This is a genomic window from bacterium (assembly GCA_021372615.1).
GTDB lineage: Bacteria > Armatimonadota > Zipacnadia > Zipacnadales > UBA11051 > JAJFUB01.
The window spans coordinates 1-57,671 of sequence record JAJFUB010000169.1; the positions used below are offsets into that span (position 1 = coordinate 1).

Consider the following 57,671-nt stretch of genomic DNA (forward strand, 5'->3'; position numbering starts at 1 on the left):
TGAGGGGATGAGGGGATGAGGGGATGAGGGGATGAGGGGATGAGGGGATGAGGGGATGAGGGGATGAGGGGATGAGGGGATGGAGAGATGAGGGGATGAGGAGGCTGTGGGAGCGGTCACCGACCGCGACCGACTGGCGGCATGAGGCGATGGGCCCGCCGGTGACAGGGGCGTCCGCCCCGCCCTCCCCAATCCCGACTCCCCCCGCAGGTAAACACCCACGCCTCGCCGAACCGTTTTGTGGTATGATGTGCCCCGGAAGTCGCAGCGCCGACGGGGCGGGGCCAGCGGGGTGGGGGAGTGGGGCGCATTCTCACCTAGAGGAGCGAGTGCAGATGAGATCGGGGCTCTTGTCGCTGCTGACGTTGGCGCTACTGCTGTCGGCCACCGGGGCCATGGCCCTGGAGAAGCCGCAGGTGACCATGCCGCAAGAAGGGGCCGTACTGGGGCCCAACTACGACATCACCGGCAGCATGCCCTACAAGGCCTTCCTGGTGCTGCTCACCGATGTCCTGACCGCTGACGGTACGGTGCTGCGCACGGTGCCCGGCATCCGCCACTGGACCGCCGCCGACGGCACCTTCCACTTCCGCGCCGCCAGCCCCCGTGTCTCGATCGGCGAGAAGAACACCGTGGTCAGCTACCGCATCCGCCTGTTCGAGGCCACCGCCCAGGGCAACGGTCCCGAGACGGTCATCAACTGCGCGATGGAGCAGTAGGGCAGGGGACAGGGAACAGCGGTCAGGGAGCAGGGCTCCGGCCTGACCGTCCTCCGCAGGAATCAGAACGGCGCAGCCGCCTTCACGTGGCTGCGCCGTTGTTGTTTGCCGTTGCTGTCTGCCGTACGCCGTATGCCGTTCCCGTTCTTCCGTCCTTCGGTTCTTCCGTTCCCGCCGTCAGATCAGGCTGGCCACCAGGTCGCCGGTCTGCTGCGTCGCGCCCTCCGGCCCCGTCGTCGTCGGCACCTTGCCGGTGGCCAGCGCCGTGGTGATGGCCGTGTCTATCGCCTGCGCGGCGGCCGCTTCGCCCAGCGTCTCGAGCATCATCTGCACCGCCGCGATGGCCGCGATCGGGCAGGCCTTGCCCAGGCCGGCGTGCTTGGGCGCGCTGCCGTGGATCGGCTCGAACATCGAGACGCCCTCGGGGTTGATGTTGCCCGAGGCCGCCACGCCCATCCCGCCCTGGATCATCGCGCCCAGGTCCGTGATGATGTCGCCGAACATGTTGGTCGTCACGATCACGTCGAACCACTCGGGGTTCTTGACGAACCACATGCAGCAGGCGTCTACGAAGGCGTGCTCCTGGGTGATGTCGGAGTACTCCTGGCCGACCTCGGCATATGTCCGCGTCCACAGGTCGTGGCCGTGGGTCAGCACGTTGGCCTTATCCACCATGGTGATGGTGTTGTTCTTGGCGCGCTGGCGGGCCAGCTCGAAGGCGTAGCGGATGATCCGCTCGGTGCCCTTGCGGGTGTACACCGCGAGCTGGGTGGCCACCTCATCGGGCGTCCCCTTCTTCATGCTCCCGCCAATGCCCACATACATGTCCTCGGTGTTCTCGCGCACGACCACGAAGTCAATGTCCTCGGGCCCCTTGTCCTTCAGGGGCGTGTCCACGCCGGGGTACAGCTTCACGGGCCGCAGATTCACGTACTGATCCAGGTCGAAGCGCAGCTTCAGCAGGATGCCGTGCTCGAGGATGCCCGGCTGCACGTCGGGGTGGCCAACCGCCCCCAGGTAGATCGCGTCCACCTGGCGCAGCTCATCCATGACTGAATCCGGCAGCACCTCGCCGGTCTTCAGGTAGCGTTCGCCGCCGATGTCATAGGGGATCGTCTCATACTTCAGGCTGAACTTGCGGGCCACGACCTCCAGCACCTTGAGGCCCTCGGCGACAACCTCCGGGCCGATACCATCACAGGGCAGCAAAGCGATCTTGTACATGGTAACATCCTTTCATCATGTGGATGCGTCTGGTCTGTTCCAATCGTCTGTGTTGCGCGCCCACGCGGCAACGGCTATCTCCTCTGGCACGCCCCCGGCCGCCCGCCTCCGGGCGTCAGGGCATGGCACAATTCCCGTGTCCGCTGCACATCCCGGGCGATCTGCGCCGCCAGCTCCTCCGGCCCGGCGAACTTCCGCTGCTCGCGCAGATACTGGACGAACTCCAACCGCAGCACATGGCCGGTCAGATCGGGCACGTCCGCGTCCAGCAGGTGTGCCTCGATGAGCGTCTCGCCGGCGTCGAACGTCGGCGCCGTGCCGATGGAGATGGCCGCCGACCAGGACCCCGCTTCGGCTCCGGGCGTCTCGTCAACCGCCAGGCCGGCGTACACGCCCTCGCGCGGGATCAGCTTGTCCGCGGGCGGCTCGATGTTCGCGGTGGGAAAGCCCAGGTCGCGCCCCACGCCGCGCCCGCGCACCACGCGTCCCGCAAAGCTGTAGTGCCGCCCCAGCATATTGGCCGCGGTCTCGACCTGCCCCTCCCACAGCGCCTGCCGGATGGCCGAACTATTGATGCGCAGGTCCGCCAGTTGCATGATGGGCGGCTGCACCACCTCGATGCCGTGGGCGTGGCATAGCTGGGCGATGCGGCCGATGTCGGCCCGCTCGCGGCCCATCGTGTGGGTCGCGCTCGCCACCAGCACCTGCACCCCCAGCCGCGCCGCCAGCACCTCGGCGATGAAGCGTTCGGCCGGCCACGCGGCCAGCGTGGTGTCAAAGTCCAGCACGGCCATCAGGTCGCAGCACAGCGACGCCGCCAGTGCAATGCGCTCCTCCAGCGTGATGAGGCGGCGTGGAGGGTCATCGGCCGGCGCGAAGAACTGCGTCGGTGGCGGCTCAAAGGTCACGATCGCCGACTCCAGGTCCCGCTCGGTCGCCAGCGCACACAGGCGGTTGAGCAGGTACTGGTGTCCCAGGTGGAAGCCGTCGAAGGCGCCGACACATGCCGCGCGCCCGCGCTCTCCCCGTCCCAGGTTGTCTAGTCCGCGCACGACTTGCATAGCCAACACCCGGACGCAGTGGTCGGGGTCGGTGACCCCTCCTACCCTCGTCCCGAGAGAACTGACCGCTCCGTCGTGGGAGCGGTCACCGACCGCGACCGGCCGGAAACACCTTCCTCGGCTGCAGCGACGCTCCCCGCTCGCGCACCACCTCAGCCAGGCACACAACCTCCCCGGCCTCGTCCACCACCAGCGCCCGCCCCTCGGGCGGCTCCCCCGCCACTGCCATGGTCCGCCCCTGCCGCAGCGCCTGTGCCGTCGCCTCGTCCACATCCACCCGCGGCATGTCCGGCAGCGCCTCGGCCATCGGGATGACGTGGCGTGCCGGGTCTTCCGCCAACTCCTCGAACGTCACAGCTTGCTCGAGCGTGTGGCTGCCCACGCGCGTGCGCAGCAGCATCGTCAGGCACGCCCCGCAGCCCAGCCCCTCCCCGACCATCGCCGCCAGGGACCGCACGTACGTCCCCTTGGAGCACACCACATCCACCAGCGCCGTGGCCGTCTCGCCGGGGGCGAACCCCAGTAGGCGCAGCGCGTAGATCGTGACCTGCCGCAGCGGCGCCTCGACCGCTTCGCCCGCCCGGGCCAGCTCATACAGCCGCCGCCCGCCGACACTGATCGCCGAATGGGCCGGCGGCCGCATCTCTACTGCCCCCGTCAACCCCGCCAGGACCTCTCTCAGGTCTGCCTCACTCACCGTCGCCGCCGAGTGCCGCGATGTAACCTGCCCCTCGGCGTCTAGCGTATCAGTCGTCATCCCGAGCGTGATCTCTGCCCGGTAGGCCTTGTCTGCCGCCTCGACGAACTCCACCAGCCGCGTCGCCGGCCCCACGGCCACGACCAGCACCCCCGCCGCCGCCGGGTCGAGCGTCCCCGTGTGCCCCACGGCCCGGGTGTGCAGCAGCCGCCGCACGACCTGCACCACATCGTGTGAGGTCATGCCCGGGGGCTTGAGCAGGTTCAGAAAGCCGCACGCAACCATGATAGGGCAAGTGATGAATGCAGAATGATGAATGATGAGTGGGGGAGCCGGCTCTGTGCGGGGCCCATTCAGCACTCATCATTCATCATTCCGCGTTTGCCTCTCCAGTTCCTCAAGGACGCGGGCGCTGACCTCAGCGAAGGAGCCATTGACGTCGCAGCCCGCGGCGCGGGCATGGCCGCCGCCGCCGAACCGCTGCGCCACCGCCGCTACGTCCACGCGGCGCGAGCGCAGGCTGATCTGCCATCGGTCCTCGCGCTCGGGCGCCTTGAACAGCACCGCCGCCTGCTGGCCCTCGACCTGCTTGAGCGCGTCCACGATGCCCTCGGTGTCGCCCGCGCCGGTGCCGGTGTCGCGGAAGTCCTTGGGCCCCAGCACCGCCCACGCGATGCGGCTCGCGCGGGTCAGTTGCGCGCCCTGCAGCGCCCGGCCCAGCAGTTGCGTCCGCGGCACGGAGCGCGTCTCGCTGACGGCCTCGGCGATGGCCGTGGGCGCCGCGCCCGCCGCCACCAACTCGGCCGCCTCCCGCAACGCCGTCGCGTCGGTGTTCTCGAACCGGAAGAAGCCCGTGTCCGTCGCGACCCCGGTGTACAGGCACGTCGCCGTGTCCACGCTCACCGGCCACCCCAGGGCCTGCAGCACCCGATGCACAAGCTGCGCCGTCGAGGCCGCACTGCTATCCACATAGCGCACCTGCCCGAACGGCTCGCCGGTGGCGTGGTGGTCCATGACGGCCAGCACGGGCGCCCGCTTCAGCGCCTCCCCCAGCGCCCCCACGCGGTCCAGACCGTCGCAGTCCAGCATGAGCGCCACTTCCGGCGTCCCCTGCACGACCTGGGCGAATTGCTCCGCCCCCGGCAGCCACCGGTAGTGTTCCGGCAGCGGCGTCGGCGCCACGACTTGCACGGCCTTGCCCTGGCCGCGCAGCGCCTCGGCCAACCCCAGCGCCGCCCCCGCCGCGTCGCCGTCGGGCCCCTTGTGGACGGCCAGTACAAAACTGGCCCTCGCTTGCAGGAGGGCCACCAGTTCAGGCGGAGGCGCGACGGGCCTCATCCCCGCCCCCCCTGGTCATCAGCCTCTTCGTCCCCATCGTCGTCCTCGTCGTCGTCCCCCTCATCGTCGTCCTCGTCGTCGTCCTCGTCGTCGAAATCCTCTGCCTCGACGTCCTCGTCCTCGAACTCGTCGTCGAAGTCCTCATCGTCAGCGTCATCATCAGGTGCGGCGGGCCCCGCCGAACCACCGGAGTCAGCCTCCGCCCCCGTGGCCGCCAGCTCCCTCTCCTGCGCCTCGTGCCGCTCCAGGTCCGGCCCCAGCGTCTCGTGCTGGTCGTGCAGCAGTTGCGCCATGCGCTGGGCCTTCGCCGCGGTCTCGTCGTAGATGAACCGCAGCTTGGGGATATAGCGCAGGTCAATCCGGTCGGCCAGCAGTGCGTTGATGTGCTTGCGGGCCCGCAGCAGCCCCTTGATGGAGTCCTGCACTTGCTCAGGCGTGCCCAGCACGCTGAAGAACACCTTCGCATGCCGCAGGTCCGAGGACACCTCGACTTCGGTCAGGGTGACGAAGCCGATCAGCGGGTCGTGGATCTCGCGCCGCAGGATGTCGGCGATCTCGTCACGGATCAGTTGTCCGACTCGTTCCAGGCGTGTGTTCATGGTCATCCTCGGGGGACTGTCCCCGGACGGGCCGCAGGCCCGGGAGGGGGCTGTCCCCTACAAGCGCTCGACCCGGCTATCCTGCACCACCGCTCGGGGCTCGGACTCGATGAAGTCCAGCACCTTGTCCAGCACCCGCGTCACGTGCTGCGCGTCGTTGGCCACGGTCGTCACGGCGATCACGGCCAGGCGGTGGTTGTCCAGGGCATCCACTTCGGCCACGGCGACATTGAACTTGTGCGCCACGCGCCCCAGCAGGCTGCTGACGACGCTCCGCTTGTCCTTGAGGCTCATGGCGTCGGACACATACAGCTCGACGGTCAGCAGGCCGACGACGGGGTCCATCAACGCGCTCCCCAGGTCGCCATGCCCTTGAGCATCCGCCGCCGGTTCGCCTGATCCCAGGTGACCCGGCCGCCGACCATGCCGAAGCGGGCGTCCTTGTAGTTCATCACGCTGCGTTCGGGGAAGCGCTCATCCACAATGTCCACCGCGCCGAACCAGTGGCTGATCTCGTGGCACAGCATGGCCACGGTCTTGGCGTTGACGGGCTCGGCGGCCTGGGCCTTCACAAACAGTCGGGGCCATTGGGAGACGCCCGACCAGTAGACGGCCTTGCGGCCGGTGAGGGCGATCAGGCAGTTGGCGCGCGTCCCCGTCGGCCATGCCTGGGGGACGTACTTGGCGAAGATGCGCTGGCCGTCCAGCGCGCCGGCGGGGAGGGTCCAGGAGCCCAGGCCGGCCAGCTTCAGGCTCACCGGGAACTGAGTCTGCATCTGCCGCTCGGTTTCCCAGAGCCAGTTGTTGACAGCGGTGCGGCCCGGTCCGCGCAGGTCGCCGAAGCGGCGCGTGAAGTCCTCGTCCACGACGACGTAGGCCCGCAGGGCTACCGTCGGGCGCACGCTCGCCGGCGGCGGCGCCCCGCCCCCCGCACATCCGGTCAAGCCCCAGCACAGCGCCGCGATGGCCGCCAGCAGTCCTGCCCCTCGTCTCACCGCTGCCGTCCCTGCCTCTCGTGCTACGAGACCGGCTGCAGCTTCCGCTCGACGGTGACCTGCATCGTGGCCTCGACCTTGTCGCCGACCTTCCAGCCCCGGAAGTCAGTCGCGGCCAGACCGCACTCGGCGGGTGCCTGCATCACGGACACATCCTGGTTGAAGTGCCGCAGCGACGTCAGCTTGCCCCGGTAGACTTCCTCGCCGTCGCGCGTCACGACGATGTCGGCGTTCGGCCGCATCTCCCCGTCCGTCACGCGCGAGCCGGCCACGACACCCACCCGCGAGATGCGGAAGATCTGCAGGACCTCGGCCTTGCCCAGGTACTGGGTCTCGATGAGCGGCTCGAGCATCCCGAAGGCGGCGGCGCGGAAGTCGTCGAGCACCTGGTAGATGATGCGGTAGGTGCGGACCTCGACGCCCTCACTGGCGGCAGCCTGCAGGACCGACGCGTCGGCTTCCACGTGGAAGCCCACGACGATGGCCTTGGAGGCCGTGGCCAGCAGCACATCGGACTCGCTCACCGCGCCCACGCCGACGTGGATGACGTTGATCTTGACCTCTTCCAGCTCTTCATTGAGCTGCAGCAGCGAGCTCTCCAGGGCCTGCGCCGAGCCGTAGGCGTCGGCCTTGATGATGACATTGAGGTCCTTGATCTGGCCGCCCTGCAGCGTATGGTACAGCTCGCGCAGCGCCGCGCCCTGCGCGCCGATCGCCTGATGCTCGCGCAGCACCAGCGCGTTCTGCTCGGCCATCACGCGCGCTTCCTTGGGGGTGGCGACGCGGATCATCACGTCGCCGGACTCGGGCACATCGGACAGGCCGATGACCGAAGCCGGGTGGCCGGGCTCCACCGTCTTGATGGTCTTGCCCAGCCAGTTGCGCAGCCGTCGCACGCGGCCGTACGCCGTGCCGCACACCACCACATCGCCCACGCTCAGCCGGCCGTTGCGCACCAGTACCGTCGCCACCGGGCCCTGGCTCTGGTCGAGCTGCGCCTCCACGATGATCCCCGCCAGGTCGGCGTTCGGGTCGGCCCACAGCTCCTGCACTTCCGCGACGATGTGCAGCATCTCCATCAGGTTGTCGAGGCCCTCGCCGGTCCTGGCCGAGATGGGCACGACGATGGTGCTGCCGCCCCACTCCTCGGGGACCAGTTCGTGCTCCAGCAGTTGCTGCTTGACGCGATCCACGTTGGCGTCGGGCAGGTCCACCTTGTTGATGGCCACGACGATGGGCACCTGCGCGGCCTTGGCATGGTTGATGGCTTCCACCGTCTGCGGCATGATGCCGTCGTCGGCCGCCACAATGATGATGGCGATATCGGTGACCTGCGCCCCGCGGGCGCGCATGGCCGTGAAGGCCGCGTGGCCGGGGGTATCCAGGAACACGATGGGCTTGCCGTCATGGGATATCTCGGAGGCGCCGATGTGCTGGGTGATGCCGCCGGCCTCGCCCGCGGCGATCTGCGTGTTGCGCAGCGCGTCCAGCAGGCTGGTCTTGCCGTGGTCAATGTGCCCGAGCACGGTGACGACCGGGGGCACGTCAATGGCCCACTCGGGGCGGTCGCCGGACGGGCGCCGCGCCATGTCGGGAATGGGCTTGACCAGGGGCGCTTCCTCTTCCTCGCCGGCCCGGCCCTGCATGGCCGCCAGGTGCTCCTCCAGCTCCATGAGGCCCTCGTGCAGGCGCGGCGGGCCACCGGGCAGCCGGCCTTCGCGCTCCTTCTTCTCGCGCTCCTCGCGCTCGCGTTCCTTCTTCTCTTCCTCGGTCATCGGGGGCGCGGTCGCGGCCTCCCCTTCGGGCGCGGGGGCCTCGGCCGGCGCAGCCTTGCCGCGGCCACGCTTGGCCGCCGGCGCTGCCGCGGGTGCCGCTGCCTCCTTGGCAGCAGCCGCCTCGGCCACCTTGGCTTCCTCGGCCGCCTTGACCTTGGCGGCCTGCTCGCCGATGATGTCGCGCAAGGCCGTCGCCGTCTCATCATCAATGGCCGACGCCTTGGTGACATTCTCCACGCCCAGCTTGGCCAGGGCGGCCAGCAGCGCTTCCGTCTGCAGCCCCATCTCCTTGGCCAATTGGAAAACCCGTACCTTCGCCAAAATAAGACACCTCCGCGGCTAACCCGCGTAGTGAGGGGACTGTCCCCTTGGAGCGCGGCTCTCCAGAGCCGCAAGGGGCTGTCCCCGCCTCCCTTACTGCATCAGGTCGCGGGGCCCCGCCCGCCTGCGCGCTGTGCGCTACGGCGGGCACCCCACGACTCCCCGTGACTGCGTCGCCGGCCCCCCGTCCCGGCCCTACTCCTCGAAGTTGTCCAGCGTGCCCGAGCCGCCACTGAGCAACTCGCGCAGCATCTTCGCGACATCCTCGGAGACCGTGCTGGCGTGACTGGTGACTTCCACGCCCTCCTCCTGCAGGATCTCGACGAGGTCCTTGCTCTCGACTTCCAGTTCCTTGGCCAGCTCGTAGATGCGGAAGCGCCGCTCCTCCTTGGCCTCGGCGGGGGCGGCAGTCTCGGCGCTCGCCGCGGCGGCCGCCAGTGCCAGGTCCGGCGCCTCGGCCCACTGGCTCTCGCTGCGGATGTCAATCCGCCAGCCGGTCAGTTGCGCCGCCAGCCGCACGTTCTGCCCGCGCCGGCCGATGGCCAGCGAGAGCTGGTTGTCCGGGGCGATGACGGTCGCGGACTGCTCGTCCATGTTCGGCAGCACTTGGCTGACGCGCGCCGGCGACAGCGCGCTCTTGAGGTACTCGCGGATATCGTCATTGAACCGCACGATATCAATCTTCTCGCCGCGCAGTTCGTCCACAATCGCTTGCACGCGCGCGCCGCGATGGCCCACGCACGCGCCCACCGCATCCACCTGCGTGTCGGTCGAGAGCACCGCGACCTTGGAGCGGGCCCCCGGCTCGCGCGCCACCGACTTGATCTGCACGATGCCGTCATAGACCTCCGGCACCTCCAGCTCAAAGAGCCGGGTGACCAGTTGCGGGTGGGTGCGCGACACAATGATCTGGGGGGTCTTGGTGGTCTTGCGGACTTCCAGCAGATACACCTTCAGCCGGTCATTGAAGCGGTACGGCTCGCCGGGGATCTGCTCGTGGGCCGGCAGCAGCGCCTCGGCCCGGCCCAGCGCCACGAACACATTGCGCGCGTCCTTGCGCTGCACCTCGGCGGTGACGACCTCGCCGACGCGGTGGCTGAACTCGTCAAACACGATCTCGCGCTCGGCCTCGCGGATGCGCTGCATGACGACCTGCTTGGCCGTCTGCGCCGCGATGCGGCCGAACTCGTGGGTATCCACTTCCCGCTCTTCGTACTGCAGCAGCCCCTGCTCGGCCAGCGCTTCGAGGTCCAGCGGCTCAGCCCCTTCGGGCTGTTCGGGGAGGATGGGCTTGCGCACGATCATCCGCATCGTCCGCGCCCCCATGTCAATCTGCAGCCGCACCTCCTCGGTCGAGCCGTAGTGCTTGCGGTAGGCCGAAGACATGGCCGCCTCCACGGTCTGCACCAGGGAGGTCAGGGGAATGTCCTTTTCCTTCTGAAGCTGCTCCAGGGCCTCGAGGAACTCTCCGTTCATGTATTTCAACTCCCGTTGCTTGGGGAAAATGATGCACTACGACTGATGAATGCTGGATGGGACCTCACCGGTGGCGCTGCCAGCCCGGAGGCTGCGGCAGCGCCTTCATCATTCATCAGTCATCATTCCGCATTTGTCTTTGCCTCGTCCGGCCACTCATGCACCAGGTGCGCCTGTTCCACATCATCCAGCGGCAGGCGCTCGACCTGCTCGCCCACCTGCAACACCACCTGCCCGTCCTCCAGGCCCTGCAGGCTCCCCCGTACCGTCGCCCGCTTGCCCTCGGCATCGCGCGTCGTCACGGCGGCCCTCCGGCCTGCAAAGCGCGCGAAATCCTCATCGCGCGTCAGCGGCCGGTTGATGCCGGGCGACGACACCAGCAGATGATAGCTGCCCGAGATCGGGTCGAGCACATCCAGCAGCACCGACAGCCGCTCGGTCATGTACTGGCAGTCGTTGGTGGTCACGCCACCGGGCTTGTCCATGTACACCGACAGCGTCTGGTTGCCGGGCGGCCCGCCGAACTTGATCTGCACCAGTTCGTAGCCGAAGTCCCGCAGCGTCTGCTCGACTTCCCCCTCGATCCTCTCCACGACCGGGTGCTTCGCCGCCTGTTTCACGTTTGGCCGCCCTGAAAAGCAAAAAGAGAGTGGGCGGAACGCCCACTCCCAGGAAGAGTCCCTGAGATTGACTACAGCCCAAGTATAACCATGTGCCCCCGGCAGTGCAAGAGGAAAGTGCGATACCGGCCCCGCAGAGGCCGTGTGAGGTCATCCTGCCAGTCCCTCAACCACCAGGGCGGGGTGTCGGCTGCGCCGACACCCCGCCCTAACCACGAGACACCGCCCCACTGCCCCTCCCTCTGTGTCGTCATCTGCCTCCCGCGGCCACGAAGGTATCCTCGCCCCGTCGGCGAATTGCCCCTCACTATTGTTGCCATCGGAGCCTGACCATGAAGAACGTCGAGCTGCTGGTCCGTCTGAAGATCCCGGATGTCACGGCCTTGACCGCCGCCAACGCCCTGCGCCGCAGCATGGGCTACTCCCAACTGCGCGAGTTGGGCCGGGCCGACTACTACCGCCTGGCGCTGAACGCCGACACCGACGACGAGGCGGTCGCCCTCGCGCGCGAGCTGGCCGAGAAGACCAACCTGTTCGTCAACCCCAACAAGCACGTCTACGAGGTCGTTACGAGCCACGCAACCGCCGCCCCGGCCCAGGGGCAGCGCGCGCAGGTCCTCGTGACCGACCCGCACGACGGCTCCGCTGAGGGGATGCTCTCGGCCCTCCAGGGCCGTCTGGGCTATGCCGACCGCGTCGCGGGCCTGACCCGGGGCGTGCTGTGGACGATGGTGCTGGACGTACCGGACGCCGCCGAGGCGCGCCGCCTGGCCGCCGAGATGGCCGAGACCAAGTCCCTGGAGAAGGGCCTGCTGGTCAACCCCCATTTCCAGGAATTCGAGGTCTGGTAACGCCCCACCACCCCCTCGCCTCAAGTCGCCCTCGCCCCGCCGCCGGACTGTGCCCCAGTCCCACGGCGGGGCGAGCGCTTCCGGTCCCCGGTGTTACCCCCTCGCCGCGGTAGCCCACCTGTCCCGCAGTGGCACGCCCCTTCGCAGCGGCCTCTCTCCCAGTAGCGCGGGCGGCCTCGCCCGCGCGCCGCGGCAGCGGGCAGGCGAGGCCGCCTGCCCTACTGGAAGCGAGTGGCTGCCGCCGCGACGGTGCAACAGAAGGACTCTCTACCCTAAGTAGCGAACACTACCCATAGCTTCTGGAACTTGCCCGGATTCCGCAGGGGAGGGTACGGTCATGTTGCAGGCTATGTCGCGCCTGACCACCAAGAACGACGTCCTGCGCGTAGTCATCTCGCTACTTGTCTGCCTCGGGCTCTGGCTGATCGTCGAGGGGATGGTGCAGTCCACCCGCGGCCGCGTGCTGTGGCCAGTCATCTTTGGCGGCCTGTTCCTGCTCATCGCTTATCTGACGGTCCACAGTCTCGCCGTCCGCGCGCGGAAGCTGCTGGGCGGGCGCTGCCCTCACCCGCTCTGCCATGGCACCGTGCACCACAGCGAGGCCGTGCCGAAGGGCTTCCTGCTCTGCCCGACCTGCAAGAACCGTTGGCCGGAAGTCCAGGGCATCAAGTTCCGCGCCAGCGGCCGCGAGCACTAACCTGAACAGGCGTTGCCTTTGCCGTCCCCCTCCCTTCAGGGAGGGGGTAGGGGGTAGGCCGCCGTTGCCGTCCCTCACGTCGTCCTACCCCCGGCCCTTCGGGCCGACCCCTCCCTGAAGGGAGGGGTTAGGGAGCACTACCGTGGCCGTCGCCGTCCCCCTCCCTTCAGGGAGGGGGTAGGGGGTAGACCGCCGTTGCCTGCGGGCCTGGGAACGATCCCGCTCACGTCCCACATTCGTGCGACGTTTCATGGAACAATGCGCAGACCCACCAAGTCATACCCACACGCTGCCCTCGGCAGCCAAGCGCGAGTACACCCAGAGGCGAGGGAGTGGCTATGCGTTACCTCATGCTGACCGTCGTCGTGTTGGTGCTGCTGGGGCTGGCGGGCTGCGGGGGGGGTGGTGGGGGCAACAACAACGATGACGGCACGGGGCGCGTCACCGGCACCCTGGCCGCCGCCAATCCCGCCTCGTACCGCATCGTCGTCGATGGCGACGAACTCACCCTTGCCCCTGAGGCCGATGGCTCCTTCGCCATCCCGGACCTCCCGCCCGGCTCCCACACCATCGGGTTCATCTCCGGCTCCGGCATGGCCGGCGCCTACATCACGGTGGACATAGACCCGGGGGACACGACCGACATCGGTGACGTCACGCCGGTGGCCGGCGGCCAGATCGTCGGCCTTGTGTACCAACTGGGCGACGACGGCGTCACCCTCACTCCCCTGGCCGGGGTCGAGGTGCTGGCCGATCCCGAGCCCATCTACTACTACGAGGGGGCGGACGCGTCGCTGGCCCAGGCGACGGCCCGTGACGGCGAGGCTGTGACGCTCAAGGCCATCACCGACAGCAACGGGAGCTATGTCATCCCGGCCGTCCCTGAGGGCGACTACGTGGTCACGGTCAACGTCCCCGGCCTCGTGCAGGGCGTGGCGTATGTCTGGGTATCCCCCGGCAGCACCGCCGTCGCCGACTTCCAGTTGGTCTCGGTCATCGAGGAGGGTATCGGGACCATCGCGGGGCACGTGACCGCGGCCCTGGAGGCCGGCGGCAGTGAGGCCCTGGGCGGCGCCCTGGTCACTGTCTACTCCGACGGCCCCTGGCGGCCCATCGTCCCGACCGACCCCATCGCACTTTCAGCGGGGGTCAAGGCCCTCGGTGTCGCCCCTCCGGGCGCGGACGGCATCATCGCGCCCCCCTACTACTTCAGCGACTTCTCCACCCTCACCGCCAAGGATGGCTCCTACTCGCTCAATGTCCCCAGCGGCCATTTGCAGATCGGCGTCTGGGCTGAAGGCTACAACTACGTCTCCGACACGGCGACTCTGCTGCCCGACGCGACCCTGACCCGGGACTACGAACTCACGCCCTGGACCGACTGGCCGATAGACGACCCCACGACGGGCACACGGAGCAAGTAGGCTCGCGCCTCTGCCGCCCCTCGACATCGTGCTGCATTGCGGGAGCCGCCCCCCCACGGAGGGCGGCTCCTGCCGTTCCCCCGCACCTGTCATCCATGCTATAATCGCCCACCACCACCCCCTTACGGAAGGACCAGCCCATGCCTCGTCTGCTGCTCGCCGCACTCGCCTCCCTTCTGGCACTCTCCTGCGCCTGCGCCCAGGTCAACCAGAAGGCCATTGACGACGTCGCCGCCGGCAAGCTCACCGAAGCCAAAGCTTCCTGGTGGGGCTTTGACGCCACCGACGCCACCGCGTGCCTCCAGGCCGCCATCAACTCCAAGGTCCCGAAGCTGACCGTGGACAATGTCGGCAAGCCCTGGATCGTCACCCCGATCAGGCTCGTCGGCAACCAGGAGATCACCTTCGAGAAGGGTGTCGAGGTCCTCGCCAAGGCCGATGAGTTCAAGGGCGGCAACGACTCCCTCTTCAGCGCCCGCCTCGCCCAGAACATCACCCTCAGCGGCTACGGCGCCACGCTCCGCATGCGGCGTGCCGACTACGACGACGCCACCCGCTACAAGCACGCCGAATGGCGTCACGTCCTGCAGTTCCATAGCTGCAGCAGCATCAAGGTCCTCGGGCTCACCCTCGCCGAAAGTGGTGGCGACGGCATCTACCTGGGCACCGGCCAGGCCGGCGTCCCCAACAAGAACGTCGTCATCCGGGACGTCATCTGCGACAAGAACTACCGCCAGGGCATCAGCGTCATCTCCGCCGAGGACCTGCTGATCGAGAACACAATCATGCGCGACACCGCCGGCACCGCCCCGATGGCTGGCATTGACTTCGAGCCGAACGGTCCCGACGAGCGAATCGCCAACTGCGTGATGCGCAACTGCGTGGCCGAGGGCAACAACAGTTGGGGCTACGTCGCCTATCTGCCGCCCCTGCGCGCCACCTCCGCCCCCGTCGGCCTGCGCCTGGAGAACTGCAAGGCCCTGAGCAACAAGGCCGGCGCCTTCGGCTTCGTCACCAACGGCACGGCCGAGGCTGCCGTGCCCGGCAAGGTGGAGCTGATCAACTGCGAGTTCACGGGCAACGGCGGCTCGGCGTTCGGCCTCGTCGGCAACCCGCCCCCGCCGGTAGGCTGCCGCATCACCGTGCAAGGCTGCCGGTTCCTGGACAACGCTGTGACCAAGCCCGCGGAGGCCCCCATCGTGTTCGGGACCCGTCAGGGCGCCGATCTCGATGTGGGCGGCGTCACGTTCACCGATGTCGTCGTGCGCGACCCCGTCGCCCGTAACCCCATGGTCTTCGTGGACATGGCCTCGGGCCTCAACGTCTCCGATGTCACCGGCAATCTCATCCTCGAGAAGGACGGCCGGCAGCAGAAGGTCGAGCTGACCAGAGAGCTGCTGGGCCAGTGGATGCCGGTCATCGTCCTCAAGAAGATCCCCCGGATCCACCCGAAGGGCATGGCCTTCGCGCCGCTGCAGGCCCCAGCCGCCGGCCAGAAGCTCGCGCTGGGGAGCTGGCGCCTGCGCAAGGCCGGCGCGGCCTGCGTCTGGGCCAGGCAGGGCGATGCCGTCACCGTCACGATCAGCTCCGGCCAGATCGGCAGGTACGCCGCGAACCCGGTCGCCGTCGTCGTCACCTCCCCGTCCGGCCAGGAAGTCACGAAGGTCCAGGCCCCGTTCGGCCAGGAGAGCCCGATCAGCTTCACTGCCCCCGAGACTGGTCTGTACCTGCTGCGCAGTGACGCCGGCGGCAACTACGCCGTCTACACCGCCAGCACTCACCCCTTCAACCTGTGCTACGACGGCGAGGCCATCCACTTCATCTCCTCCACCGGCACGCTGTACTTCTACGTCCCGGCCGGGACGAAGGAGTTCGGCCTGCGGGTCAACGGCGAGGGTCTCGGCGAGGGCGTCAAGGCGACCCTGACCAACGGCGCCGGGGAGGTCGTGCAGGAGAAGGACAACGTGGCGCGCACCGACATGTTCACCGTCGAGCTGCCGCAGCCGTCGCCCGGGGGGACGTGGAGCCTCAAGCTCGAGAAGCCCTCAGCGATGGCGATGGAGGACTACTACATCGACCCGCTCGGCATCCCGCCGCTGCTGGCCCCGAGCAAGGAGTGCCTGCTCAAGCCGGCCCAGTAATGCGCACGCAGGCGCAACGCACGAAAGCAGGAAGTCCCTGGTCTGCGCCGAACTAGTAAGTATCCCTGCCCACGCGAGGTACTACTGATGATGCGCAGACCAGGTTTCACCCTTATCGAGCTACTCGTCGTCATCGCGATCATCGCCATTCTGGCGGCGATCCTGTTCCCCGTCTTCGCCAAGGCGCGTGAGAAGGCGCGCCAGTCCAGTTGCTCGTCGAACCTCAAGCAGCTCGCCCTGAGCGTCCTGCAGTACGTGCAGGACTACGACGAGACCTTCCCTGTCTGGTTCCGGACGCAGTACCCCAACTCCCCGGACCACCCAACCGTGGTCGTCTACCCGTACATCAAGAACGCCCAGGTCTACGTCTGCCCCTCCATGACCCCGACCTTCGGGCCCTACCGCGGCTTCCCGATCATGGGTCCCACCACCTACGGCTATGGCTTCAGTTGGTACATCTTCGGCAATGACACCACCCGCACCGCCTACACGCTGGGCCAGATCACCAAGCCCGCCGAGGTCGTCATGATCGGCGACGCCCAGCACTGCTGGGGTGGCGGCGACGCCATCCCGTACGCCAACACCTGCTGTGACACCACGCGACCCACTTCAGGCAACCCCTCGCGGCACAATGGCGGCGAGAACCTGAGCTTCGTGGACGGGCATGTCAAGTGGATGAACTCCGAGGCCATCAAGGGCGACTGGACCAACCTCCGCAACCCGTTCCGGTTGTAGCTCCCTGGGAGCGCCGGCCGCCTGCCGGCCCCTGCACAGACAACAGGGCGGAGCGCACCTGGTGCGCTCCGCCCTGCCATCGCCGTCGCCGTTTCCCCTCTCCGGAGCGTAGCGAGGGAGAGGGGTAGGGGTGAGGAGCCGTGAGCCGTCGCCGTTCCCCTCTCCGGAGCGCAGCGAAAGAGAGGGGGAGAGGTGAGGACGCCGTGAGCCGTCGCCGTTTCCCCTCTCCGGAGCGTAGCGAGGGAGAGGGGCAGGGGTGAGGACGCCGTCCGTCTTGGCCGTCCCTCCCTACTCCACGACCCCGAGCCCCCGCAGGTGCGCCACGCACTCCCGCACATTGGCTTCCATCAGGTCCACGCTGTTGGCCGACCCGGCCACGCCCTCCAGTTCCATCGTCCACGGCCCCACGAACCCCACCTCATCCAGCACCGCCGCCACGCCCGCGAAGTCCACGATGCCCTGCCCCAGGTTGGGGAAGTTCGGGTCGTGGTAGCCGCCGGGGGTGTCCTTGGCGTGCAGGCTGCGCACGAACTGCGCCGCCTTGCGCGCCTCCTCCACCACGTTGACATCCTCGTTGTAGTAGTAGATGTTGGCCGTGTCCAGGTTCCACCCGATGGCCGGGTGGCCGATGGCCGCCAGGTTGGCTGCCGCCTTGTCGCCGTTCTCGCACAGGTCCTCGTGCGTCTCCATGGCCAGGAACAGCCCGTGGTCGGCCACGATGTCGCCCACCTGCCGCAGCAGCGCGAAGGCCTCCGCATGGGGCGTCTCGCCCGCGTGCATGCTGACGAAGAACCCCCTGGCCCCCAGCTTCTGGGCGTACGCCGACGCCTGGCGCATGGTGCCCAGCAGCACCTCGGCATCATTGAGCGGCGTCGGGTGGGCATGGACGGTGGACACCTGCAGCCCGTGGGGCTCGATGGTCCGCAGCACGTCCTCGGCGCTCTCGCCGTCCTTCATGACGATCTCCAGGTACTTCAGGTCCAGACCGGCGACCCGCTCCAGGGGCAACTGGGGGCTGCTGACATAGCCGACGCGATAGGACAGGATGTTGGGCATGGGAACTCCTCAGAGGGTGAAGTATGAAGGATGAAGCATGAAGGAACAGCACCGCCGGCAGGGCTTCAGAACGGACACCTTCATCCTTCATCCTTCTGACTTCATCCTTCCCAAAGGGATTCCCTCCCCCGAAAGCCAACAACATGGGCATGGAACGTGACGCCGAACTCGAGGAAATCCTGCTGGCCTCCGAGCACATCTTCCGGGGCAAGATCCTGCGCGTCGTGGTGGACACGGTGCGCCTGCCGGACGGCCGCGAGGCCACGCGCGAGGTCATCCACCACAACGGTGCGGTCGGCATGGTCCCGCTCACCGACGACGGGCAGGTCCTGCTGGTCCGCCAGTGGCGTCACGCGACAGGTCGCGCCTTGCTGGAGATCCCGGCCGGGGCCCTCGCCCACGGCGAAGAGCCGGACGCGTGCGCCTGCCGCGAGTTGGCCGAGGAGACCGGGTGCGTCGCCCGCCGCCTGGACGTGCTGACCGTGCTCTACACGGCCCCGGGCTATGTCGGCGAGGCCATCACGATCTACCTGGCGCGCGACCTGCACCCCCAGGACGCCATGGGCGACGATGACGAGAACGTGCAGGTCGTGCCACTACCCTTTGAGGAGGCCGTAGCCCGCTGCCTTGGCGGCGAGATCTGCGACGGCAAGACCATAGCCGCCCTGCTCCTGGCCCGCGAGTTCCTGGCTGCCGAGCCGTAGCGGCGCGATCCATCGCGCCACGCGTGCGCCCCGAGCCAACCCGATCTCGCCCCATACATCATTCATCATTCATCATTCGCCGTCCCCCACTCCCATGACCCACTTCAACTCCACCATCCTCCACGACCTCCCCGCCGCCCTCCGCCGCGAGTGGCTCGAGACCGACGGCCTCGGCGGCTTCGCGATGGGGACCATCGTGGGCGCCAACACCCGCCGCTACCACGGCCTCCTGGTCGCCGCCGCCGAGCCCCCCGTCGGCCGCCGCGTGCTGGTGGCCAAGGTGGAGGACCGCCTGCTCGCCGACGGCGCCGTCCTCGAGTTGAGCTGCAACGAGTACGACGGGGCCATCCACCCGCAGGGCCACCTGTGCCAGGAGGAGTTCCGCCTCGACCCCTGGCCGGTCTGCACCTGGGCGCAGGACGGCTTCCGCCTGCGCCGGTCGCTGTTCATGCCGCACGGCCTGGGCCTGACGGTGCTCCGCTACGACCTGCTGGACGCCCCACAGCCGGCCTGGCTGCACTGCCGCCCCCTGGTCGCCGGCCGCGACATGCACCACCTGCAGCGCTCCGGCGGCGGCCTCAAGCCCCACACCGACCTGTCGGCCCACCGGCTCGCCATGCAGCCGTATGACCCGGCCTCGCGCTTTGCCCTCGATTTCCCGCACGGCGAGTTCCGCCCCGATGGCCTGTGGTACTACAACTTCCGCTACGCCCGCGAGCAGGAGCGCGGCCTGGACTACCTGGAGGACCTCTACAGCCCCGGCGAGGTCGTCTGGCTGCTGCGCCCGGGCGAGACGGTCTGGCTGGTGCTCAGCCGCGACGCCGTGGGAGCGGTCACCGACCGCGAAGACTGCGAGGCCCTGATGGCCGCCGAACGGCAGCGTCGCGACACCGTGGGAGCGGTCACCGACCGCGAAGGCTGCGAGGCCCTGATGGCCGCCGAACGACAGCGTCGCGACGCCGTGGGAGCGGTCACCGACCGCGACGACGAGGTCGCCGCCCGCCTGGCCCTCGCCGCCGACCAGTTCATTGTGGACCGCACCGTCCGCGCCGTCCCCTCCCGGACGATCATCGCCGGCTATCCATGGTTTGGCGACTGGGGCCGGGACACGATGATCGCGCTCTTCGGCCTGACACTGACCACCCGGCGCTATGCCGATTGCCGCGCCATGCTCGAGACCTTCGTCGCCGGGATGCGCCACGGCCTCGTCCCCAACCTGTTCGTGGAAAGCGGCGACCCGGGCTACAACACTGTGGACGCCACGTTGTGGCTGTTCGTGGCCCTGCGGCGCTACCTGCAAGCCACCGGCGACATGGCCTTCCTCGCCGCCATCTGGCCCGCCCTGCGCGAGTCGCTGGAGGCGCACCTCGCGGGCACGGACTTCGGCATTCACATGACCGAGGACGGCCTTCTGACCGCCGGCGACGCCTCGACGCAACTGACGTGGATGGACGCCAAGGTGGACGACTGGGTGGTCACGCCCCGCCACGGCAAGGCGGTCGAGATCAACGGCTTGTGGTACAATGCCCTCCGCATCGGCGCCTTCCTGGCCGACAAGCTAGGCGACGCGACTGCCGCGCGCTACGAGGCTCTCGCCCGGCGCACGAAGACAGGCTTCACGCAGTTCTGGTATGCTGAGGGCGGCTACTGTTACGATGTCCTGCGCCCGGACGGCCCCGATGCGGCCCTGCGCCCGAACCAACTCATCGCCTGCGCCCTGCCGTACCATGTGCTGGGCCCGGCGCAGCGCCGCAGCATCCTGGAGCAGGCCACAGCGCACCTGCTGACCCCATACGGCCTGCGTACGCTGGCCCCCGGCAGCGAGGGCTATTGCGCCCACTACGGCGGCGACCGCTGGGCCCGCGACGGGGCCTATCACCAGGGCACGGTCTGGCCCTGGCTGCTGGGCCCGTACCTGACGACATGGTTCGACGTGATGGGCGTGAGCGACGACACCCGCCGCCAGGCAAGGGCCTTGCTCCAGCCGTTGGTCGCGCATCTGGACGACGCCGGCCTGGGCTCGATCTCCGAGATCTTCGATGCCGAGGCCCCATACGCTCCGCACGGCTGCCCCGCGCAAGCCTGGAGCGTAGGCGAACTCCTCCGCTGCTGGGTCCAGTACAAACTGGCCCAGTAGCCGCCGTTGCCGTTCCCCCTCCCTTCAGGGAGGGGGTAGGGGGTAGGCAGCCGTCGCCGTCCGTGCCGTCTACAGTACTCACCGTCGCACGGCGTCCTAGCCCCGCGCCTGCGGCGCGACCCCTCCCTAAAGGGAGGGGTTGGGCACATCGCCGTTGCCTTTCCCCCTCCCTTCAGGGAGGGGGTAGGGGGTAGGCCGCCGTTCGCCGCTCGCCGCCGCCAGCACAACTCAGGAACTCACCAACACATGGTCTTTCTCCCCACCTCCGCCGTCGGCAATGGCCGCACCCTCTGCACCCTCGGCCGCGCCGGCGAGATCATGACTCTCTTCTACCCGCGCCTGGACTTCGCCCAGAACATCGAGGAGTGCCTCCCCGCCCTGTACCTGGGCGAGCCCGGCCACGGCCGCCTCCTCTACACCTTCGAGCACGAGTTCGCCAGCGCGCAACGCTACCTCCCGGACACGAACATCGTCGTGACGGAGCTGCGCCTGTCCGACCCACCGCTGGAGATCACCTTCACGGACTTCTGCCCGCCCGACAGCACGAGCCTCATCCGCCTGGTCCGCCTCGCCAACCCCGGCGAGCACACCGTCTCGGGCGCTTTCGGGCACTACTTCGATCTGCGCCTGGGCGAAGTCTACGGCAAGCAAGCCGCGGGCTATGACCCGGCCGCCGGGCACTTCGTGCAGTACTTCCGCGGCGTCGCGGTCGCCGTGGGCGGCTCCGCCCCGGACACCTCACGCGTGGGCAAGTCGCTGGCCTTCGACGAGCGCAGCGCCAAGTTCGACCTGCAGGACGGCCACCTGAACGGTCAGTCCGACGACATCGGCCGCGTCAACTTCGCCGGGCTGCACCGCTTCTCGCTGGCGCCGGGGGAGCGCGCCGACCTGTGGCTGGTGCTGTCGGCCGGCCCGTCGCGCGAGGCGGCGGTGGCCGAGCTGCGCCGCCTCAAGAACCTCGGCCCCGACGCCCTGCTACGCCTGACGCAGGACTACTGGACCCATTGGCTCAGCCGCCGCGTCCCCGTCGAGCTGCCCGACGAGTTCGAGCAGGCGTATCGCCGGGCGCTACTGTCGCTGGCGCTGCTCCAGGACGAGGCCACCGGGAGCATCATCGCCGCCCCGGAGTTCGACCCGGGCTACGAGCGCTGCGGCGGCTATGGCTACTGCTGGCCCCGCGACGCCTCCGAAGCCGCCGGGGCGCTGGCGCAGGCCGGCTATCCCGACGCTCTCCGCCGCCTGTGCGAGTGGTACCGCGTGGCGCAGCTCCCACATGGCCTGTGGGGCCAGCGTCACTGGTCGGACGGCCAGGTCGCGGCCTCGTGGGCGCTACGCCGGGGCTTTGAGCAGCTCGACCAGACCGCAGCCGCCCTCGATTCGGTCTGTCAGTTCATCCTCGCCGGCGACGCCGCCGAGGGCCCCCGCCGCCTGGACGCGTACTGGGACTGCGTCGAGCGCGCCGCCCGCGCCCTGTCCGAACAGGTGGACGACCGCGGCCTGCACCACTTCGCCTGCGACCTGTGGGAGACATACTGCGGCGTCTTCCTGTACACCAACGCCGCCTTCGCTCGGGCCTTTGACGCCGCGCACGGTTGCGCGCTCCTGGCGGATCGCCCGGCCCTGGCGGACGAGTGGCTGCAGACCTCGAAGCGTCTGGCCGAGGCCTGCAAGAACCTGTACAATGGCGTTGCCTTCCCGCGCGGCCTGAACGCCGCGGGCGACCTGGACGAGGCCGTGGACACTGCCAACCTCGGCCTGGTCGAGCCCTGGCGCGTGCTGTCGCCGCACGACCCGCGCGACCGCGCGATGATCCTGTCGAACCTGCAGGAGACCGAGCGCCGTCTGCGCCAGCCGTTGGGCGACCATGTGGGCCTCCGCCGCTTCGAGGGTGACGGCTACCTGGGCGGCGTGGTCGGCTGTGTGAACACGCTGTGGGCCGCGCAGGTGTACCTCCGCCTGGCGGCGGCCGAGCAGGCCGACAAGCCCGACGAAGCCCGCGAGTTCCGCGACCGGGCGGTGGCGTACGTGCGCTGCTGCCTGGCCCACACGACGCCGACGGGCCTGCTGCCCGAGCTGATCGGCCTGCAGCCCGACACGCCCTACTGGGCCGCCCCGCACGCCTGGGCCTCGGCCCTGATGGTCCGCTGTACCCACCTCCTCCACGAGACCCGGGGACTGGGTGGAGCAGAGGGTGAAGGGTCGAGGGGCGAGGGTCAAGGGTAACGGCCACGGCGCCGGCGCCATCGAGGCCCGGACGCCGTTACCGTCGAGGCCCGGAGGGCCGACTCAATCTAGGCGGGGGCGGAAGCCCCCGTCCGCACGGGCCGCCCTGCTTCCCCTCGGCGGAGTCGTGGGGTGCCCCGCAGGGGCGGTGCCCCACGAACGCCCCCGGCCGGGTCGGAGGTAGGCGCGGGCGTGGCGCCGGATGTGTCGCCCCTCCGGGCCTCTTGGCGGAGGGGAGGATGAGGGATGCCCGGCGGACGGGCGCTGCCGCGCCGTCATTGTCACCATCGGCCAATGCCCGGATGCCTTTGCCGTTACCCTTGACCCTTGACCCTAGACCCTGAACCCTTGACCCTCCGCCCCTGGAGTCCCTATGGAATCGCCGTTTGGCGCCATCTGCCTCATTCTCCATGGCCACATCCCGTACGTCCTGGGCCACAGCACCTGGCCGCATGGCAGCAACATGATGTACGAGGCCGCGGCCGACACGTACATCCCGCTGCTGTGGGCCTGTGAGGAGCTGGCTCACGAGGGCATCCCCATGAACATCACCCTGGGGCTGACGCCCATCGTGATGGAGCAGCTCGCCGACGAGCGCTTCCAGGAGTGGTTCCCCGGCTATCTGGAGCACCGCTGCTGGAAGGCCGCCGAGAACGCCGACGAGTTCCGGGCCCGCGGCGACGGCCACCTGGCCTACCTGGCCGAGCGCTGGCGCGATCATTTCGCGGCCCTGCAGGAAGCCTACGTGGGGCGGTACGAGCGCGACCTGCTGGGCCAGTTCCGCCGGCACCAGGACGAGGGGCGCCTGGAGATCATGGCCTCGGCCGCCACCCATGGCTACCTGCCGCTGCTGCATGAGGAGGGCAGCGTGCAGGGCCAGATCATGCAGGGGCTGGACACCTACGAGCGCCACATGGGCCGCCGCGCCCGGGCCTTCTGGCTGCCCGAGTGCGCCTACCGCCCCCGGACCATGTGGGCCTCCCCGCTCTCGGGCGCCCGCGAGACCCCCTGGCCGCGCAAGGGCCTCGAGGAGTTCCTGGGCGAGAACGGCGTGGACTACTTCATCGTGGACAACCGCGTGGGGCTCGCCGGCGGCGACCCGCTGCCGGTCCGCGTCGAGCGTGAAGACACTCTCGGCAAGGCCTGGAGCCGCATCGTCCGCGCGGGTGACTATGCCGACCCCAAGACGGTCTACCGCCCGTACTTCGTCGGCCGCCACTTCGAGGATCACCCCCCGGTGGCCGCCCTCATCCGCGACCCGGGCACCTCGGAGAAGGTCTGGAGCGGCGACATCGGCTACCCGGGCGACTTCAACTACCTCGACTTCCACAAGAAGCACGTCCCCGGCGACCACCGCTACTGGCGCATCACCGATGCCGCCCACGACCTGGGCTCCAAGCAGCCCTACCAGCCCGAGTGGGCCGAGGAGCACGTGCGCGAGCACGCCGGCAACTTCCTGTGGACCGTCAAGGAGACGCTGCTGCACGCCCCCCACCCGGACGGCCAGCTCCCGGCCGTGATCGCCCCCTTCGATGCCGAGCTGTTCGGCCACTGGTGGTACGAAGGGCCGCGCTGGCTCGTGCACGCCCTCCGCTGGATGCACTTCGATCCCGACCTGCAGGTGATGACGGGCTCGCAGTACGTCCGCCGGCACGAGCCGACGTCGGCGGTCACGCTGCCGGAGGGCTCCTGGGGCGTGAACGCCACCCACGAGGTCTGGCTCAACCCCGACCTCGAATGGGTCTGGCGGCGCATCTACGACGCGGAGGCCGACTTCCAGGCGCTCGTGCGCGACCACGGCCCCGGCCACGATGACTCCATGCGGGCCCTCGTCCAGCAGGCCGCCCGCGAGCTGCTCCTCCTGCAGGCCTCCGACTGGCCCTTCCTCATCACCACCGGCACGGCGGCGGACTACGCCGCCCAGCGCCTCGTGGGGCACCACGAGGACTACAAGCGCGTGGCCGAGATGGCCCGCCGCTACGGCCGCCGCGAGACCCTGTCCGAGGACGACTGGGCCTGGCTGGGGCAGCTCCAGGAGCGCGACCGCCCCTTCCCGGACGCCGACCCAACCCACTTCGGCGCCATCCGGTACCCCGCTCGGACGTAGTGCGGGCTTCCAGCCCGCACTGGAACCTTGCCTTGCCGCAGTGCTACGAACCCCCGGCAAACGTCCGTATCTCGTGCTACTTGGGGCCGCTACACGAGGCCCCAAGTAGTGTAGGCTATACCGTAGGGGAATGCTCTGCCACTGCGGCAGGGCCATGGAGACCTGGAACACCCGGGGCCCAACCCCACTGGAGGGACATGCACATGCTACGACGTGGCTTCACCCTTATCGAGTTGTTGGTCGTCATCGCCATCATTGCCATCCTGGCGGCGATCCTCTTCCCGGTCTTTGCCAAGGCCCGTGAGAAGGCCCGGCAGTCCAGTTGCCTGTCGAACGTGAAGCAGCTCGGCTTGGCCATGTTGCAGTACGCCCAGGATTACGATGAACGGCTGCCGATGGCTTACGACCTCGGCTCGCCCCGCAACGGCCTGATCCTCACCACCATGCCCTACGTCAAGAGCTTCCAGGTGCACGACTGCCCCAGCGCCAGCGAGAACTCCGTCAACAACTACCTGGGCAGTCGCAGTTACGGCTACAACACCGCCCTCTTTGCGGTGAACGGCCCTTCACGGCTGTTGGGGGAGATCGTGCGCCCGGCGGAGATCGCGATGATGGGCGATGTCTGCCAGGACAACAATGCTCAGTACAAGCTCCAGCAGCCGAGTGTCGGACGGTTCATGTGCGACCCGGATGGCAGCAACTGCCGCGTGTGTGGCGGCACCCACAACTCGCGCTATGCCACGCCGCTGGCCGGGCCGACCGGTACGCATACCTGGCAGTATGACCCCCCCTACTTCAACTTCCTGGAGCGACACAACGGCACCGGCAACGTCGGCTTCTGCGACGGGCACGCCAAGGCAATGAAGCACTCCACCCTGTACAACAACGGGAGCAATGCTCCCTACTTCAACGCGACTCAGTAGCTGCCACGTCCCGAGTAACTGCGCGGGCAGGAGAGTAGCCTGATAGAGAGCAAGCGCTGGGCTGCCCGCTGGCCCAGCGCTGTGGCCACGGCGCTAACAGCCCTTCCAGGTCTGGCCCTCACCACCAGTCCGGGCCGCTTGCCGTCCCGCTTCCTTGCGACACACTGGGCAGGGAGATGCCGTGCTGCCGTTGAAGATATATCCCATACTGCCTTGAGGTGATTACCATGAGACGTGGCTTCACCCTTATCGAGTTGTTGGTCGTTATCGCGATCATTGCCATCCTGGCGGCGATCCTCTTCCCCGTCTTCGCCAAGGCCCGCGAGAAGGCCCGGCAGGCCTCGTGTCTGAACAACTGCAAGCAGATTGGCACCGCCTTCCTGTCGTACTGTCAGGACTACGATGAGAAGTTCCCGCTCTACTGGCACTCGGATCTGCAGACCGACGCCAGCTCCCCGGGCGCCAAGTTCCACACCAGCAACGGCAGCGCCAGCTACCCGCCGGCCTACTACCGCACCTGGATGGACTACGTCTACCCGTACATCAAGAACACCCAGGTCTTCCAGTGCCCCTCGGGCCGCAAGCGGGAGTCGGCCTATAACTCGCCCTCGTACGGCTACAACCGCCAGATCCACACCTCCGGCACCTACAACCCGCTGACCATCGGCCAGGTCCTGCGGCCGGCCGAATGTGTGCTGACGATGGACTACGGCACCGCCTACAGCGTCTATGCTAACGTGGGCGAGTTCACTTCCTGGAACCAGTCCACCACCGGCGAGTGGGTCCACCCGCACAACGACGGCGCCAACATCACCTTTGCCGACGGCCATGCCAAGTGGCTCAGCCGGTCCGACGGCACCGTCACCGGCGGCACCGAGGCGACCAACCGCGCCTGGAACCCGACGCTGCCCTGACGCGCGGCGCTCCAGGGGCCGCCTCCGCCCGGAGCCAGACGATCGGTAGTGCCGCCTTCCAGCCCGCCTCCGGCCACGACGGCACGAACACCGTCTTGTGCGGCAGCCGTGTCAGGTGGTATAAGAGTATGATCGTTCCTGCCAACTCCGCCAGCCACGATCGTACTGGCGGGTCACACGGTAGTTGCCTTTCCTGTTGCTGGCTATGCCTCGCCGGGTGCGGCGGCCCGAATCGCCCACCGGCCTCATAGACATCCCAGGAACGACGCCGCTCAGACATCCAGGCCCATCCCCCGGCGCACCAGTCGCCGGGGGTGGGCTGTGCCTACGCCCTCAAGCGACCTGCATGTCCCGAGTTCATGCAGTGACTTGCCCGCACTGACCGGGGAGCGCCAGTATCACGCGTTTGGAAAGGGACGTCCGACATGACAAGACGTGGCTTCACGCTCATCGAGTTGCTGGTCGTGATCGCGATCATCGCCATCCTGGCCGCGATCCTCTTTCCCGTGTTCGCCAAGGCCCGCGAGAAGGCCCGGGCCGCCTCCTGTCTGAGCAACGTCAAGCAGATCGGCCTCGCTATCCTGCAGTACGCCCAGGACTATGACGAGAAGCTGCCGTATGCGTACTGGGGCGCCGGCAGCCAGTACACCTGGCCCAACGGCGTCGTCGGCGGCGGCATGTGGATCCCCTCCATCTTCCCGTACGCCAAGAACATCCAGATGTTCAACTGCCCCTCCAACACCTCGACCTGGACGGGCGGCTACATCGGTAACGGCTTCTCGTACCCCTACAACGGCAACCTCAACGGCCTGTCGCTGGGGAGCATCAGCTACCCCACCCAGTGCGTCCTGAACGTCTGTGGCTGGTACTACCAGACCACCGGCAACAACAACTACGAGAGCACGGGCGGCAACCCCCTCGGTGGCCCCAGCATCAAGAAGTGGCATAACGAGGGGACCAATGCCGTGCACGTGGACGGCCACGCCAAGTGGTACCAGTTCGGCCGCATCTGGCGCGGCAACTCATCCTGGCCCACGGGCGAGTGGGCCGGCAGCGCGGCCAACGTGATCTACTGGACCGCCGGCGGCAGCTAGGGCGCCCGGGTTCGCCTTCGCATCCGCGACTGACTGGGGCACTTGGGGGGGCGAGCCACACGGCTCGTCCCCGTCTCTGCTTCTCACTGGAACCCCCGCCGTACCCACGGCGTCAACTATTCGCGTCCACACAATGTGGCGCGACAGACCCGTACTGACCGGGATACGTCAGTATCACTCACATCCGGAGAAGGACCTCGCAGCATGACAAGACGCGGTTTCACACTCATTGAGTTGTTGGTCGTGATCGCCATCATCGCGATCCTGGCCGCCATCCTCTTCCCGGTCTTCGCCAAGGCCCGCGAAAAGGCGCGGCAGTCGAGTTGTCTCAACAACATGAAGCAGCTCGGTCTGGCCGTCTTGCAGTACTCCCAGGACTACGACGAGCAACTGCCCTATGTCGCCCTGGGCAATGTCACCTACACGCTGCCCAACGGCAGTTCGTACACCGGCGCCGTGTTGTGGCACACCATGCTCCACCCGTACATCAAGAACGTCCAGGTCTACAACTGCCCCAGCTATAGCACGCTGATCTACACCGGCCAGTACACGACTGGCGGCTCGTATGGGATGAACATCCTGGCCGCTGGCGACGCCGTCGGCGCCGTCAACTTCCCGGCCGAGACGATCATCTTCGCCGAGGCCACCGGCGGCGACTCGTACAACCTCGACGGCGACTCCGGCGAGATGGCCGGCCGCCACAACGAGGGCCTCAACAACGCCTTCCTCGACGGCCACGCCAAGTGGATGCAGTTGACGAAGGTGCCGGCTTACAGCTCCTCCAGCCGCTACTGGGAACCGTCCTACACGGGGAGCAACCCGTAGCCGTAACTCCCTTCCGTCCCCCCCATCAGGCCCGGACCACGCACCGGTCCGGGCTTGGTGTCTTCCCGGCAACCGCGGCCAGACAGCCACGGCGTCACTCGCCGAGGGCGGGGTGTCCGCCGTAGCCCGCACAGCGCAGGCGGAGGGCGACCTCGCCGCGCACGCGTCTGCCCTGGGCCGCACAGATACAGGTTGATGCGCACATCCGCATGGTATACTGCAACAAGCAGTCCTACTCCCCAGACGAGGTGACAGACATGACGAGACGCGGTTTCACGCTCATTGAGTTGTTGGTCGTGATCGCCATCATCGCGATTCTGGCCGCCATCCTCTTCCCGGTCTTTGCCAAGGCCCGGGAGAAGGCACGGCAGTCGAGCTGTCTGAACAACATGAAGCAGCTCGGCCTGGCCGTCTTGCAGTACTCCCAGGACTACGACGAGCAACTGCCCTGGGTCGCCCTGGGCAACTGCACCTACACGCTGCCCAACGGCAGTTCGTACACCGGGGCTGTGCTCTGGCAGACCATGCTCTACCCGTACGTCAAGAACGTCCAGGTCTACAACTGCCCCAGCTATAGTGCGCTGATCTACACTGGCCAGTACACGGGCGGCGGCTCGTACGGCATCAACGGCCAGGCTGCCGGTGACGCCATCGGCACCGTCAATTTCCCGGCCGAGACGATCATCTTCGCCGAGGCCACCGGCGGCGACTCGTACAACCTTGACGGGGACGCCGGCGAGATTGCCGGCCGCCACAACGAAGGCCTCAACAACGCCTTCCTCGACGGCCACGCCAAGTGGATGCAGTTGACGAAGGTGCCAGCCTATAGCGCCAACAGCCGGTACTGGAACCCGTCCTACACGGGCAGCAACCCGTAGCCGCAACTTCCTTCCGTCCTCCCCTCAGGCCCGGACCTGCCACCGGTCCGGGCCTGATGATTCCCCGCCACGGCCAGCCCGCGCCCCCTAGGCTGCTCTCAGGCGCCCAGATACGGGTTGATGTACGGCCGCGCATGGTATACTCTGTGTATCGCTCATATCTGCGAACGAGGTGAGAGACATGACCAAGCGTGGCTTCACCCTCATTGAGTTGTTGGTCGTGATCGCGATCATCGCCATTCTGGCCGCGATCCTGTTTCCGGTCTTCGCCAAGGCCCGTGAGAAGGCGCGCACGGCCAGTTGCTTGAGTAACCTCAAACAGTTGGGGCTCGGGCTGCTGATGTACGCGCAGGACTACGATGAGTCCCTCTGCCGCTACAGCAGCGGCTACGTCCCCACCGCCCCGTGGCCGGCCGACCCGACCTGGAACTACCGCGACGCCACCAGCGGGTGGTATCTCACCTGGCCGACGAACGTCCTGCCGTACGTCAAGAACATCCAGGTCTTCAAGTGTCCCAGCAGCACCTACCTCAACAACGGCGTCGCCTACGGGATGCCGGCCGGTTGCATCACGTCGTCCGGGGCGTACGTCGCCCTGTTCAACGGTCGGGTCATCAGCCTGGGCGAGTTGCTCAAGCCGGCGGAGACCCTCCTGATCTCCGAGAAGTACGGCGGCAACCCGCAGTATATCCTCAGCGCCCAGTACTACGTCTGCCGCGCTGACCACAACGATGGCGGCATTTGCGCCTTCTGCGACGGCCATGCCAAGTGGCTCAAGTTCGACAAGGGGCCGATCGGCGCACCGTGGGCCGACCCCGACCCGGCCTACTCAGCCCTGCACCCGCCGCGCTGGACGGTCGAGGGCTGCCTCGCCAACTAAGCGCTCCCGCACTGCCACCCCCAACCGGCCCGGACCTGACACAGGTCCGGGCCGGTTCGTTTGCTCTGGCGCTCCGTCCCCACATCTCACGGATTGCCATGGCCCTGCCGCGCGTCTACAAACCACATGTCGTGCCGACCCGTCTCAGCTTCTGCCCCCGGAAGCGTGGAGGCGGTGTTCAACGTCATCCAGAAAGGGTATAATGCTGTAGAGTTCGTCATCCCCACCACGAGGTGACAGACATGACCAAGCGCGGTTTCACCCTCATCGAGCTGTTGGTTGTGATCGCGATCATCGCGATTCTGGCGGCGATCCTGTTCCCGGTCTTCGCCAAAGCCCGGGAGAAGGCCCGGCAGACAAGCTGTCTGAGTAACATCAAGCAAATTGGGATCAGTTGGCTGATGTATGCCCAGGACTATGACGAGACGACCATGCCGGTGAACACCCCGCCGGCCGGAACCTACACGCTGCCCAATGGCACTACCTACACCGGCTACGTCCTGTGGCCGACGCTGCTGTACACCTACACCAAGAACATCCAGCTCAACAACTGCCCCAGCAACTCGTACCGGTGGGCCGGCGAGTACAATGGCGCCTCGTGCTACGGCTACCTGAGCATCAACTGGGGCCCCAAGTCGCTCGGCAACTACACCCAGCCGGCCAACACCCTCGTGTTCTATGATGTCCGTTCGGCCGGTGGCTTCACCAACCAGTACGCGCCCGGCGTGGGCACCGTCGCGCAGCAGTACCTCGACTCCGGCTTCAGCAACATCCACAACGAGGGCTCCAACGTCCTGTTCGCCGACGGCCACGGCAAGTGGCTGTCCCTGACCAGTGCCCTGGGCAACCGCAGCATGTGGTCGCTGTAGCCTGCCTCCATCCCGCCAACGACAGGCCCGGACCTGTGTCAGGTCCGGGCCTCTTCGTTGGCGCCCCCGCCGCTAACGGCAGCACTGACTCCCTCAGGGCTTCGGGGGCCGGGCCTGGTAGAGCGTGAGGCTCGGCAGGATGACCTCATCGCCGGGCCCGGCGATGACCACGGCGAAGCGCGCCCCCAGGCCGTCACTCCCCGCCGGGAAGCAGGCGGCGGCGAGTCGCGGCAGGCCCGTGCGGTCGAGCGTGAACTGGTCTCCCCCCGCCAGCCGCCCCTGGATTTCGCCCCGGCTGTTGAGCACTGTCATACCCTCCCGGGCGTGCGGGGCATAGCTCACGCTTGACACGATCCGGTTCTTGTCCGCGACGACTTCGTTGACCGGGCCCCCGGCCACCCGCAGGTCCTCGTCGCCGATGGAGAACTGGGTCGGACTGAGTACCTTCTGCAGCGTCACCGTCTCGCTGCTCCCCTTCGTCCGGACGATCACGGTCTGCCCCGGCGTGAGGTCCTTGCCCGCTATCGGGTCGGTCAGTTCCAGCACCCCCCCGGCATAGTCCACCCGCTTGAGGCGGCTGTGCCGCAGGCCCGAGCCCTTCAGGCTCAGCTTCCCGTACGTCAGCGCGGTGCCGTTCAGCAGCATCGCTCGTTGCGGCCTGCCGGAGGCGTCCAGCACCAGGCACGCGGCCTGGCCGTCCACGCGCAGCTTCCCGTCCACCACGTACCTGCGCCCCGGGGCGAGCGAGTGGAAGCAGTAGTGCCGCTCCCCGCTCTTGAGGCGCACCATCACCGCCACCGCCTCGCCGTCACTCGGCATCACCGGCACCGCCGTCACACTCTCGATCCACGGGCTCCCCGCGTAGGGCTCATGCACGCTCACGAAGGCGCTGCGCAGGTCCTGCCCTGTCCGCCGGCGGATCAGGTGCTTGACCCACTCCGGCATCCGCTGGTAGCGCTGGGGCTGGCAGTCGGCGGCAATGAGTTCCTCATCTGTGCCCACCACATGCGTCCGCACGCCCAGGCCTTGCCACGGGCGCGTGGGCTGCCCCGGCCGGGGTGCGGTCAGCTTCCACTCGGCCACCGCCTCCCCCCGGAGCGCTGCCCGCTGGACGTGGACGAAGAACTGGAAGCCGCTGCCGTTGTAGCCGTTGCAGGCCGTGCTCCCCAGCGGCTTGCCCTTCAGGGCCGGGTCGTCATAGAACTGCTCGTACGGCACGTCTACCCCGGCCAGAGTCCCCTGCTCCTGCACGGGGCCGAGGGGTGGCGAGCAACTGAAGTCCGCCTGCGGCCCCATGAGTGCCCAGTCATGCTGTCTGCCGCCGCGGACATGGAAGACGTCGAAGGCATAGCTCTGCTCCGGCGCGGCCTCGACCAGCGTCGTCGCCCGGCGGTAGAGGCTGACGCCCTCGTACGAGTCGCAGGACGCGTCCACCACCTGCGCGAAGCCCCGTGTCGCGAAGGCGTGCAGGCGCCCCTCGCCGCGCCGCTGGCCATGGGCGTCCACCGTCACCGTGTTGTGGGAGATGGTGTTGCCCCAGATGCCGTACCGCCGGTGGTTGAACGCATCGGTCTGCTCCGGGTAGCCGACATCGCACAGCAGGGCGTTGTCGTGGGCGAAGAGCAGCAGGGCCAACTGGTCCCGGTGCATGTGGTGGCCCCAGGAGCCATAGTGCAGCGCCAGCCCCGTCAGCCTCCCCGGTGCGCCCGCCTCCAGGAAGCCGAGGCCGTAGCCCGAGAGCACATGTGAACGCGCCGGCACGGCAGGCGGCGGGGCTTCCGGGGAGCCCTGCAGCATCTGCGCCGGGGGGTCAGTGAACAGATCGCCGGGACGGTCCACGTGGTTTCGCAGGTCCGCTGCAGCGCGGGGGTCGCGAAGCAGCTCCACCGCCAGCCGCAGGACCGTGTCGCTGGGACTGCCCGGCCGCGCGAACATGTCCCCGCTGTCGCCCAGGGGCGGCTGGAACTTGCCGGCCACGATCGTCTCATAGTGCCATTTGAGCAGGGCCCGGAAGCGCGGGTGCGCCAGCAGATGCTTGCCCTTGTCCCCCAGCGCCGAGGCGATCCCCGCCGGGGCATTCGTCCACAGGTAGTTGTAGCCCGGCGACTCCAGCGGCACCCCATCGCGGTAGACCATGTTCTCCAGGGCATCCACCAGTCCGTAGTCACTGTTCGTCCGCGGTCGGGGATTGGCCAGGACCCAGTTGACCATCTCGGCCGACGTGGGGGAGGCAGTCTGCTCATCTAGGGCCAGGGCCAGGCGAATGAGTGCCTGCTGGTGCATCCCGTAGTTGCCCTGGTTGCGACCATTGCTGCTCGTGATGTCCCGCGCCATGGTCATGAGCAGGCGGTCGCGGATGAAGTTGTCCAGACCGGGACCGTCGAGGCCGGCGAGAGCCTGCAACTCCCGGTCTTCACGCAGGAAAGGCCAGATCGCGTCATATGCCGGGGCGCAAACGTCCGCCCAGCCCACCTCCCAGATCATGTTGGTGATCCGCCCCGTGTAGTGGGGATTGTGCTCCTTGGCCTCGCGCCCTTGCTTGTTGTAGTCATAGTCGGGATAGTAGGTCGCCAGTTGCCACAACAGCACCGCGCACTTATGCGCGAACCGCCGGGCCTGAGCGGGGTCTTCGGCTACCAGCGCTCCCATGGACAGGGCCCGCAGAGCGCGCTGCAGCTCCCGTTGCATGGACCAGTGGGCGTAGTAGGCCACGAACCAGTAGTTGTGGTTGTCACCGCGCTTGTTCCAGCCCCAACCGTCGTCGGCATAGTCCCCGGTCAGTAGCGACCGGTCCTTCATCCCCGAGGCGAGATAGGTTGCGAAGTCGTTGGACGGGTACTCCTCACCCCCTGCCGGACACTTGATCTTGAACGGTCGGTCAATACTGTAGCCCCAGGTGTAAAGCCCGTTCTTGTTGGCCTCCAGCCCGTGCACCGGGCAGCCCAGGTTGTGCAGGTCATAGCAGCGCGGCACCTGCGGCGGGATGACCATGCCGCGCAGGAAGGCATCCTCCCGCGCCGCCCACGCCTCCGCCTCCTTCACGTACCCGCGGCGCAGGTCCCGGGCCCACTCGTGCCTCTCCAGGTTGGCGCGCATGACCGCCAGCCTGGCGTCGTCATAGAACGTGCGCGCGGTCTTGGCGTGAGTCACCATGGGGGTCACCAGGGAACACGTGATGAGGGGCAACAGCCATAGCCTGTGCACGGCGATCACTCCCGAGGCTCGTCGGTGACGGGCGTCGTAGACTGCAAGCAGCGCGGCGCAAGCTCCGACACGCCCCGCGTCCATTGCCACCGGCGTCACCGGCCGGCCGAACGCGCCCGGGTCAGCGCCCGAGGTTCCGGCGGCCGGCATCGCCGCCCTTGGGTCACGGGTTCGCCGTGGGGGGCGGCCCCCGCGGGTGGGTCGCCCGCTCCAGCGATGATGAGGGGCAGCCGGCCGCGAACGGGAAGCCGGAACAGGGCGACGAAGACATGGGTTGCAGTTGTCAGGGCGGAGAGCGCCGTCCAGGTGGTCACAACGCGCGCCGGACAGGCTTCTTCCTCCGTCCTGCGGCGCAGTCCTGCCCGGGGCGGACAGCCACGGCAGGCTGAGAAGCAGTTCGAGGGCCCGGCGGAGGGTTTCGGCGAGGGAGAGCTGGGCGACGATAGGGTCAGGCAAGCCGCTGAGGACGCGCTCGCGGTCGCGGCTGCGCTGGCATGCGTCGGAGACATCCGGTTCGGCGTCCCTGGGAGCCTGCCCTGGCAGCGTCTCCGCCCGACGCCAGGCCCCCGGAGCGCTGGCCGGGCCCCGCGCCCAGCTAGAAGGAGTCGTCCGGAAGGGCCGCGCGGAGAGCCTCGAGCAGTTCCTCCTCGGCAAAAGGCTTCCGCAGGAAGGCGATTGCTCCGCGCCGCAGTCCGACCTCCTCAGGATCGGCGCCCTCGTGCCCGGTGATCAGGATGATGGGGAGGCAATGCCCGGTATCCGCCAGGGCCTGCTGTAGCTCAATGCCAGTCATGCCGGGCATCTGCACGTCAACGATCAGGCAAGACGGCTCCCAGGACGTCTGGTCCAGGAAGTCGGAAGCCGAGCCGTAGGTGGCGGTCTCCAGGCCCACCGAGGACAAGAGGCGCGCGACCGCAACACGGACGGCCGGGTCGTCGTCAATCACCGCCACGATGGATGGGGTCACTGCTCACCCTCTCCAGGGCAGGGCGCGAGATGCCACTGCGATGATAGGCGTCTCGGACGGTGGTGTATATGGGACGTTAGGGCTATAGGGCGTCGCGCGGAGTGGGGCGACCTGCAGGAGAGGGTCAGCGTCTACTCCGGCGGGTCCAGGAGGGGCAGGCGCAACTCAAAGCGCGAACCGCTCCCATCCCGCGACGTGGCGCTGAGGCTGCCACCGTGGGCGGCGGCGATGGAGCGGCTGATGGACAGGCCCAGCCCCAGTCCGCCTGGTTTGGTGGTCACAAAGGGGTCAAAGACGCTCTCGGGACGGCTGGAGGGCAGGCCATGGCCCGTGTCCTCCACTGCCGACACGGCCATGTCGCCGTCCCGGTAGCAGTGGACGGACACACGCCGCGAACCGGCTGGCTGGTCGCCTACCGCGTCGAACGCGTTCATCACCAGGTTCACTACGACCTGCTGGATCTGCACGCGGTCCCCCGCGATGACGGCCGGCACTGCCGACGGCACGATATGCAAATCGACGCGACGAGCAACGGCCTCGCTGGCGAGAACCTCAGCCACTTCGCCGACAGCGGCACACAAATCCACCGGCTCGGTCCGCGGCACACTCCGCCGCAGCTGACTGCGCATGTGGGCGATGATGTTCCCCGCCCGTAGCGCCTCATTGGTGACGTCGGTGAGGATAGTCAGGAGGTTCTCGAGGTCGGGGTTCTCGCGCGCCAGGAACCGTGCCGCCGCACGCGTGTTGCTGATGATGGCGGTCAGCGGCTGGTTGAGCTCATGGGCGAAGGCGGCCGCCAGTTCGCCAGTGGCCAGCACGCGCGCCACATGGGCGAGACGGTCGCGCAGTTCACGAGCCGCGGCCTCAGTCCGTTGTCGCTCGATGGCCTTGCCGATGAGGTCCGCCACCACCCTCACGCGGCGGATCAGCGCCTCCGGCCAGGCACGGCCGCGCTCGATCGTCTCGAAGCCCAGCATGTGGCTCACCTGGCCATCCACCCTGATCGGGAGGCACAACCGTGCTCCCCCGCGCTCATGGAGAGCAGGGCCCTCGGCGGCGCTCTCATCAGGCTGGTAGCCCCCCGTCGAGGTGGCGACCGCCTCACCGGCCAGCAGGCGGGCGATGCGCCAGTGTGCCGAGTCAGTGGACGGGAAGCCATCTGGCAACGGCGTGAGGTCGGGGCGCAGGCACAGAACGTGGTCGAGAGTGAGGTCACCGGTCGCTGCATCAAGGCGACCGATCACAGCCCGATCGCAGTCGAGCAGCCTGGCCATCCCGTCCAGGAGACCGTCAAGCGCCCTCTCCAGCTCCACCGGGGAGGTGCTGGCGAAGACGGTCGCCAGTTCGGTGACGACCTCCTCGAAGCGCAGGCGCTCGGCCAGAGCCTGATGGGCCTGACGGCGCGCCAGCATGCCACCAAATGGCACTGCGAGCAGCGAGAGCGTGTCCAGCCCGATGTCCTCCCACGCAGGCTGGCCGTTGGTCAAACCGCAGCTGAGGACGCCGATGAGTTCGCCGTTGCAGTGCAGGGGTACCAGCGCGTGGCTGCCTATCCAGTAAGGCGCCATGTGCTCGCGGTCGGTCTTGGCCTCGGGCGGGAAGTGGTCCAGACTCCCCAGCGCAACGGCCCGCCCCGCGGTCAACTGCTCCGCAAGCCACGGAGCTTGCCATCGGGCTATCCGCGGCGGCGAGGTCCCCTCGACCCCTGGCGCCACGTAGCAATGGACCAGGGTCAGACTGACTTCGGTCTCAAACTCGTACAGGCTCGCGCGGTCGGCACCCAGCACTTCGGCGGTGCGCTGTAGTGCCCCGTGCACCAGAGCATCGGTCTGCTCGAGCGGCGCTCCCGCGAAGCCCCGCGACAGTGCGGTAAGAAGCGTCTCGAAACGCTCGCGCCCTTCGCGGGCCGCCTCGGCCTCAAGCCTGTCCGTGATGTCATGGACGAGGCAGTAGACAACCCCGCCGCCCTCCATGACCATCGCAGGATACAGCTCCACGGTGCGCACGGTGCCGTCGTGCAAGCAGTGACGGGTGGTCAGGTGCGGATCGCCGCCGGCGTGGAGCTGGGCGAGGCTGTCGGCGAGGCAGAAGCCCTTCGTGGCTGACAGGTCCTCGAGCGTCAGCGTCCGCAACTCGTCCTCGGGGTAGCCGTAGAAGCTGGCGGCGGCGGGGTTGGCGTCCGCGATCTGGCCTCCGACGAGTTCCACGACGAGCACCGCCGCGTTGCCCCCGCCGAACGCCGACGCCGGAAGCCGGTCAGGCGCCCCGTCCACGCACCCGTTGCACAGCAGGACCGGGGCTGCCACGTCGGCGTATGCCTGGGCCAGCTCGGCGTCGCGCTCGTCGAAACCTCCGGGCTTGTTGGCAAGCCCCAGGGCGCCCACGATCGCCCCGCCGACCACGAGCGGCGCCCACAGGACGTTCTCCAGCGCGGAGCACTGGTCGGTCAGGGAGGAGGGCGCGTCGCGGCCGGTGGGTCGATTGGAGAGCCGGACCTGGGCTGTAGCCAGCGCCTCGGTCACCAGACCAGACAGGGGGAGCGGTATGCCGGGGCTCAGAATGCGGGGGTGGAGGTCCGAATCGAGGAGGACGATCACACTATCCGACGCCTGCTCGGCGCACGAAACCAGCCACCCGACGGCTGCGCCGGTGGCCCTGCGATAGGAGTTGAAGCCTCTCGCCAGTCCCTCCGCCAGATCTTCGTCGTGGGTGAGATCCGAGGTCATGCTCCCCTCCGCATCGGAACTCATGGCGACTGAGAACGCCGAACCAGCACTACACGCTGTAACCGAATGCCCGGAACGATTGGCAGCGCGCCGAAGCCTGGCAAGCGGCGCGCGCCCCCACCGGGGACCAGGGCTGGACCACGGCGCGGGGCGGAGAGGCCCCAAGGTCCTATACTCATCTGTTATTGGGAAATGTATTATAACGAAGAGGGTCGCGCATAGCAACACACATGGCGCCCCCGTTCGTTGTGCGTACGCCCGTGGTTGCCGGTCGACGCGTACGGACCAGCCCCACACGATGGTCGCAGCCGGGATGGCAGCGATCTGGCAGGGAGGTGCAGGATCAAATGCTTACGCGCAAAGTAGCGAGATGCATAGCGCTGGTCCTGGTGTTGCTGGCGGCTCTGAGCGTGGTCCAGGGCCAGGAGGAAGCGGGTGTCGGCGACCCCGGATGGCCCCGTCGCTTCGTTGGCTCTGCCGGCGAGCAGGTCGTCGTCTTCCAGCCGCAACTGCTCGCCTGGCCCAACTACCGTGCCGTGGACTTCCTGGTCGCAGTATCGGTCCAGCCCAAGGGGTCGTCTGAACCGTACGTGGGATCGGTCCGCATCACCGCCGACACCAGTGCCGACATTGACAGCCGCACGGTGCTGCTCACCAACCCCAAGCTGAGGGAAGCCAACTTCCCGAGTGCGGACCAGGAGACACTGGCCCGAATTGAGCAGAAGACCAAGTCCCTGATGAAGACCGGCGCCAAGACCATCTCCCTCGACCGGTTGCTGGCGGCCGCCGTGAAGCTTGAGGCGCCGGTAAAGGGTGTCGCCGTGAAGTACGACCCGCCGCCGATCTTCTACAGTGAACGGCCTGCTATCCTGGTCGTGACCGACGGCGATCCGGTTCTCTGCCCCATCGAGAAGACCGGCCTGATGGACGCCGTGAACACGAACTGGGACCTGTTCTACGAACAGGCGACCACGTCGTACTACCTGCGCTACGAGAGTAGCTGGCTGCGGGCGACTACCTTGGCGGGGCCCTGGCAGCCGGCCGAGAAGCTGCCGGTGGATCTGGGCAGGCTGCCAGATGATGACAACTGGAAAGACGTCAAGGGGAACGTGCCCGGCAAGCCGATCCCTGCGGCCCGGCTGCCGCAGGTGTTCACCAGCACGAAGCCGGCTGAGCTCCTGCTGATCAACGGGAGGCCGCAGTTCACGCCGATCACCGGTGTGGCCGGCCTCCTGTACGTGGCGAACACGGACTCCGACCTGTTCCTGTGTGGCCGGGATTCCCAGTACTACCTGCTGTGTGCGGGACGCTGGTTCAAGAGCCCGGACCCGGCGCAGGGCAAGTGGGAGGCGGTCAAGTCCTCGCTGCCACCTGAGTTCGCCCAGATCCCGCCGGACTCGCCCAAGGGGCGAGTCCGGGTCTCCGTGCCGGGCACCGAACAGGCCCGGGAAGCGGCCATCACGGCCCAGATTCCCCAGACGGCAACCGTGAAGATAGCGGACGTCGGGATGAAGGTGTCCTACAACGGTGAGCCACAATTCGCGCCCATCCAGGGCACGTCGGTTCAGTATGCCACCAACACCCCGTACAGCGTGCTACGCGTTGCCGACAGGTACTACTGCTGCTTCCAGGGCGTATGGTTCGCCTCCAACACGCCCAGCGGCCCATGGGCGGTCACGGGCAGTGTGCCGGCCGAGGTCTACACCATCCCGCCCAGCGCGCCGGTCTACGAGGTAACGAACGTGACGGTGGTGGAGGACGACTCGGATAGGGGTGAGGTCACCTTCGCCTTCGCGGCCGGGCTGCTCCTGGGGGCCCTCGTCGCCGACGACGGCTGTGTCGTCTACGGCACTGGCTGGTACCACCCGCCTTACGTGTGGCTGCCGCCGCCGGCCTACTTCCGTTACCCGGTCTACTACCCCTGGCGGTTCACCTACGGGTCGGGCGTGTACTACAACCCCACCTACGGCATCTACCAGAGCCGGGGCAGGTACTACGGCCCCTATGGTGGCGCGGGATGGGGCGCCGCCTACAACCCCGCGACAGGGACCTACGCCCGCGGCGTGGCTGCCTATGGCCCGTACGCGTCGGGCGCCGCCGGGGCTGCGTACAACCCATACACCGGCGCCTACGCGCGAGGCGCAGCTCTGTCAGGCCCCAACGCCTCGGCGGCGTACATCAATGCCTACAACCCAAGCACGGGGCGCGGCGTCACCTCCTACAGTCGATCCAGCCCGTACGCCAGTTGGGGACAGACCGCGGTCACCAACGGCAATGAGTGGGCGAAGACCGGCTACTATCGGACGTCGCAGGGAGAGGTGCGTGGCTTTGAGACCTCCCGAGACACAAGCGGCGTGAGGTGGGACACCACCAAGGGCTCCGGCTTCGTAGTGGAGGGAGACAACAACACCTACGCCGGACACGACGGCAATGTCTACAAGCGAACCGACAATGGCTGGCAGAAGTGGGACGATGGGTCCTGGGACCCCGTCGAGCCACCCCTCAAGACGGGGGCGGGAACGGCAGGCAGAGCGCAGAACCGGGTGCTGCAGAGCGACATCGCCACCCAACTGCAGAGCGAGCACCAGGTGCGGACGTTGGGCCAGCAGCGCGCACGTGACTTCCAGGCATCGCGCCCGGGGGCGCGGGGGCAGGGCACGGCCTGGGGCGGCGGGCACCGGCAGGGCAGTGGAGGGACTCGCCCTGGTGGCGGAGCGGGCCGGGGCGGCCGCCGCTAGCCCGGGGTGTTCAGGACGACTGCTCCGAGCGCTGGTTCCGCCGCGGGGCGCGAGGGCGCTGCGACGGACGAGATGTGCTACGCCCTTGGGCCAGTTGTGCCGCGCAAGGCGGGGGCTCTATACTCAGCGCGAGGGTGGCTACCGCGGAGACCCGCACCGCGTCGGCACGTCGGGCGGCCGTCATTGGTCTCGTCGCCGGGACGTTGCCTGCGACGCATGTAGGCCGGGTAGGTGCGCAGGTTACTCACGCGACGACAGGCGCCTAAGGGTTGAGCTATGGTGGACGTTGAGGGTACGGTGTTCGTGGTTGATGATGACAAGGCCGTACGCCTTGCGCTGACGCGGCTGCTGAGCGCCGTAGGGTGGCAGGTGGAGGCCTTTGCGTCGGCGGAGCAGTTCCTCCTGTCCTCGCGCCCCAGGGTGCCCGCTTGTCTGGTGCTGGACCTCAGACTGCCGGGCTGCACCGGGCTGGAACTACAGAAGGCGCTGGGCGAGAGCGCTGCCAACATCCCCATTGTCTTCCTCACCGGCCATGGTGATATCCCCATCGCAGTGAGCGCGATGCGGGCCGGAGCAACGCACTTCCTCTTGAAACCTTTCACCGAGGACGAGCTGCTAGGTGCCGTCGAGGAGGCCCTGGCGCTGAGCAGCCAGCGGCAGGAGCGAGATGGAGAGGTCGCGGAAGTCCGGGATCGGGTCGCCTCCCTCACCCCCCGCCAGCTTCAGGTGATGCGCCTTGTCGCGCGGGGGATGCTCAACAAGCAGATCGCCACAACGCTCGGAATCGCCGAGAAGACCGTCAAGGTCCATCGGTCGCACATGATGCAGGCGATGCAGGTCTCTTCTGTGGCCGAACTGGTCCGCGCCCTGTCCAGGGCCGAGCCTGACGGCGCCCGGACAGCGGCCAGGGCGGGCTGAAGCAGGGGCAGACGGTGGTGCGATAGACAGCCTGAGGCGGGACCACGGGCCAGAGCGTTCGGAGGCTGAGTATGCGAAGGTACATCCAGGTCGCGACGCCCATGGTCCTTGCGGCCCTTCTCGCGCTGTCCATCGCTTCCGCCCAGGGGATCGACTTCCTGACGGCCGCGGGGCAGTCAGGGGCAGGGCAAGGCGGGGCCGCTGCCGGCAATGCCGCCGCTGCCCGCAAGGCCGACAAGACCGGGACCAACCCGGCCAACTTTCAGGACACCTTCGTATTGTGGAATGAGTACGTTGAGCTGGACGGCGGGTCCTACACCAACCAGACGGTCTTTGAGTATAAGGTGCCCCTGCAGAACAGCACCATGCAGGCTCGGCTCCGGATCCCGATGGTGACCTCCGACCTGTCGGGCGACACGGAGTTCGGCATTGGCGACATCAGTGCGCGCATCGTCAAGACGTTCGAGGTGACACGGGAGTACGCCCTGGTGGGGGGGCTGGAGTCGTGGTGGAACACCGCGCGGGAAGCCAGCCTGGGTCGCGGCAAGACCTCTCTGGGCCCCCTGCTCGTCTATGCGCGGTTCTACCCCCGCCAACACCTCATCTTCGCGCCCGCGTACCAGCAGAGGTTCAGCATTGCCGGTGACGACAGCCGGCCTGACATCAGCGAGGGGCTGCTCGACTTGTATCTGGTCAAGACGCTGGGCCGCGGTGAGCGCTGGCTATTGCTCGACCCCCAGTTCACCATCGACTACGAGAACGATGGTGAACTGGGGGGACTGGTCAAACTGACCTACGGCACAATGGTCAGCCCCGGGCACAGCTTCTACCTCCGCCCGGGCATCGGTTTCGGCGAGACGTCGGTAGACTGGAGCCTTGAGGCCGCATACCAGATCATCTGGTAGCTCTCGGCCCGACCGCCACCGACATACATGCACCTCTGTCGGTATGCCGCCGGTGGTTGTTGGGCTCCCCGCGGATCTGCAGCAACGCCGTCGGCGTTGCCGCAGACGACGGGACAAAGCAGTCCCCAGAGCTCCCCGGCGAGCCCGACTCGCACTTGTCCGTCGATGAGGCCTTCGGGCACTCTGGCTATCCTCCGCCGTGCCCTCCGTCGTCCTCCGCCTATCGGGCACGGTCGGCTTCGGCAAAGGCTTCCCCCGCGTCGTCCACCGTCTGGAACAGGTGCTCCTCGCCAATGCGCTCCGCCAGGCCGGTGAGCTGCAGCATCCGTCGGAACCGGCCTCGGGCCCGCGCTATGGCGAGGGTCTGGTCAGCGGCCACGAGTTCGCGTCGGACCTCTTCGAGGGTGTCGGATCCCGTCGTGTCGACCAGCACCATGGCGGAGGCGTCCAGCACGAACCACTTCAGCTCGGGATGCTCGCCCAGTACCCGCTCCACCCGGGACCTGAAGTAGGCCGCATTGAAGTAGACCAGCGGGGCCTCGAACCGGTAAGCCACGAGGCCCGGCGTGGGTGTCGCTTGCGGGAACTCAGCGAGGTCGACGTGGCCGCGCTGGCCCGGCAAGGTGCCTAGCACGGCGTCGCGGGGACGAGACGCCCGTGCCAGGACCCCGATGATGGACAGGATGACCGCTATCAGGACGCCGGGAGCCATCCCGACGGTGATCACCCCCAACGTCGTGATCACCGCCAGCCGGAACTCCGGCAGAGAGACTCGCCGGAACCAGCACATGGTCTCATACTCAAACAGCCGCCAGACGGCGGCGATGACGATGGCGGCAAGTGCCGCCGTGGGGAGATACGACAGCGGCCGGGTCGCAAACAAGAGTATGAGGGCCACCCCGACAGCCCCCACAAGTTGGGCCAACTGGGTTCTTCCGCCCGCGGTCTCGACCACCGCCGTGCGTGAGTCCGCGCCGCTCACAGCAAAGCCCTGGGACAGCCCGGCCGCTAGGTTGGCAGCGCCGATGCCGATGAACTCCCGGTTGGGGTCCACGGCATAGCCGCCCCGAATCGCGAAGCTGCGCGCTGTGAGGATCCCGCTGCTGAAGCTCAACAGGGCCACCCCCAGGGCCCCCGCCACGAGGGTCTGGAGGTCGGCAACCGGGACCTCCGGGAAGGCGAACGGAGGCAGGCCGGGCGGGACAACGCCGGTCACGGCGACCCCCGCGGCTTCCAGGTTCAGCAGGCGCGAGAAGACGATGCCCGCCACAACTACCACCAGCGGCATGGGCACCCGCGGCGCCAGACGCCTGCCCGCCGCCAGCAGCACCAGAGCCGCCATCCCCACCGCCAGTGTGGGCCAGTGCGTCTGACCGAGTCTGCGCAGAAGGTCGTATGCCAGGCGGAAGAACCCGCCCCCCGAGGCACTGTAGCCGAGCACCTTGCTCAGTTGCCCGGTGACGATGGTGATGGCGACGCCGTTGAGGTAGCCCACGAGCACCGGCTTGGCGAGGAAGTCGGCCACGAAGCCCACGCGCGCGAGGCCCGCCACGATGCTGATCGCGCCGACCATGAGCGACAGCATGGCCACCAGCGGCACCCGCTGCTGCAGATCCACAGCCAGTGGGGCCACGACGGCCCCTACCAGGGCCGCCGTGGCGGAGTCGGGGCCCACCACGAGCTGCCGTGACGACCCTACCAGCGAGTAGACGAACATCGGCAGGATGGTGGCGTAGAGGCCGATAACCGGCGGTACCCCCGCCAGTTGTGAGTACGCCAGCCCGATCGGCACCGCGACGGTCACTAGGGTGAGCCCGGCGACCACGTCACCGCGCAGCCAGGACCTGTCGTAGTGCCGTAGCGTACCCAGCAGCGGCACCCATGACGTCAACCTGGCGAGACCGACGCCTTGCTCTTGACAGTTGCTCGCTGGTGAGGCCATCGGGCAACCCTCCGGCTGGGGCTTGTACCTGTCAGGCGACGGTCTCTAGCCAGGCCGCCCATGCGACCATCAGGCCGTAGCCCACCGTACCGGCCACGAAGTAGGCGAAGCGGCCGTCGCTGCCCTGTGGCAGATCATCCTTGATGCTGTTGACGACTACCCCACCGGCGACCAGGCCGACGATGATTGTCAGCCAGTCTATGGACAGCGGTGCGGCCCTCGCCACCACGGCCCCGACCACGATGCAGGCCGCCATCAGCCAGCGGCCCACCCGCTGGAAGCCCCGGTCATAGTCACGGCGCATGCCCTCGTCAGTGACCACCAGGTGCAGCGCCAGGGCACCACAGTAGAGCGCAAGCCCGCCGAGGCCCCGCGCCCACTCCACCAGCAGGTAGCCCATCATCAGGTTGTAGGCCGCAAAACTGCTCAGGTGCAGCAAGACTGGCGGCCTCCCGGAGGCAAGGTCCTCAGCCCCGGTCGGCGCCAGCGAGGCTTGGCGCCGCGCCATGAGCTGCTCCAGCCCGTAGAACACTGTGAAGCCCAGCAGCGCGGCGGCGTAGACGCGGAACTGATGCACGGGCCACGCCGGCTCCCCCGCGGCCTCCAGGAAGATGCGTTGCTTGTCGCCCATCAGCGGCAGCAGATCCAGGAAGACATAGGCGACAGAGACGCCGGCAGCCAGTGACAGCCACCGGCGACGGTGATGGATTGCGCTAAGATTGAGCCGGCCGCTGAGCACATGCACCAGGGCCAGGACTAGAGCGCCGACGAGGTAGGCGACGTCCACGCGAGCGGCCTCCCTGCGGGCCTCACCCGGCCGCGCACGCTAGAACGGGCCGACCCGAACCGCGATGCCCAGGAACACCAGTAGCCCTAGCAGGGCGATGCAGCAGCCGATGACGAGGCTGACGGAGACCGGGCGGCGCAGCACATGCAGCCCGAGTTGCTCGTAGGCCTTGACGTGCTGACACAGAGCCGCCGTCAGACCCAGCGTGCCTATGGCGGCCAGAGCCAGGCCAACGTGGCGGGCGGCGTGAGGCCGGTCCGGCGGGGCCGGCATCCGCTCCTGCATCTGCTGCAGGAACCTGTAGATGGTGAAACCGAACGTGATCATGGAGAGCGCGGTGCGCACCCACGCGTCGAGGGTCCGTTCGAGGGCGAGTCGCGTTCTCATCACCGCCATCTCGGTGCTACTAAGGACCGGCCGGCCGTCGCCCTCATTGCGGCTCGTCTGATCAATCACGGCCGTTCTCTCCTCGCGGCGGGCTCTGGTCCTTCTGGCCACTGAGGCGAACTGACGGTACACGCGAGGCGATGCGGTTGGCGATGCCGCGGACCAGCGCATAGGGCAGCCCCATCATGCCCGCGCCCACGACGATCGCGGCTCCGGGGTAAACCTGGCCAAGGATCGGGTACTGTATGACCGCGTCCAGCACGGTGGCGAAGATGACCGCCTTGCCAATCCCGGCCCAGCCCCGGGAGGCCTGGCGCTTCCGGTCGGCAGGCACCATGACGATGTCGTAGATGAAGGGCGGCTCACCCGACCTGGCGTCGTGCACTCCGTCCCGGACTCCGAACAGCACGGCAAGAATCGGCTGGATGACGAAGCGAAGTGCGGCCGGCCCGGTCAGACGCAGCCCCATGTCAGTCCAGAAGTCGGCAGAGAACAGATACACTGGCCTCACTCCTGTGGGCGAGCCCCCGCCTAGCTGTTGATGCGCCGTCTAAAGGCGCCCCTGCCTTGCGCCTGGGCCGTGCTCGCGGCACGGTGGTCCGGGCCCAGGATCAGAGCAGCAGCCCGACCAGCCCTCGGAAGATCTCTCGTGCAGGCAGGAGCAGGAAGACGACCGGCACGAACGGCAACGCAGCCCCTCCCACCAGAATCAGCAGGTGCTTGGTCCTGAACACCGTCGTCCGCATGTTGTAGACAAGCTGGGCCACCGAGTTGAGATCCGTACGGGCCGAGAAGTCATTTTGGGCCAGAGACTCGGCGTTGCCGGCGTCCGGAAGCAGCCAGCGCGCCTCGAAAGCGTGCCCCTGTTGGCACACCAGGGCGCCGTAGGCGGAGATGCCGGCGAGCTTGGCCCGCGCCAGGCACGGGCTGAACAGCAGCAGCGGCCCGGCGAAGATGACAAGTGTGCCGAGCAGAGCGCCCAAGAGTTGCAGGCGGAGATCAGCAATCCCGGCGCCTGTGGCCAGGATGCGGGTCGCGAAATGGCCGGCCAGACTGGCCAGCATCCCGGCCCCGGCAAAGGCAAATACCGTCAGCGAGATATTCAGGAAGTCCAACCCCCCGGCGCCATCGGGGTGCGAGGGCATGATCCGCAGGTGCAAACGGCTGACCCGCCAGCAGAACCGCCACCACAGAAGCAGCCGCCAGAGCCAGCGCAGTGACACCAGTGTGGACAGGGGGAGGGCCACGGTCACCGCCCACCACCCTGGCAGAGACAGTACGCCGCGGCCCTCGGCGAAGACCCACTGCAGACCGCTGTGCGCTGCTCCCTCATACACCAGGAACGTCGACTGAGCGAAGGCCAGGACCACGATGACCAGTTCGGCGGCCGTTGACGCGGCCAGCCGCGCGGTGGCGGCGATCGCCTGGTCGAAACGCGCAGTCTCGTCGGGTCCAAGCAGACCGGCCGACCGGAAGCAGCCATCCACCCATGCCAGGTGGCGGTCGAAACTCGTTTGCACGGCGATGAGCACTGGCATCCCGATCAGCAGACGCCCGGTCATCCCCCAGTCGGACAGCACCGTCGCCCCGGCGACCGCCCCGTAGGCTTTGCCCGCCACGAGCGACAGGACCACGAGCGGCAACCAGGCCAGCGCTATCAGCGCGAGCCACAGCCGCGGGTGTCCGGGACGGCCGGGGCCCGTCAGACGGGCGCGCCGGGCCAGACCAGAGAGCGGCCCATGCTCAAACAGTGCGAAGTGGCGTGCTGAAGACCCATGCCTCGCGCTCATGTTGTGCACTCGGAAGACAGGAATCCCGAGGGGCGGCTCTCGCCGCCTCGGTGCCGCCCGCCCGGCCGTCACAGCCGTTAGCTGAGAGTCTACCGGGCGAGTAAGGGAGCGTCTATGGGACCTAGGGCTAGCCCGCGGCTGCGGGGCGGCGAGGGGGCTAGGCCGAAGGTCTCATGGCGTATGCATCCCTCGTTCGCTACTATCAGGCTGGCCTGTGACGAACGCCGTGTCACCATCTCCGCCGCGCCTGAGGGAGACCGAATGGCCGCCATGCCCCAGACCACTCGCCCACCGTCTTTCCACCTGATGGCCAAGCCTGCCGGGGCCGCCTGCAACCTCAACTGCGCCTACTGCTTCTTCCTCAAGAAGTCCGCGCTCTATCCCGACGGACCGGCTCGGATGTCGGACGCGGTGCTGGAGAGCTATCTGCGTCAGACGATCCAGGCTCAGCAGGTACCCCTCGTCACGATCGCCTGGCAGGGCGGGGAGCCGACGCTGATGGGCCTCGACTTCTACCGCCGGTCTGTGGAGATCGAGAAGCGCTACCTGAAGCCCGGCACGACGGTCGAGCGCACGTTGCAGACCAACGGGGTCTTGCTGGATGAGGAGTGGTGCAGGTTCCTGCACGAGCACAGCTACCTGGTCGGCCTCAGTCTCGATGGCCCGCGAGAGCTCCACGACGTCTACCGCCGTGACAAGGCCGGCAAGCCAACCTTCGAGCGTGTGCTGCGTGCCGCACGGCTGATGCAGGAGCATGGCGTGGAGTTCAACGTCCTTTGCACCGTCAACGCTCAGAACGGGTCGCATCCCCTGAAGGTCTACCGGTTCTTCCGCGATGAGCTGAACGCGCGCTATCTGCAGTTCATCCCCATTGTTGAGCGCAACAACGCCAACGGCTTCCAGCAGGGAGACCGGGTGACTGACCGCTCGGTCCGCCCCCGGCAGTGGGGCCGCTTTCTGATCGATATCTTCGACGAGTGGGTGCGGCGCGACGTAGGTGAGATGTTCGTCCTCAACTTCGATGGCCCGCTGGCCAACTGGCTCGGCTCGCCTTCGACGTGCGTCTTCCGGCCGACGTGCGGCCAGGGAATGGCCCTGGAGCGCAATGGCGATCTGTACTGCTGTGACCACTACGTGGAGCCGGACTACCTGTTGGGCAACATCCTGGAGACACCGCTGGTGGAGCTGGTGTCCTCCGCCCGGCAGTTCCGCTTCGGTCAGGCCAAGCGAGACACGCTACCACGCTACTGCCGGCAGTGCGAGGTGCTGTTCGCCTGCAACGGGGAGTGCCCCAAGAACCGCCTCGCGCGGACGCCCGAGGGCGAGCCCGGCCTGAACTATCTGTGTGCCGGCTACAAGGCCTTCTTCAGGCACGTGGACCAGCCGATGAGGCTGATGGCGCAGTTGCTGCGGCGAGGTCGCGAGGCCAGGGAGGTGATGGGACTGCTCAGACAGGCTCAGCATGGCCATCAGGCTGCCGAGTGCCTTCCGTAGCACCCCGTGCCGGCGTGGCAGCGGGAGCTGACGTCAGCGCTACGACAGCAGAATGTGATGCCCGAACCAGGCGGCCCCTGCCAAAGGAGCCTGGCCGGGCGCCGCCGGGTCCGGCGCGCTTGGCAGAGTCCCCGGACCCACGAGGAGGGCTACTCTATGGCAGACGCAAAGAAGCCGAACATCCTGATCATCTGGGGTGACGACATCGGGTGGTTCAACGTCAGTGCCTACAACCTGGGCATTATGGGCTACCGGACCCCCAACATCGATCGCATCGCCCAGGAAGGGATGCTCTTCACCGACTGGTACGGGCAGCAGAGCTGCACGGCCGGGCGCGCGGCCTTCATCACAGGGCAGCAGCCGATCCGTACCGGCCTGACCAAGGTAGGCCTGCCCGGGGCGGAACAGGGCATCCAGCGGGAAGACCCCACCATCGCCGAGCTGCTCAAGCCACACGGGTACGTCTGCGGCCAGTTCGGCAAGAACCACCTGGGGGACCGTGACGAGTTCCTGCCGACGGTCCACGGCTTCGACGAGTTCTTCGGTAACCTCTATCACCTCAACGCCGAGGAAGAGCCCGAACTGCCGGACTACCCCAAGGACCCGAGGTTCAAAGAGCGGTTCGGCCCGCGCGGCGTCCTGCGCTCGTGGGCCCAGCCGGATGGGACACAGAAGATCGAGAACACCGGCCCCCTGACCAGGAAGCGGATGGAGACCTTCGATGAGGAGGTGACGGAGGCCGCGCTGGACTTCATCGAGCGCCAGGCCAAGGCGGATCAGCCCTTCTTCTGCTGGTGGAACTCGACCAAGATGCATGTTTGGACACACCTGAAGGAGAGTGCCCTCGGCGTGACGGGCGTCGGCCTCTACCCGGACGGGATGGTGGAGCACGACAAGCACGTCGGGCAACTGCTGGACAAGCTGGACGAGCTGGGCATCGCGGACAACACCATCGTGATGTACTCGACCGACAACGGCGCCGAGGTTCTCAGTTGGCCCGACGGGGGCGCCACGCCCTTCCGCGGGGAGAAGGGCAGCAACTGGGAGGGCGGCTGGCGGGTCCCCTGCGCCATCCGCTGGCCGGGAGTCATCAAGCCCGGCAGCATCAGCAACGAGATCTTCTGTCACCAGGACATGCTGCCGACCCTGCTCGCAGCCGCGGGCGATCCGGATGTTGTGGAGAAGCTCAAGCAGGGCCATCAGGTCGGTGACATGACCTACCGCGTCCACATTGACGGCTACAACATGATGCCCTTCCTGTCGGGCGAAGTGGAGGAGAACCCGCGCAAGGGGTTCCTCTACTGGAGTGACGATGGCGACTTGCTGGCGCTGCGGGTGGGATCGTACAAGACCCACTTCCTCGAACAGCGGGCCGACGGCGTTCAAGCCTGGGGCGAACCCTTCGTCCATCTGCGAGCGCCGAAGCTGATGCACCTCCGTAGTGACCCCTTTGAGCGGATTGACGTGGCCTGTCAGACGCTCGGCCAGCGCTGGGCTATCGATCACCTGTGGGTCTTCATCCCCGCCCAGGCGATCGTGATGAAGTTCCTTGAGACTCTGCAGGAGTTCCCGCCCCGCCAGAGGCCGGCGAGCTGGACCGTCGACGAGATCGTCCAGAAGCTGACCCAGGGGGCTCGCACCAACGGCTAGTGTTGTGTCCCGCGATTGGCTATGTGGTCCCAGTAGCGCGGGCAGGCGAGCCGCCTGCCCTACTGCACAGCCCCTAGCCATCACCGGGACAGCACACTAGGACCAGATCCGGGATGGTGCCGGCAGACCCGCCAGGGGCATCGCCAGCGCCATCCCGCCAACACGAAGTTGAAGGGAGATATCTGCATGGCCGCCCAACCCAACATCGTCGTGATCTGGGGCGACGACATTGGCCAGAGCAACCTGAGTTGCTACACGCGAGGACTGATGGGCTACCAGACGCCCAACATCGACCGCCTTGCCAACGAGGGCATGCTATTCACGGACTACTACGGGCAGCAGAGCTGCACCGCGGGCCGAGCCGCCTTCATCACCGGGCAGACTCCGTTCCGCACCGGTCTCACCAAGGTGGGGGTGCCAGGCGCCGACATGGGCCTGCGGCCCGAAGACCCGACGCTCGCCGAGCTGCTCAAGCCGCACGGCTACGCCACAGCGCAGTTCGGCAAGAACCACTTCGGTGACCGCGACGAGTATCTGCCGACCAACCACGGCTTTGACGAGTTCTACGGGAACCTCTATCACCTCAACGCCGAGGAAGAGCCGGAGTTGCGGGACTGGCCGCCGGACGCCCAGTTCCCGAACTTCCGTAAGGTCTACGCCCCACGCGGCGTGCTGCACTGCTTCTCCGATGGCGGGATCGAGGACACCGGTCCGCTGACCAAAAAGCGCATGGAGACGATCGACGACGATGTGGCCGAGCGGTCGGCGAACTGGATCGAGGCACAGGCTCAGGCCGGGGTGCCTTTCTTCGTCTGGGTCAACTTCACCCACATGCATCTGCGCACCCACGCCAAGCCTGAGAGCCTCGGACAGTCCGGGCTCTGGCAGTCGGAGTACCACGATGTGATGATCGACCACGACAGGAACGTCGGCACGGTCCTGGACAAGCTCGACGAGCTTGGCATCGCCGACAACACGATCGTGTTCTACAGCACGGACAACGGCCCGCACATGAACTCCTGGCCCGACGGCGGCATGACGCCCTTCCGTAGTGAGAAGAACAGCAACTGGGAGGGGGCCTTCCGCGTCCCCGCGCTGGTGCGGTGGCCCGGCAAGATCAAGGCCGGGTCGGTCTGCAACGACATCATGGCCCATCAGGACTGGGTCACGACCCTGCTGGCTGCTGTCGGCGAGGCCGACATCAACGAGAAGCTGCAGAAGGGCCATGAGGCGAACGGCAAGACCTTCAAGGTCCACCTCGATGGCTACAACTTCCTGCCCTATCTGCTGGGTGAGGCGCCGCACGGACCGCGGCAGGGGTTCATCTACTTCTCCGACGACGGTGAACTCGTTGCCGTGCGCTTCCACAACTGGAAGGTCGTGTTTGCTGAACAGCGCCGGACGGGGACCCTGGCCATCTGGGGTGAGCCGTTCATCCCGCTGCGCTTCCCCAAGCTGTTCAACCTCCGTTGCGACCCATACGAGCGGGCCGACATCACCTCCAACACCTACTACGACTGGCTGCTGGACCACATCTTCCTGCTGGCCGCAGCGGCCGTCATCGTGGAGGAGTTCGTCAAGACTTGCGAGGCGTTCCCGCCGCGCCAGAAGCCGGGGACCTTCACGGTCGATCAGATACTCCAGCAGCTGCAGAACCCGCACGCCGGCGCAAGCTGAGCGGCGTCGCCAGTACGCGGCGCGCCTACCTCGCCCCGCGAGCCGGTGTTGCTTCCGGGACAGAGCGCGAGTGCCCGCCCCACATCAGGGGCGGGCGCTCTTCTTGCAGGTCGCCATGGTGGGCTACTTCAACTCGTCCGGCCTGTCTCCCGCCTTCGGCGGGCGCTTGGCCTCCCGCAGCGCAGCAATGGACTGGGGGTCCGGCCTCCCCCCAGGGTTCATCCCGCGATGGACGTGCCGCCACGCATGGTTGTACTGCCCCCGTCGGTAGGCCACCTCGACCAGGGCGAGGTGGACCTGGGCGTTGTGGGGGCTGAGCGCGGCCGCTCGGCTCAGGTTGGTCGAGGCGTCGCGGGCGTTGGCGGTGGGGTGAGGCTCGCGCCCCAGTCCGTCTGCGGCTGCTGCTCAAGCACCGTGAGGGCGCGCACCAACTCGGCGACCGAGTTGACCTGCATGAGCTGCATCAGCTTCGCCCGATGCACCTTCACAGTCTTCTCCGTGATGCCCAGAGCCGTACCGATCTGCTTGTTCAGCAGTCCCTGCGCGACCAGGTGCATCACCTGACGTTGGCGCCGACTGAGCCGAGCCGCCCGGGCGCGGATGTCCGCCGCGTCCCTGGCCCGGCGTCGCCGCTGCCGGCTCACTGCGAGGCACTCGACGACGGCGTCCAGCAACTCGGCATCGCCGAAGGGCTTGGGCAGGAGGTTGATGGCGCCGCCCCTCAGCGCGCGCACGACCGTAGGGACGTCCGCATGGCCGGTGATGAAGACGATGGGGATGCTGTTGCCCCTCTCGATCAGAGCCTCCTGCAACTCCGTACCCGTCGCGCCCGGCAGGGCTACATCCAACACCAGGCACGATGGACCATCGGGGGACTGAGCCTGCAGGAACTCCTCGGCGGACGCAAAGGCCTCCGTACGCAGGCCGGCCGAGGCCAGCAGCCTTGTCAGGGCGCGACGTACGGATGCTTCGTCGTCAACAACGTAGACCACGGCCTCAGGGTCTATCATGGTCGTGTGCCCCCCTCTGCGGGCGCGCCAGGTGGCCCGCGAGCGCTAGGGTGCTGACGATACGCCTTCGGACGTTCGCTGGCCGGAGGCCGACTCCCTGCCTACAGCGGGGCGGGCCGCACCTGTCCTGGGGAGGTAGCACACGAGGACAGGGGCGCGGAGGCCGACCTCCGCGCCCCTGCTTCTACCGGTTCGATGGCGTCTAGGCTACCAGCCGTAGATGACCGAGAAGGTTGGCCCCTTGCTCTGGTAGTCCAGCGTCGCATCTCTGTCGCCCAGATCATCGTTCCTGAGGCCGAACCAGCCGTACCCGGCTGTGACAGAGAAATGCTGATCGATCGTGTACACGAGGCTCGGCAGGGCGTGCCACGTCGCTTCCGAACCGATCCCGAAACCGCCGTAGTCGCCCTTCGCGATGAAGGCCCACCGCCTGTCCAACGGGATGACCGCCGTGACACCGACAAACGGCTCGACCCAGCTCTCCGAGAAGCCTCCCGAGTGACTCACCGCCGCATAGTCCACGTCTACGTCGAGGTCCAGCGTAGTCACACGGGCGCCGATGCTGCCGTTGATCAAGGTGGGGGGACCGGGCTTGGAGGTGAGGGGCCCTGCCCACAGGTTGCGATCCCAGCCGACCTCATACAAGTTCTGCGTGAAGCTGACGGCGAGGTGCACCGGACTGGCAGCGCCAGCCGGCTGCGTCGTGCCTGAGTCCTCGAGGTTCAGGAGACAGATGTTGAGGAAATAGGTGTCTTTCCCCTTGCTTGCGGAGGCGTTCAGGTTGAGGCCCGTGGCGTGCTCAACGACGTCGCTCGCGTCGATCTCGAACGGGAGCTCGAAGCCCCCGACGATCCACTCCCCGGTCAGGTCGCCCAACATGCCGCCAGTGCCAACGCGCCATCGCCATTCATCCTGGCCCTGCGCGCTGGCCGCCGAGCAGACGACCAACCCGGCGATCAGTGCGGCCACTGCTGCGATGCCCAGTCGACTTCCCATAGTGTTCCTCCTAGGACCGACATGGTTTGTTGCGACCGAGGACGCTGGCTGCTCCCTGGCCACACGAATACCCGAGCCTCCGCCTCACGGCGACACCATCGCGGCCCGCGCGCCGGGAGGGGCCACCGGTTCCGTCCACATGCCCCGAGCGCGGCGACCGTCGAGTAACGTGCCAACGACCCGCAACACGTGCCCCGGGCTCGCGTCAGGCGACACCCACTGGCAGGATGGTATCGCCCCGACGCACCGACGAGCAATGGGACCTTGGTCCACTCGGCAGCCACACGCTCACCATCCCCAGGTGAGGGCCTGGAACGCGCACCCTCGCTTCCTGATCTTCCCGGTCGCACATGACCTAACGTCCCATTGCTGCGTCCGGGCGTCCGACCTATGCTGGTCTCGCTGGCGCAGGGCCTGCGCGGCAGTCGTAGACGATGGAGGCGAACTGATGCGACCGACAGTGGTCTGGTTTGGCCTGTTGGCAGTGCTGCTCAGCCCGTTCGCGGCGCTCTCGGCGCCGACAACCATCGCCGATGGAACGCCCATCGTCCTGCAGCTCCCCACGTCTCTGACGTCCGGTGTCCCCAAGGTCGGCACACCCGTGCCGCTCATCGTGCGCGACACCGTCCACGACGCCTCCGGTCAGATGCTGGTGGGTAACGGCGCTGTCGCGTCCGCAACGGTCACGCTATCGAGGGGAGCGAAGCGGCTGTTGCAGCCGGGCGCACTGGACTTCATCGTCAAGTACGTGTCTGCAGTGGATGGCACGAGGCTGATCGTGCGGGGCATGCAGCACAAGGTCGGCACGACGGTGCGGCCGGCCGCCCGCATGGGGATCGCGTTCTTCCTCAAGCCCCTCATGCTGGCTAAAGGGAAGAACGTGACAATCCCCGCAGGCCTGCAGTTCCCCGTGTATGTAGACGGCGACCAGAAGCTCGAAGGGGCCTCCGCTCCGGATGCCCCCCTCCCCCTGGTCACGACCGACCTCGTGAGCCTGTGTGCGGGTTCAGACAACGTCACATACAGCTTCACCCTGACCAACCCAAACAGCGCCCACGGGCTGCGCGGCGCCGCGGTAACCGCTGCGGTGCTCGATGCCAGTGGGGCGGTGATCGGTACCAGTGCCAGCCTCGACCCCGGCGACCCGCAGCAAGTGATCTGCGCGCTGCAGCCAGGCCAGACCCGGACATATGTCAGGCGGGTCGGTTTCCAGGGGACTTACGGGGGAACCCAGGTCCACATCGCGCAGCCATGGGAGAAGTGGACCGAGCCCCAGGCTCCGCCGGCCGGAGTCCGGGTGCTCTATTCGGAGTGGCAGGGCGCGAGCGCCATCAAGGGCATGGTCCGCAACGAACAGCAGACCGCACTCCGGAACGTCCAGATCATGGTGACGGTGCGCCAGAAGGGCGCCATCGGCGCGATGGGTCTGGCGACCCTCGACCGCCTCGACGCCGCCACCAACCGCGACTTCCGGGTTGACCTGGTTGGCTCTACGGAGCCCGGCGGACCGTACGACATCACAGTTGAGGCGCAGCCCGTACCACCGAAACCGTGATCGCTCGCAGTGGCAGCACAGACGAGGCGGCCGGCGCCGGAACTCCTGGTGGGATCTGCTCTTGAGTACGCCCCGGTTCTCCAGGCTGATCATGCAGGCGTGCACGCAGCCTCGGCCGCAGCGCACGGCGCTGAGAGACCTCACCGCGGATGGCACAGACACGGGGGCTGGGGCAAGCGACCGACAGTGACACGGCGTCTGGCGCCGCTCTGAGGCACCGCTGCTCGCGCCGAGAGCGAGGGCCGGTGTGTATCTCACGAAGCGTCGCGCACGACACCCAGGACCTGTCTCTCCTAGTGCGCAGACTTGTGCACGTCAGTACTACCCCTCGTCCGCCACGTCCTCGGGGAACGTCCCGCCCCATACGTAGTACCCGCGCCGCTGCCCCTGTGTGCGAGCCCAGCGCGAGAACGAGGCGGGGCTCGAGAACCCCAGCGTCGCAGCGATCTGGTACTGTCGCAGGCCGGCGTACACCAGCTCATGCACGCGCCGCCACCGGCACTCATCCAGGTAGTCCTGCACCGTGCGGCCCGTCCAATGGCGGAACAGCCGCATGAAGTGCGACTTGCTGTAGCCCGACACCCGGGCCAGCTCGGCGGGCGTGAGCTTCGCTCCGCCCGTCTCCTCCATCATCTCCTGGACCATCCGCACGATTCGCTGCTGCACCCGGCCCTCGGGGAAGCGGTCCGACTCGTCCCCCTGGCTGATGAGCGCCGCGACGAGCAGTTGCACCCCGGCGTGCAGTTGCATGCTCCGCACATCCGTCCGCCGGGCTCCGGCTTCGAGCAGGTCCACCACCGGGTTGGCGACCATGAGCCCGCTGTCCTCGGCCATGACCAGGTGCCCCATCGTCTTGCGACCCCGGGGCAGGTCCGGCCGGAACTGCGTCACCCGCGCCACGAACTTCCGCCCCATCAGCACGATCCACAGCATCTCCGTCTCCTGCCCCCACTCCGGCATCTCCAGGTCGTGGGTCTCGTTCGGGCCAAAGCAGAAGATCGTCCCGGAGGTGTACGGGTAGACCCGCCCCTCGTAACCCATCAGCCCACACCCCCTCAGCACCACCATGACCTCCGTGTGGCTGTGGCTATGCGAGTGGTCGGCCATCCAGCGCTTGTGCCGACGGTCCTCCACCCACTCCACCTCGCGGGGAATCTGCCGCGACACGAGGCGCCAGCGGCGCCAGTCCAGCAGGATGTCGAGCATCGCGGGGGTGAAAAAGCGGTTTCTTCTCATTTCGACCCCGAAATAGCAACATTGGTTAACTTCAGTCGCATCGGTATATTGGCTTTTCGGGGCGGATTTCCTACCATGTCCTCAGCCCGATCCGGGCCAATGCCATTCGGAGGCCAAGCCCATGCCTGCGCCCCTCGCCCTCACCGGCGGCAGCCCCGCCGTCACCCTCAAGCCCCAGCCCTGGCCCCTCATCGGCGATCAGGAGGTCCAGTGGATGGAGGAGGTCGTCCGCTCCGGCAAGTGGAGCTGGATGGGCCCCCACGAGACCGCCTTCACCGAGGAGTTCCGCCAGTTCCTGGGCGCCAACTACGCCATGTGCGTATCCAACGGCACCGTCTCGATCCAGTGCGCCCTGCAGGCGGTCGGCGTGGAGCCGGGCGATGAGGTCATCGTCCCGGGCCTGACA

The 57,671-nt window shown here is 67.6% G+C and carries 47 protein-coding genes and 1 pseudogene (1 of these 48 running past the window's edge); 26 read left to right on the top strand and 22 right to left on the bottom strand.

Features of this window, described 5'->3' with window-relative positions; all coding sequences use genetic code 11:
* Positions 1-335 precede the first annotated feature (335 nt).
* Positions 336-719 carry a hypothetical protein gene (locus LLH23_23465; protein MCE5241435.1) on the top strand — a complete coding sequence of 128 codons (384 nt, stop codon included), beginning with the start codon at positions 336-338 and terminating at the stop codon, positions 717-719.
* A gap of 177 nt (positions 720-896) precedes the next feature.
* Here the strand turns inward: LLH23_23465 and LLH23_23470 are convergent, their stop codons facing one another.
* From LLH23_23470 to LLH23_23515, 10 genes are all read right to left on the bottom strand, one after another.
* Positions 897-1,943 (bottom strand): 3-isopropylmalate dehydrogenase, encoded by a 1,047-nt coding sequence (locus LLH23_23470; GenBank protein ID MCE5241436.1) that lies wholly within the window; start codon positions 1,941-1,943, stop codon positions 897-899.
* Positions 1,944-2,017: 74 nt separating this feature from the next.
* Entirely contained in the window at positions 2,018-3,004 is a 987-nt protein-coding gene (gene ribF, locus LLH23_23475) for a riboflavin biosynthesis protein RibF (GenBank protein ID MCE5241437.1), read from the bottom strand.
* Positions 3,005-3,089: 85 nt separating this feature from the next.
* On the bottom strand, positions 3,090-3,986 hold the full coding sequence (truB, locus tag LLH23_23480; GenBank protein MCE5241438.1) for a tRNA pseudouridine(55) synthase TruB: 897 nt from the start codon (positions 3,984-3,986) through the stop codon (positions 3,090-3,092).
* A 78-nt stretch (positions 3,987-4,064) separates the two neighbouring features.
* Positions 4,065-5,039 (bottom strand): DHHA1 domain-containing protein, encoded by a 975-nt coding sequence (locus tag LLH23_23485; protein ID MCE5241439.1) that lies wholly within the window; start codon positions 5,037-5,039, stop codon positions 4,065-4,067.
* The gene (gene rbfA, locus LLH23_23490; protein ID MCE5241440.1) at positions 5,036-5,644 is read right to left on the bottom strand and encodes a 30S ribosome-binding factor RbfA; all 609 of its coding nucleotides are present in this window, start codon (positions 5,642-5,644) and stop codon (positions 5,036-5,038) included. The genes LLH23_23485 and rbfA overlap by 4 nt, the downstream gene beginning before the upstream one ends.
* 51 nt (positions 5,645-5,695) lie before the next feature.
* Entirely contained in the window at positions 5,696-5,983 is a 288-nt protein-coding gene (locus LLH23_23495) for a DUF503 domain-containing protein (protein ID MCE5241441.1), read from the bottom strand.
* The gene (locus LLH23_23500; GenBank protein ID MCE5241442.1) at positions 5,983-6,633 is read right to left on the bottom strand and encodes a hypothetical protein; all 651 of its coding nucleotides are present in this window, start codon (positions 6,631-6,633) and stop codon (positions 5,983-5,985) included. Before LLH23_23500 ends, LLH23_23495 begins: the two co-directional genes overlap by 1 nt.
* Before the next feature lie 23 nt (positions 6,634-6,656).
* On the bottom strand, positions 6,657-8,729 hold the full coding sequence (gene infB, locus LLH23_23505) for a translation initiation factor IF-2 (protein ID MCE5241443.1): 2,073 nt from the start codon (positions 8,727-8,729) through the stop codon (positions 6,657-6,659).
* A gap of 195 nt (positions 8,730-8,924) precedes the next feature.
* Complete coding sequence (gene nusA, locus LLH23_23510; protein ID MCE5241444.1) at positions 8,925-10,205, bottom strand: transcription termination factor NusA; 1,281 nt, start codon at positions 10,203-10,205, stop codon at positions 8,925-8,927.
* Positions 10,206-10,327: 122 nt separating this feature from the next.
* On the bottom strand, positions 10,328-10,825 hold the full coding sequence (locus LLH23_23515) for a ribosome maturation factor RimP (protein MCE5241445.1): 498 nt from the start codon (positions 10,823-10,825) through the stop codon (positions 10,328-10,330).
* A 332-nt stretch (positions 10,826-11,157) separates the two neighbouring features.
* Here LLH23_23515 and LLH23_23520 point away from each other — a divergent pair, with 332 nt between their 5' ends.
* The 5 genes from LLH23_23520 (at position 11,158) to LLH23_23540 (ending at position 16,673) form a co-directional block, all read left to right on the top strand.
* Complete coding sequence (locus LLH23_23520; GenBank protein ID MCE5241446.1) at positions 11,158-11,676, top strand: phosphoribosylformylglycinamidine synthase subunit PurS; 519 nt, start codon at positions 11,158-11,160, stop codon at positions 11,674-11,676.
* Positions 11,677-12,013: 337 nt separating this feature from the next.
* Positions 12,014-12,373: a hypothetical protein gene (locus LLH23_23525; protein ID MCE5241447.1), complete on the top strand. Its 360-nt coding sequence runs from the start codon at positions 12,014-12,016 to the stop codon at positions 12,371-12,373.
* Positions 12,374-12,711: 338 nt separating this feature from the next.
* The gene (locus LLH23_23530; GenBank protein MCE5241448.1) at positions 12,712-13,797 is read left to right on the top strand and encodes a carboxypeptidase-like regulatory domain-containing protein; all 1,086 of its coding nucleotides are present in this window, start codon (positions 12,712-12,714) and stop codon (positions 13,795-13,797) included.
* 140 nt (positions 13,798-13,937) lie between these two features.
* Positions 13,938-15,938 carry a right-handed parallel beta-helix repeat-containing protein gene (locus LLH23_23535; GenBank protein ID MCE5241449.1) on the top strand — a complete coding sequence of 667 codons (2,001 nt, stop codon included), beginning with the start codon at positions 13,938-13,940 and terminating at the stop codon, positions 15,936-15,938.
* A gap of 87 nt (positions 15,939-16,025) precedes the next feature.
* The gene (locus LLH23_23540; GenBank protein MCE5241450.1) at positions 16,026-16,673 is read left to right on the top strand and encodes a DUF1559 domain-containing protein; all 648 of its coding nucleotides are present in this window, start codon (positions 16,026-16,028) and stop codon (positions 16,671-16,673) included.
* A gap of 288 nt (positions 16,674-16,961) precedes the next feature.
* Here LLH23_23540 and LLH23_23545 read toward each other — a convergent pair whose 3' ends face one another.
* Positions 16,962-17,729 carry a sugar phosphate isomerase/epimerase gene (locus LLH23_23545; GenBank protein MCE5241451.1) on the bottom strand — a complete coding sequence of 256 codons (768 nt, stop codon included), beginning with the start codon at positions 17,727-17,729 and terminating at the stop codon, positions 16,962-16,964.
* A gap of 143 nt (positions 17,730-17,872) precedes the next feature.
* On the opposite strand from LLH23_23545, the gene LLH23_23550 reads away from it, so the two are divergent.
* From LLH23_23550 to LLH23_23605, 12 genes and pseudogenes are all read left to right on the top strand, one after another.
* Entirely contained in the window at positions 17,873-18,433 is a 561-nt protein-coding gene (locus LLH23_23550; GenBank protein ID MCE5241452.1) for an NUDIX hydrolase, read from the top strand.
* Between the two features lie 94 nt (positions 18,434-18,527).
* The gene (locus LLH23_23555) at positions 18,528-20,570 is read left to right on the top strand and encodes an amylo-alpha-1,6-glucosidase (GenBank protein ID MCE5241453.1); all 2,043 of its coding nucleotides are present in this window, start codon (positions 18,528-18,530) and stop codon (positions 20,568-20,570) included.
* Between the two features lie 246 nt (positions 20,571-20,816).
* Positions 20,817-22,793: a glycoside hydrolase family 15 protein gene (locus LLH23_23560; GenBank protein ID MCE5241454.1), complete on the top strand. Its 1,977-nt coding sequence runs from the start codon at positions 20,817-20,819 to the stop codon at positions 22,791-22,793.
* Positions 22,794-23,166: 373 nt separating this feature from the next.
* The gene (locus tag LLH23_23565) at positions 23,167-24,900 is read left to right on the top strand and encodes a DUF1957 domain-containing protein (GenBank protein MCE5241455.1); all 1,734 of its coding nucleotides are present in this window, start codon (positions 23,167-23,169) and stop codon (positions 24,898-24,900) included.
* Positions 24,901-25,103: 203 nt separating this feature from the next.
* Complete coding sequence (locus tag LLH23_23570; GenBank protein MCE5241456.1) at positions 25,104-25,823, top strand: DUF1559 domain-containing protein; 720 nt, start codon at positions 25,104-25,106, stop codon at positions 25,821-25,823.
* 227 nt (positions 25,824-26,050) lie between these two features.
* A complete protein-coding gene (locus tag LLH23_23575; protein ID MCE5241457.1) occupies positions 26,051-26,737 on the top strand; it encodes a DUF1559 domain-containing protein in 687 nt (228 codons plus the stop codon).
* A 425-nt stretch (positions 26,738-27,162) separates the two neighbouring features.
* Positions 27,163-27,831 (top strand): DUF1559 domain-containing protein, encoded by a 669-nt coding sequence (locus tag LLH23_23580; protein MCE5241458.1) that lies wholly within the window; start codon positions 27,163-27,165, stop codon positions 27,829-27,831.
* Positions 27,832-28,035: 204 nt separating this feature from the next.
* Positions 28,036-28,656 carry a DUF1559 domain-containing protein gene (locus tag LLH23_23585; protein MCE5241459.1) on the top strand — a complete coding sequence of 207 codons (621 nt, stop codon included), beginning with the start codon at positions 28,036-28,038 and terminating at the stop codon, positions 28,654-28,656.
* 257 nt (positions 28,657-28,913) lie between these two features.
* Positions 28,914-29,228: pseudogene (locus tag LLH23_23590) on the top strand (DUF1559 domain-containing protein).
* A 168-nt stretch (positions 29,229-29,396) separates the two neighbouring features.
* Entirely contained in the window at positions 29,397-29,534 is a 138-nt protein-coding gene (locus LLH23_23595) for a hypothetical protein (GenBank protein MCE5241460.1), read from the top strand.
* Between the two features lie 181 nt (positions 29,535-29,715).
* The gene (locus tag LLH23_23600) at positions 29,716-30,414 is read left to right on the top strand and encodes a DUF1559 domain-containing protein (protein ID MCE5241461.1); all 699 of its coding nucleotides are present in this window, start codon (positions 29,716-29,718) and stop codon (positions 30,412-30,414) included.
* Positions 30,415-30,656: 242 nt separating this feature from the next.
* Positions 30,657-31,283, top strand: coding sequence for a DUF1559 domain-containing protein (locus LLH23_23605; GenBank protein MCE5241462.1), 627 nt, complete (start codon positions 30,657-30,659; stop codon positions 31,281-31,283).
* A 93-nt stretch (positions 31,284-31,376) separates the two neighbouring features.
* On the opposite strand, the gene LLH23_23610 is transcribed toward LLH23_23605, so the two are convergent.
* From LLH23_23610 to LLH23_23620, 3 genes are all read right to left on the bottom strand, one after another.
* The gene (locus tag LLH23_23610) at positions 31,377-34,436 is read right to left on the bottom strand and encodes a heparinase II/III-family protein (protein MCE5241463.1); all 3,060 of its coding nucleotides are present in this window, start codon (positions 34,434-34,436) and stop codon (positions 31,377-31,379) included.
* 646 nt (positions 34,437-35,082) lie between these two features.
* Positions 35,083-35,454 (bottom strand): response regulator, encoded by a 372-nt coding sequence (locus LLH23_23615; GenBank protein ID MCE5241464.1) that lies wholly within the window; start codon positions 35,452-35,454, stop codon positions 35,083-35,085.
* A gap of 131 nt (positions 35,455-35,585) precedes the next feature.
* Positions 35,586-38,180, bottom strand: a complete 2,595-nt coding sequence (locus LLH23_23620; GenBank protein MCE5241465.1) for a GAF domain-containing protein — start codon at positions 38,178-38,180, stop codon at positions 35,586-35,588.
* 347 nt (positions 38,181-38,527) lie between these two features.
* Between LLH23_23620 and LLH23_23625 the strand changes: the two genes are divergently transcribed.
* The 3 genes from LLH23_23625 (at position 38,528) to LLH23_23635 (ending at position 42,741) form a co-directional block, all read left to right on the top strand.
* On the top strand, positions 38,528-40,918 hold the full coding sequence (locus tag LLH23_23625; GenBank protein ID MCE5241466.1) for a hypothetical protein: 2,391 nt from the start codon (positions 38,528-38,530) through the stop codon (positions 40,916-40,918).
* Positions 40,919-41,194: 276 nt separating this feature from the next.
* Positions 41,195-41,836, top strand: coding sequence for a response regulator (locus LLH23_23630; GenBank protein MCE5241467.1), 642 nt, complete (start codon positions 41,195-41,197; stop codon positions 41,834-41,836).
* A gap of 71 nt (positions 41,837-41,907) precedes the next feature.
* Positions 41,908-42,741 carry a hypothetical protein gene (locus tag LLH23_23635; protein ID MCE5241468.1) on the top strand — a complete coding sequence of 278 codons (834 nt, stop codon included), beginning with the start codon at positions 41,908-41,910 and terminating at the stop codon, positions 42,739-42,741.
* Positions 42,742-42,961: 220 nt separating this feature from the next.
* Here LLH23_23635 and LLH23_23640 read toward each other — a convergent pair whose 3' ends face one another.
* The 5 genes from LLH23_23640 to LLH23_23660 all read right to left on the bottom strand — a co-directional run bounded on the left by LLH23_23640 (position 42,962) and on the right by LLH23_23660 (position 47,647).
* Positions 42,962-44,683: a SulP family inorganic anion transporter gene (locus tag LLH23_23640; GenBank protein ID MCE5241469.1), complete on the bottom strand. Its 1,722-nt coding sequence runs from the start codon at positions 44,681-44,683 to the stop codon at positions 42,962-42,964.
* 31 nt (positions 44,684-44,714) lie between these two features.
* Positions 44,715-45,470, bottom strand: a complete 756-nt coding sequence (locus LLH23_23645; protein MCE5241470.1) for a hypothetical protein — start codon at positions 45,468-45,470, stop codon at positions 44,715-44,717.
* Positions 45,471-45,509: 39 nt separating this feature from the next.
* The gene (locus LLH23_23650) at positions 45,510-45,926 is read right to left on the bottom strand and encodes a DUF202 domain-containing protein (GenBank protein ID MCE5241471.1); all 417 of its coding nucleotides are present in this window, start codon (positions 45,924-45,926) and stop codon (positions 45,510-45,512) included.
* Positions 45,919-46,359 (bottom strand): hypothetical protein, encoded by a 441-nt coding sequence (locus tag LLH23_23655; protein ID MCE5241472.1) that lies wholly within the window; start codon positions 46,357-46,359, stop codon positions 45,919-45,921. Before LLH23_23655 ends, LLH23_23650 begins: the two co-directional genes overlap by 8 nt.
* 109 nt (positions 46,360-46,468) lie before the next feature.
* Positions 46,469-47,647, bottom strand: a complete 1,179-nt coding sequence (locus LLH23_23660; protein ID MCE5241473.1) for a hypothetical protein — start codon at positions 47,645-47,647, stop codon at positions 46,469-46,471.
* A 270-nt stretch (positions 47,648-47,917) separates the two neighbouring features.
* On the opposite strand from LLH23_23660, the gene LLH23_23665 reads away from it, so the two are divergent.
* From LLH23_23665 to LLH23_23675, 3 genes are all read left to right on the top strand, one after another.
* Entirely contained in the window at positions 47,918-49,141 is a 1,224-nt protein-coding gene (locus LLH23_23665; protein ID MCE5241474.1) for an anaerobic sulfatase maturase, read from the top strand.
* Between the two features lie 156 nt (positions 49,142-49,297).
* Entirely contained in the window at positions 49,298-50,791 is a 1,494-nt protein-coding gene (locus tag LLH23_23670; protein ID MCE5241475.1) for an arylsulfatase, read from the top strand.
* 186 nt (positions 50,792-50,977) lie between these two features.
* Positions 50,978-52,468 (top strand): arylsulfatase, encoded by a 1,491-nt coding sequence (locus LLH23_23675; GenBank protein MCE5241476.1) that lies wholly within the window; start codon positions 50,978-50,980, stop codon positions 52,466-52,468.
* 332 nt (positions 52,469-52,800) lie between these two features.
* Here LLH23_23675 and LLH23_23680 read toward each other — a convergent pair whose 3' ends face one another.
* Positions 52,801-53,478: a response regulator gene (locus LLH23_23680; GenBank protein MCE5241477.1), complete on the bottom strand. Its 678-nt coding sequence runs from the start codon at positions 53,476-53,478 to the stop codon at positions 52,801-52,803.
* 207 nt (positions 53,479-53,685) lie between these two features.
* Positions 53,686-54,474 (bottom strand): hypothetical protein, encoded by a 789-nt coding sequence (locus tag LLH23_23685; GenBank protein MCE5241478.1) that lies wholly within the window; start codon positions 54,472-54,474, stop codon positions 53,686-53,688.
* A gap of 448 nt (positions 54,475-54,922) precedes the next feature.
* Here LLH23_23685 and LLH23_23690 point away from each other — a divergent pair, with 448 nt between their 5' ends.
* Positions 54,923-56,029: a hypothetical protein gene (locus LLH23_23690; GenBank protein MCE5241479.1), complete on the top strand. Its 1,107-nt coding sequence runs from the start codon at positions 54,923-54,925 to the stop codon at positions 56,027-56,029.
* Between the two features lie 321 nt (positions 56,030-56,350).
* Here the strand turns inward: LLH23_23690 and LLH23_23695 are convergent, their stop codons facing one another.
* Positions 56,351-57,265, bottom strand: coding sequence for a helix-turn-helix domain-containing protein (locus LLH23_23695; GenBank protein MCE5241480.1), 915 nt, complete (start codon positions 57,263-57,265; stop codon positions 56,351-56,353).
* 121 nt (positions 57,266-57,386) lie between these two features.
* On the opposite strand from LLH23_23695, the gene LLH23_23700 reads away from it, so the two are divergent.
* Positions 57,387-57,671 carry the beginning of a DegT/DnrJ/EryC1/StrS family aminotransferase gene (locus LLH23_23700; GenBank protein MCE5241481.1) on the top strand. It continues 963 nt past the right edge of the window, so the window shows 285 of its 1,248 coding nt (coding positions 1-285); the start codon lies at positions 57,387-57,389; the stop codon falls past the right edge of the window.

Excerpts from the sequence above, each read along its gene's own strand:
- LLH23_23465 (MCE5241435.1), top strand. The coding sequence starts at position 336 with ATGAGATCGGGGCTCTTGTCGCTGCTGACGTTGGCGCTACTGCTGTCG.
- LLH23_23470 (MCE5241436.1), bottom strand. The coding sequence starts at position 1,943 with ATGTACAAGATCGCTTTGCTGCCCTGTGATGGTATCGGCCCGGAGGTT.
- ribF (MCE5241437.1), bottom strand. The coding sequence starts at position 3,004 with ATGCAAGTCGTGCGCGGACTAGACAACCTGGGACGGGGAGAGCGCGGG.
- truB (MCE5241438.1), bottom strand. The coding sequence starts at position 3,986 with ATGGTTGCGTGCGGCTTTCTGAACCTGCTCAAGCCCCCGGGCATGACC.
- LLH23_23485 (MCE5241439.1), bottom strand. The coding sequence starts at position 5,039 with ATGAGGCCCGTCGCGCCTCCGCCTGAACTGGTGGCCCTCCTGCAAGCG.
- rbfA (MCE5241440.1), bottom strand. The coding sequence starts at position 5,644 with ATGACCATGAACACACGCCTGGAACGAGTCGGACAACTGATCCGTGAC.
- LLH23_23495 (MCE5241441.1), bottom strand. The coding sequence starts at position 5,983 with ATGGACCCCGTCGTCGGCCTGCTGACCGTCGAGCTGTATGTGTCCGAC.
- nusA (MCE5241444.1), bottom strand. The coding sequence starts at position 10,205 with ATGAACGGAGAGTTCCTCGAGGCCCTGGAGCAGCTTCAGAAGGAAAAG.
- LLH23_23520 (MCE5241446.1), top strand. The coding sequence starts at position 11,158 with ATGAAGAACGTCGAGCTGCTGGTCCGTCTGAAGATCCCGGATGTCACG.
- LLH23_23525 (MCE5241447.1), top strand. The coding sequence starts at position 12,014 with ATGTTGCAGGCTATGTCGCGCCTGACCACCAAGAACGACGTCCTGCGC.
- LLH23_23530 (MCE5241448.1), top strand. The coding sequence starts at position 12,712 with ATGCGTTACCTCATGCTGACCGTCGTCGTGTTGGTGCTGCTGGGGCTG.
- LLH23_23535 (MCE5241449.1), top strand. The coding sequence starts at position 13,938 with ATGCCTCGTCTGCTGCTCGCCGCACTCGCCTCCCTTCTGGCACTCTCC.
- LLH23_23540 (MCE5241450.1), top strand. The coding sequence starts at position 16,026 with ATGATGCGCAGACCAGGTTTCACCCTTATCGAGCTACTCGTCGTCATC.
- LLH23_23545 (MCE5241451.1), bottom strand. The coding sequence starts at position 17,729 with ATGCCCAACATCCTGTCCTATCGCGTCGGCTATGTCAGCAGCCCCCAG.
- LLH23_23550 (MCE5241452.1), top strand. The coding sequence starts at position 17,873 with ATGGGCATGGAACGTGACGCCGAACTCGAGGAAATCCTGCTGGCCTCC.
- LLH23_23555 (MCE5241453.1), top strand. The coding sequence starts at position 18,528 with ATGACCCACTTCAACTCCACCATCCTCCACGACCTCCCCGCCGCCCTC.
- LLH23_23560 (MCE5241454.1), top strand. The coding sequence starts at position 20,817 with ATGGTCTTTCTCCCCACCTCCGCCGTCGGCAATGGCCGCACCCTCTGC.
- LLH23_23565 (MCE5241455.1), top strand. The coding sequence starts at position 23,167 with ATGGAATCGCCGTTTGGCGCCATCTGCCTCATTCTCCATGGCCACATC.
- LLH23_23570 (MCE5241456.1), top strand. The coding sequence starts at position 25,104 with ATGCTACGACGTGGCTTCACCCTTATCGAGTTGTTGGTCGTCATCGCC.
- LLH23_23575 (MCE5241457.1), top strand. The coding sequence starts at position 26,051 with ATGAGACGTGGCTTCACCCTTATCGAGTTGTTGGTCGTTATCGCGATC.
- LLH23_23580 (MCE5241458.1), top strand. The coding sequence starts at position 27,163 with ATGACAAGACGTGGCTTCACGCTCATCGAGTTGCTGGTCGTGATCGCG.
- LLH23_23585 (MCE5241459.1), top strand. The coding sequence starts at position 28,036 with ATGACAAGACGCGGTTTCACACTCATTGAGTTGTTGGTCGTGATCGCC.
- LLH23_23600 (MCE5241461.1), top strand. The coding sequence starts at position 29,716 with ATGACCAAGCGTGGCTTCACCCTCATTGAGTTGTTGGTCGTGATCGCG.
- LLH23_23605 (MCE5241462.1), top strand. The coding sequence starts at position 30,657 with ATGACCAAGCGCGGTTTCACCCTCATCGAGCTGTTGGTTGTGATCGCG.
- LLH23_23610 (MCE5241463.1), bottom strand. The coding sequence starts at position 34,436 with ATGGTGACTCACGCCAAGACCGCGCGCACGTTCTATGACGACGCCAGG.
- LLH23_23620 (MCE5241465.1), bottom strand. The coding sequence starts at position 38,180 with ATGACCTCGGATCTCACCCACGACGAAGATCTGGCGGAGGGACTGGCG.
- LLH23_23625 (MCE5241466.1), top strand. The coding sequence starts at position 38,528 with ATGCTTACGCGCAAAGTAGCGAGATGCATAGCGCTGGTCCTGGTGTTG.
- LLH23_23630 (MCE5241467.1), top strand. The coding sequence starts at position 41,195 with ATGGTGGACGTTGAGGGTACGGTGTTCGTGGTTGATGATGACAAGGCC.
- LLH23_23635 (MCE5241468.1), top strand. The coding sequence starts at position 41,908 with ATGCGAAGGTACATCCAGGTCGCGACGCCCATGGTCCTTGCGGCCCTT.
- LLH23_23640 (MCE5241469.1), bottom strand. The coding sequence starts at position 44,683 with ATGGCCTCACCAGCGAGCAACTGTCAAGAGCAAGGCGTCGGTCTCGCC.
- LLH23_23660 (MCE5241473.1), bottom strand. The coding sequence starts at position 47,647 with ATGAGCGCGAGGCATGGGTCTTCAGCACGCCACTTCGCACTGTTTGAG.
- LLH23_23665 (MCE5241474.1), top strand. The coding sequence starts at position 47,918 with ATGCCCCAGACCACTCGCCCACCGTCTTTCCACCTGATGGCCAAGCCT.
- LLH23_23670 (MCE5241475.1), top strand. The coding sequence starts at position 49,298 with ATGGCAGACGCAAAGAAGCCGAACATCCTGATCATCTGGGGTGACGAC.
- LLH23_23675 (MCE5241476.1), top strand. The coding sequence starts at position 50,978 with ATGGCCGCCCAACCCAACATCGTCGTGATCTGGGGCGACGACATTGGC.
- LLH23_23680 (MCE5241477.1), bottom strand. The coding sequence starts at position 53,478 with ATGATAGACCCTGAGGCCGTGGTCTACGTTGTTGACGACGAAGCATCC.
- LLH23_23685 (MCE5241478.1), bottom strand. The coding sequence starts at position 54,474 with ATGGGAAGTCGACTGGGCATCGCAGCAGTGGCCGCACTGATCGCCGGG.
- LLH23_23690 (MCE5241479.1), top strand. The coding sequence starts at position 54,923 with ATGCGACCGACAGTGGTCTGGTTTGGCCTGTTGGCAGTGCTGCTCAGC.
- LLH23_23695 (MCE5241480.1), bottom strand. The coding sequence starts at position 57,265 with ATGAGAAGAAACCGCTTTTTCACCCCCGCGATGCTCGACATCCTGCTG.